Source organism: Amycolatopsis dongchuanensis, assembly GCF_039542405.1.
Lineage (GTDB): Bacteria > Actinomycetota > Actinomycetes > Mycobacteriales > Pseudonocardiaceae > Amycolatopsis_E > Amycolatopsis_E sacchari.
Genome location: NZ_BAABIB010000090.1, coordinates 1 through 57,550 on the forward strand (window position 1 = coordinate 1; position 57,550 = coordinate 57,550).

50 protein-coding genes and 3 pseudogenes (1 of these 53 cut by a window edge) are annotated in these 57,550 nt (G+C 72.0%); 14 read left to right on the top strand and 39 right to left on the bottom strand.

The window, feature by feature from the left end:
- Positions 1-105: 105 nt before the first annotated feature.
- The 13 genes from tyrS to ABFX51_RS24150 form a co-directional block, all read right to left on the bottom strand.
- On the bottom strand, positions 106-1,380 hold the full coding sequence (gene tyrS, locus ABFX51_RS24090; protein ID WP_346055019.1) for a tyrosine--tRNA ligase: 1,275 nt from the start codon (positions 1,378-1,380) through the stop codon (positions 106-108).
- A gap of 22 nt (positions 1,381-1,402) precedes the next feature.
- Positions 1,403-2,017 (bottom strand): DNA-3-methyladenine glycosylase, encoded by a 615-nt coding sequence (locus ABFX51_RS24095; RefSeq protein WP_346055020.1) that lies wholly within the window; start codon positions 2,015-2,017, stop codon positions 1,403-1,405.
- A complete protein-coding gene (locus tag ABFX51_RS24100; RefSeq protein WP_346055021.1) occupies positions 2,014-2,598 on the bottom strand; it encodes a VOC family protein in 585 nt (194 codons plus the stop codon). The genes ABFX51_RS24095 and ABFX51_RS24100 overlap by 4 nt, the downstream gene beginning before the upstream one ends.
- Positions 2,595-3,062, bottom strand: a complete 468-nt coding sequence (locus ABFX51_RS24105; RefSeq protein ID WP_346055022.1) for a GNAT family N-acetyltransferase — start codon at positions 3,060-3,062, stop codon at positions 2,595-2,597. Before ABFX51_RS24105 ends, ABFX51_RS24100 begins: the two co-directional genes overlap by 4 nt.
- Positions 3,050-4,465 carry an argininosuccinate lyase gene (gene argH / locus ABFX51_RS24110; RefSeq protein WP_346055023.1) on the bottom strand — a complete coding sequence of 472 codons (1,416 nt, stop codon included), beginning with the start codon at positions 4,463-4,465 and terminating at the stop codon, positions 3,050-3,052. The genes ABFX51_RS24105 and argH overlap by 13 nt, the downstream gene beginning before the upstream one ends.
- 21 nt (positions 4,466-4,486) lie before the next feature.
- Positions 4,487-4,975: an arginine repressor gene (locus ABFX51_RS24115; protein ID WP_091513253.1), complete on the bottom strand. Its 489-nt coding sequence runs from the start codon at positions 4,973-4,975 to the stop codon at positions 4,487-4,489.
- Complete coding sequence (gene argF / locus ABFX51_RS24120; RefSeq protein ID WP_091513250.1) at positions 4,972-5,898, bottom strand: ornithine carbamoyltransferase; 927 nt, start codon at positions 5,896-5,898, stop codon at positions 4,972-4,974. Before argF ends, ABFX51_RS24115 begins: the two co-directional genes overlap by 4 nt.
- A gap of 1 nt (position 5,899) precedes the next feature.
- Complete coding sequence (locus ABFX51_RS24125; protein WP_091513248.1) at positions 5,900-7,099, bottom strand: acetylornithine transaminase; 1,200 nt, start codon at positions 7,097-7,099, stop codon at positions 5,900-5,902.
- On the bottom strand, positions 7,096-8,016 hold the full coding sequence (gene argB, locus ABFX51_RS24130; protein WP_091513246.1) for an acetylglutamate kinase: 921 nt from the start codon (positions 8,014-8,016) through the stop codon (positions 7,096-7,098). The genes ABFX51_RS24125 and argB overlap by 4 nt, the downstream gene beginning before the upstream one ends.
- Positions 8,013-9,173: a bifunctional glutamate N-acetyltransferase/amino-acid acetyltransferase ArgJ gene (gene argJ, locus ABFX51_RS24135; RefSeq protein WP_091513243.1), complete on the bottom strand. Its 1,161-nt coding sequence runs from the start codon at positions 9,171-9,173 to the stop codon at positions 8,013-8,015. Before argJ ends, argB begins: the two co-directional genes overlap by 4 nt.
- Positions 9,170-10,198, bottom strand: a complete 1,029-nt coding sequence (argC, locus tag ABFX51_RS24140; protein ID WP_091513242.1) for an N-acetyl-gamma-glutamyl-phosphate reductase — start codon at positions 10,196-10,198, stop codon at positions 9,170-9,172. Before argC ends, argJ begins: the two co-directional genes overlap by 4 nt.
- Positions 10,199-10,288: 90 nt before the next feature.
- Complete coding sequence (locus ABFX51_RS24145) at positions 10,289-10,765, bottom strand: helix-turn-helix domain containing protein (RefSeq protein ID WP_091513239.1); 477 nt, start codon at positions 10,763-10,765, stop codon at positions 10,289-10,291.
- Positions 10,766-10,927: 162 nt separating this feature from the next.
- Entirely contained in the window at positions 10,928-12,481 is a 1,554-nt protein-coding gene (locus ABFX51_RS24150; RefSeq protein ID WP_091513238.1) for an alpha/beta hydrolase, read from the bottom strand.
- 118 nt (positions 12,482-12,599) lie between these two features.
- Between ABFX51_RS24150 and ABFX51_RS24155 the strand changes: the two genes are divergently transcribed.
- Positions 12,600-13,298 carry a DNA alkylation repair protein gene (locus ABFX51_RS24155; RefSeq protein ID WP_091513235.1) on the top strand — a complete coding sequence of 233 codons (699 nt, stop codon included), beginning with the start codon at positions 12,600-12,602 and terminating at the stop codon, positions 13,296-13,298.
- Between the two features lie 35 nt (positions 13,299-13,333).
- Here the strand turns inward: ABFX51_RS24155 and pheT are convergent, their stop codons facing one another.
- The 7 genes and pseudogenes from pheT to infC form a co-directional block, all read right to left on the bottom strand.
- Positions 13,334-15,856 carry a phenylalanine--tRNA ligase subunit beta gene (gene pheT / locus ABFX51_RS24160; RefSeq protein ID WP_091513234.1) on the bottom strand — a complete coding sequence of 841 codons (2,523 nt, stop codon included), beginning with the start codon at positions 15,854-15,856 and terminating at the stop codon, positions 13,334-13,336.
- Positions 15,856-16,923, bottom strand: coding sequence for a phenylalanine--tRNA ligase subunit alpha (pheS, locus tag ABFX51_RS24165; protein ID WP_091513232.1), 1,068 nt, complete (start codon positions 16,921-16,923; stop codon positions 15,856-15,858). The genes pheT and pheS overlap by 1 nt, the downstream gene beginning before the upstream one ends.
- Before the next feature lie 96 nt (positions 16,924-17,019).
- Positions 17,020-17,610: a TrmH family RNA methyltransferase gene (locus ABFX51_RS24170; protein ID WP_091513302.1), complete on the bottom strand. Its 591-nt coding sequence runs from the start codon at positions 17,608-17,610 to the stop codon at positions 17,020-17,022.
- Positions 17,611-18,114: 504 nt separating this feature from the next.
- A pseudogene (locus tag ABFX51_RS24175) lies at positions 18,115-18,357 on the bottom strand (RNA methyltransferase substrate-binding domain-containing protein); the annotation flags it as partial.
- A 23-nt stretch (positions 18,358-18,380) separates the two neighbouring features.
- A complete protein-coding gene (gene rplT, locus ABFX51_RS24180; RefSeq protein ID WP_091513231.1) occupies positions 18,381-18,767 on the bottom strand; it encodes a 50S ribosomal protein L20 in 387 nt (128 codons plus the stop codon).
- A 69-nt stretch (positions 18,768-18,836) separates the two neighbouring features.
- Positions 18,837-19,031 (bottom strand): 50S ribosomal protein L35, encoded by a 195-nt coding sequence (gene rpmI, locus ABFX51_RS24185; protein ID WP_091513228.1) that lies wholly within the window; start codon positions 19,029-19,031, stop codon positions 18,837-18,839.
- A 71-nt stretch (positions 19,032-19,102) separates the two neighbouring features.
- Positions 19,103-19,717 (bottom strand): translation initiation factor IF-3, encoded by a 615-nt coding sequence (infC, locus tag ABFX51_RS24190; protein WP_091513227.1) that lies wholly within the window; start codon positions 19,715-19,717, stop codon positions 19,103-19,105.
- Positions 19,718-19,920: 203 nt separating this feature from the next.
- On the opposite strand from infC, the gene ABFX51_RS24195 reads away from it, so the two are divergent.
- Positions 19,921-20,280, top strand: coding sequence for a DUF1844 domain-containing protein (locus tag ABFX51_RS24195; protein ID WP_091513224.1), 360 nt, complete (start codon positions 19,921-19,923; stop codon positions 20,278-20,280).
- Between the two features lie 48 nt (positions 20,281-20,328).
- Here ABFX51_RS24195 and ABFX51_RS24200 read toward each other — a convergent pair whose 3' ends face one another.
- Both ABFX51_RS24200 and ABFX51_RS24205 read right to left on the bottom strand, forming a co-directional pair.
- Positions 20,329-20,709, bottom strand: a complete 381-nt coding sequence (locus ABFX51_RS24200; RefSeq protein WP_091513221.1) for a RidA family protein — start codon at positions 20,707-20,709, stop codon at positions 20,329-20,331.
- Positions 20,710-20,723: 14 nt separating this feature from the next.
- Entirely contained in the window at positions 20,724-21,470 is a 747-nt protein-coding gene (locus tag ABFX51_RS24205) for an IclR family transcriptional regulator (protein ID WP_091513219.1), read from the bottom strand.
- A 92-nt stretch (positions 21,471-21,562) separates the two neighbouring features.
- Between ABFX51_RS24205 and ABFX51_RS24210 the strand changes: the two genes are divergently transcribed.
- From ABFX51_RS24210 to ABFX51_RS24220, 3 genes and pseudogenes are all read left to right on the top strand, one after another.
- A complete protein-coding gene (locus ABFX51_RS24210) occupies positions 21,563-22,831 on the top strand; it encodes an amino acid deaminase (RefSeq protein WP_346055024.1) in 1,269 nt (422 codons plus the stop codon).
- A gap of 8 nt (positions 22,832-22,839) precedes the next feature.
- Positions 22,840-24,423: pseudogene (locus ABFX51_RS24215) on the top strand (N-acyl-D-amino-acid deacylase family protein).
- A complete protein-coding gene (locus ABFX51_RS24220; RefSeq protein WP_346055025.1) occupies positions 24,420-25,799 on the top strand; it encodes a GntP family permease in 1,380 nt (459 codons plus the stop codon). The pseudogene ABFX51_RS24215 and the gene ABFX51_RS24220 overlap by 4 nt, the downstream one beginning before the upstream one ends.
- 85 nt (positions 25,800-25,884) lie before the next feature.
- Here the strand turns inward: ABFX51_RS24220 and ABFX51_RS24225 are convergent, their stop codons facing one another.
- The 3 genes from ABFX51_RS24225 to ABFX51_RS24235 are packed head-to-tail and all read right to left on the bottom strand — an operon-like array spanning position 25,885 to position 28,618.
- A complete protein-coding gene (locus tag ABFX51_RS24225; RefSeq protein WP_091513210.1) occupies positions 25,885-26,352 on the bottom strand; it encodes a YbjQ family protein in 468 nt (155 codons plus the stop codon).
- Positions 26,349-27,035 carry a response regulator gene (locus ABFX51_RS24230; protein ID WP_091513207.1) on the bottom strand — a complete coding sequence of 229 codons (687 nt, stop codon included), beginning with the start codon at positions 27,033-27,035 and terminating at the stop codon, positions 26,349-26,351. The genes ABFX51_RS24225 and ABFX51_RS24230 overlap by 4 nt, the downstream gene beginning before the upstream one ends.
- A complete protein-coding gene (locus ABFX51_RS24235) occupies positions 27,032-28,618 on the bottom strand; it encodes a sensor histidine kinase (RefSeq protein WP_245783278.1) in 1,587 nt (528 codons plus the stop codon). The genes ABFX51_RS24230 and ABFX51_RS24235 overlap by 4 nt, the downstream gene beginning before the upstream one ends.
- A 55-nt stretch (positions 28,619-28,673) precedes the next feature.
- Here ABFX51_RS24235 and ABFX51_RS24240 point away from each other — a divergent pair, with 55 nt between their 5' ends.
- On the top strand, positions 28,674-29,534 hold the full coding sequence (locus ABFX51_RS24240; RefSeq protein ID WP_346055026.1) for a hypothetical protein: 861 nt from the start codon (positions 28,674-28,676) through the stop codon (positions 29,532-29,534).
- A 166-nt stretch (positions 29,535-29,700) separates the two neighbouring features.
- A complete protein-coding gene (locus tag ABFX51_RS24245; protein WP_346055067.1) occupies positions 29,701-31,008 on the top strand; it encodes a cation:dicarboxylate symporter family transporter in 1,308 nt (435 codons plus the stop codon).
- 56 nt (positions 31,009-31,064) lie between these two features.
- On the opposite strand, the gene ABFX51_RS24250 is transcribed toward ABFX51_RS24245, so the two are convergent.
- Positions 31,065-31,505: an SRPBCC family protein gene (locus ABFX51_RS24250; RefSeq protein WP_346055027.1), complete on the bottom strand. Its 441-nt coding sequence runs from the start codon at positions 31,503-31,505 to the stop codon at positions 31,065-31,067.
- A 307-nt stretch (positions 31,506-31,812) separates the two neighbouring features.
- Here ABFX51_RS24250 and ABFX51_RS24255 point away from each other — a divergent pair, with 307 nt between their 5' ends.
- Both ABFX51_RS24255 and ABFX51_RS24260 read left to right on the top strand, forming a co-directional pair.
- Positions 31,813-32,388 carry a class F sortase gene (locus ABFX51_RS24255; protein WP_346055028.1) on the top strand — a complete coding sequence of 192 codons (576 nt, stop codon included), beginning with the start codon at positions 31,813-31,815 and terminating at the stop codon, positions 32,386-32,388.
- Between the two features lie 11 nt (positions 32,389-32,399).
- Entirely contained in the window at positions 32,400-32,702 is a 303-nt protein-coding gene (locus ABFX51_RS24260; protein WP_346055029.1) for a hypothetical protein, read from the top strand.
- Between the two features lie 199 nt (positions 32,703-32,901).
- On the opposite strand, the gene uvrA is transcribed toward ABFX51_RS24260, so the two are convergent.
- Together uvrA and ABFX51_RS24270 are read right to left on the bottom strand one after the other, a co-directional pair.
- The gene (uvrA, locus tag ABFX51_RS24265; RefSeq protein ID WP_091513196.1) at positions 32,902-35,763 is read right to left on the bottom strand and encodes an excinuclease ABC subunit UvrA; all 2,862 of its coding nucleotides are present in this window, start codon (positions 35,761-35,763) and stop codon (positions 32,902-32,904) included.
- A gap of 53 nt (positions 35,764-35,816) precedes the next feature.
- Positions 35,817-37,046 (bottom strand): acyltransferase family protein, encoded by a 1,230-nt coding sequence (locus ABFX51_RS24270; protein ID WP_346055030.1) that lies wholly within the window; start codon positions 37,044-37,046, stop codon positions 35,817-35,819.
- A 116-nt stretch (positions 37,047-37,162) separates the two neighbouring features.
- On the opposite strand from ABFX51_RS24270, the gene ABFX51_RS24275 reads away from it, so the two are divergent.
- Positions 37,163-37,840 carry an MBL fold metallo-hydrolase gene (locus ABFX51_RS24275; protein WP_091513193.1) on the top strand — a complete coding sequence of 226 codons (678 nt, stop codon included), beginning with the start codon at positions 37,163-37,165 and terminating at the stop codon, positions 37,838-37,840.
- Between the two features lie 150 nt (positions 37,841-37,990).
- Positions 37,991-41,023, top strand: a complete 3,033-nt coding sequence (locus ABFX51_RS24280; RefSeq protein ID WP_091513191.1) for a tetratricopeptide repeat protein — start codon at positions 37,991-37,993, stop codon at positions 41,021-41,023.
- Here the strand turns inward: ABFX51_RS24280 and ABFX51_RS24285 are convergent.
- On the bottom strand, positions 41,014-41,496 hold the full coding sequence (locus ABFX51_RS24285; protein WP_143249953.1) for a hypothetical protein: 483 nt from the start codon (positions 41,494-41,496) through the stop codon (positions 41,014-41,016). The genes ABFX51_RS24280 and ABFX51_RS24285 overlap by 10 nt on opposite strands.
- Positions 41,497-41,513: 17 nt before the next feature.
- The gene (locus ABFX51_RS24290; protein ID WP_091513187.1) at positions 41,514-41,936 is read right to left on the bottom strand and encodes a hypothetical protein; all 423 of its coding nucleotides are present in this window, start codon (positions 41,934-41,936) and stop codon (positions 41,514-41,516) included.
- 121 nt (positions 41,937-42,057) lie between these two features.
- Here ABFX51_RS24290 and ABFX51_RS24295 point away from each other — a divergent pair, with 121 nt between their 5' ends.
- Both ABFX51_RS24295 and rnhA read left to right on the top strand, forming a co-directional pair.
- The gene (locus ABFX51_RS24295) at positions 42,058-45,444 is read left to right on the top strand and encodes an NACHT domain-containing protein (RefSeq protein ID WP_346055031.1); all 3,387 of its coding nucleotides are present in this window, start codon (positions 42,058-42,060) and stop codon (positions 45,442-45,444) included.
- A gap of 1 nt (position 45,445) precedes the next feature.
- A pseudogene (rnhA, locus tag ABFX51_RS24300) lies at positions 45,446-45,886 on the top strand (ribonuclease HI); the annotation flags it as partial.
- Positions 45,887-46,645: 759 nt separating this feature from the next.
- Here the strand turns inward: rnhA and ABFX51_RS24305 are convergent.
- The 8 genes from ABFX51_RS24305 to ABFX51_RS24340 form a co-directional block, all read right to left on the bottom strand.
- Positions 46,646-48,784 (bottom strand): terpene synthase family protein, encoded by a 2,139-nt coding sequence (locus ABFX51_RS24305; protein WP_346055032.1) that lies wholly within the window; start codon positions 48,782-48,784, stop codon positions 46,646-46,648.
- A gap of 198 nt (positions 48,785-48,982) precedes the next feature.
- Positions 48,983-49,732 (bottom strand): alpha/beta fold hydrolase, encoded by a 750-nt coding sequence (locus ABFX51_RS24310; protein WP_346055033.1) that lies wholly within the window; start codon positions 49,730-49,732, stop codon positions 48,983-48,985.
- Between the two features lie 30 nt (positions 49,733-49,762).
- Complete coding sequence (locus ABFX51_RS24315) at positions 49,763-50,269, bottom strand: mycothiol transferase (protein WP_346055034.1); 507 nt, start codon at positions 50,267-50,269, stop codon at positions 49,763-49,765.
- A gap of 9 nt (positions 50,270-50,278) precedes the next feature.
- Positions 50,279-51,010: an ABC transporter permease gene (locus tag ABFX51_RS24320; protein WP_091513175.1), complete on the bottom strand. Its 732-nt coding sequence runs from the start codon at positions 51,008-51,010 to the stop codon at positions 50,279-50,281.
- 954 nt (positions 51,011-51,964) lie between these two features.
- Positions 51,965-52,375: an MmpS family transport accessory protein gene (locus ABFX51_RS24325; protein ID WP_245783276.1), complete on the bottom strand. Its 411-nt coding sequence runs from the start codon at positions 52,373-52,375 to the stop codon at positions 51,965-51,967.
- A gap of 187 nt (positions 52,376-52,562) precedes the next feature.
- Positions 52,563-53,297, bottom strand: coding sequence for an MgtC/SapB family protein (locus ABFX51_RS24330; RefSeq protein WP_346055068.1), 735 nt, complete (start codon positions 53,295-53,297; stop codon positions 52,563-52,565).
- A 55-nt stretch (positions 53,298-53,352) separates the two neighbouring features.
- The gene (locus ABFX51_RS24335; RefSeq protein WP_346055035.1) at positions 53,353-54,855 is read right to left on the bottom strand and encodes an FGGY-family carbohydrate kinase; all 1,503 of its coding nucleotides are present in this window, start codon (positions 54,853-54,855) and stop codon (positions 53,353-53,355) included.
- Entirely contained in the window at positions 54,848-56,263 is a 1,416-nt protein-coding gene (locus ABFX51_RS24340; RefSeq protein WP_346055036.1) for an L-fucose/L-arabinose isomerase family protein, read from the bottom strand. Before ABFX51_RS24340 ends, ABFX51_RS24335 begins: the two co-directional genes overlap by 8 nt.
- Positions 56,264-56,350: 87 nt before the next feature.
- Here ABFX51_RS24340 and ABFX51_RS24345 point away from each other — a divergent pair, with 87 nt between their 5' ends.
- Positions 56,351-57,340: a LacI family DNA-binding transcriptional regulator gene (locus ABFX51_RS24345; RefSeq protein WP_346055037.1), complete on the top strand. Its 990-nt coding sequence runs from the start codon at positions 56,351-56,353 to the stop codon at positions 57,338-57,340.
- Here ABFX51_RS24345 and ABFX51_RS24350 read toward each other — a convergent pair.
- Positions 57,324-57,550 carry the 3' portion of a substrate-binding domain-containing protein gene (locus tag ABFX51_RS24350; RefSeq protein WP_346055038.1) on the bottom strand. It continues 763 nt past the right edge of the window, so 227 of the gene's 990 nt are visible here — the last part of the coding sequence; its start codon lies off the right edge, out of view; its stop codon occupies positions 57,324-57,326. The genes ABFX51_RS24345 and ABFX51_RS24350 overlap by 17 nt on opposite strands.

A 57,550-nucleotide genomic window follows, 5' to 3' on the forward strand; every position in this document is an offset into this window, starting at 1 on the left:
TGGTTCGTGGCCCCGCGCCGCCCGGTCTCCCTGGCGACGAAGAGAAGATTACACACCCGGAAAACGCCCCCGAACAGGGGGGTCCCCTAAACGAGAAACCCCAGGTCAGAGCAGCAAACGGACGCCACCCGTGGTCCGCTTGCCCCGGCGCACCACGAGCCACCGGCCGTGCAGCGCGTCGGACGCGGACGGCCGCCACTCCTCGTCGTTGATCTTCACGTTGTTCACGTACGCACCGCCCTCCTTCACCGTGCGGCGCGCGGCCCCCTTGCTGTCCACGAGCCCGGGAGCCAGCAGGAGGTCGATGATCGTGGGCTCCTCGGCCAGCCGGACCTCGCCGGAGGGCACCTCCGCCATGACGGCGTCGAGCGTCGAGGCGTCCAGCTCGCCGAGCTCCCCCCGGCCGAACAGCGCCTGGCTCGCGAGCGTCACCTGCCGGGTCTGCTCGGCGCCGTGCACCAGCGTCGTCAGCTCCTCGGCGAGTTTGCGCTGCGCGGCACGCAGTTGCGGCTTCTCCTCGGTGAGCTGGGCGAGTTCGTCGATCTCCTCGCGGCTGAGGAAGGTGAACATCTTCAGGTACGGGATGACCTCGGCGTCCCCGACGTTCACGAAGTACTGGAACCACGCGTAGGGCGAGGTCAGCGACGGGTCGAGCCAGACGTTGCCGCCGCCGGTGGACTTGCCGAACTTCCGCCCCTCGGAGTCGGTGACCAGCGGCGTCGTGAGCGCGTGCACGGCCGAGCCGTCGACCTTCCGGATGTAGTCGACCCCGCCGATGATGTTGCCCCACTGGTCGGAGCCGCCGATCTGCAGCTTCGTGCCGTACTTCCGGTGCAGCTGCAGGTAGTCGTAGGACTGCAGGAGCAGGTAGCTGAACTCGGTGTAGGAGATCCCGTCGGACGCCAGCCGGCGCTTGACCGTCTCCCGCGAGAGCATCACGTTGACCGAGAAGTGCTTGCCGACGTCACGCAGGAAGTCGAGTGCGGAGACGTCCTTGAACCAGTTGAGGTTGTTCTCCACGATCGCGCCGGACGGCGAGTCGTCGAACGTCACGAACTTCTCCAGCTGCGCCCGGATCTTCTCCAGCCGCGCCGCCGTGACCTCCCGGCTGACCATCGTCCGCTCCCCCACGTCCCGCGGGTCGCCGATCTGACCGGTGGCGCCGCCGCCGAGCACGACGGGCCGGTGCCCCGCCCGCTGGAACCGCGCCAGCGTCAGCAGCTGGACGAGGTGACCGGCGTGCAGGCTTTCGGCGGTCGGGTCGAAACCGCCGTAGAGCGTGAGCGGACCCGCGTCCAGATCCTTCCGCAGCGCGTCGAGATCGGTGGACTGCGCGATGAGCCCGCGCCAGGACAGTTCGTCGAGAATGTGTTCGCTCACGTCTCGATACTCCCGTACCAGGTCAACCGGCTTTCTGCCGGGTCGCCCGGCCTCCGCGGCGGTACGCGGAGACGGCGGGCGAGTCGATCCAGAACCGCCAGGGGACGTCCATCGCCGCGGCCACACCCACGCGAGGCCCCGTGTGGATCCGTCCCACCGGCTCGCCCACCAGCAGGCGCACCGGCGAGGTGGGGTCGGTCAGGTCGGCACCGTTGTGCTCGGGGCCGATCCGCAGCGCCGACGTCAGGCGCGCGGGCCCCTGCGCGAGTTCGTGCTCGCGGCGGGCGGCCTTCCGGCGTGCCTTCGCCAGCTCGACACCCGAGGTGATCTCGGCGGCGCGCAGCAGCACCGCGCCCGCCTCCCCGTCCTCCCGGCCCACCACGTTCGCGCAGAAGTGCATGCCGTAGACGAAGTACACGTACAGGTGACCGGCGGGCCCCCACATCACCTCGTTGCGCGGGGTGCGCCCGCGGTAGCAGTGCGACGCCGGGTCGTCTTGGCCGCGGTACGCCTCGACCTCGACGAGGCGGGCGGCGACCGCTCCTTCGGGAGTCGTCGTCTCAATCACCGCTCCGAGCAGCACCCGGGCGAGATCCAGGGGGTCGACGGCGAGCTCCTCGCGCGTGAACTGCCTCACCGCAGCACCACGCTGCCCTTCGGCGTGGCCAGTTCCGCTTCGAGACCGGGGCGCTCGCCGCGCCGCACCTCCAGGCTTTCCCCGAGCGCCGCCACCTCGCGCGCCAGGCGATCGGGATCGGGGTGGACGCCGTGGAACGACACCAGGCGAACTGAGTGGTCGAGGCTCTCGGCCGGATGGGGCGAGCCGTGCCAGTCGATGAGGAACGGCACCAGCCCGTCACCGCCCGGCGGGAACGCCAGCTCCCATTCGAGCAGCACACCGTCCAGGCGGCGGCGGGACATCGGCACCGGGCCGAGCAGCTCCCGGTCCGGGAAACCGGACACGCGCGCGGCCCACGTCACCAGGCGCGGGGCCGTCAGGTCATCGATGCCGAACGGGCGGGGCTCCTCCGGTTCGGGCTGCTCGGGATCAGGGCCGATGACCTCGAGGTACGTGCCACCGCCCAGCCCGGCGAGGTGGTTGCGGGTGCCGCGCCCGACGTGTGGCCCGCCGGGCACCAGTGGCACGCCCTGCGCACGCAGAGCCTCCACGGTGCCGGCGAGGTCCGGTGTGGCGTACACCAGGTGGTCGATCGTCACAGCTTCACTGTGTACCTGAGCTTGCCGACGCCGTGCGCGCCGAGGCGTTCGTAGAACCGCTGCCCCGCGTGGTTCTCCCGCGGCGTCTGCCACTGCATCCGCTCGGCGCCCAGTTCACGGGCACGAGCGGCACCGGCGTCGAACAGCTTGCGGCCGACCGCCCGGCGCCGCACGCCCTCGCGCACGTACAGGCAGTCGAGCAGGACGTAGCGCTCGCCGCGCCACGTGGACGGGACCCAGCAGTACGACGCGTAGCCGACGAGCTCGTCCCCGAGCGCGGCGACGAGGCACCACATCGCGGGCGTGGGACCGAAGATCTGGCGCCGCAACCGTTCCGCGAGGTCGTCCGGCAACGGCGGGATCGGCTCGCCGAGCCCGCGGTCGAACTCGGCGTGCTCACGGCACAGGACCGCCAGCTCGCCCAGCTCTCCCGGCTCGACGTCCCGGATCCTCAGGAGATCCATTCGCGGTACCCCGCGACCCGGTCCTCCAGCCGCGCGAGCTGCTCCACGACCCGAGCAGGGGCTGTACCGCCCCGCGCATCGCGGGACGCGACCGAACCCTCGACGGTCAGCACTTCGCGCACCTGCGGGGTGAGCGCGGGCGAGATCTTCGCCAGCTCCTCGTCGGTCAGGTCCTCCAGCCCGACGCCCCGCGACTCGGCGACCCGCACGCACTCCCCCGCCGCCTCGTGGGCGACGCGGAACGGCACGCCCTGCCGCACCAGCCACTCCGCGATGTCCGTGGCGAGGGTGAACCCGGCGGGCGCCAGCTCGGCGAGCCGCTCGGTGTGGAAGGTGAGTGTGCCGAGCATGCCCGCGATCGCCGGGAACAGCAGCTCCAGCTGCTCGACGGAGTCGAAGACGGGCTCCTTGTCCTCCTGCAGGTCGCGGTTGTACGCCAGCGGCAGCCCCTTGAGCGTGGCCAGCAGCCCGGTGAGGTTGCCGATCAACCGCCCCGACTTGCCGCGCGTCAGCTCGGCGACGTCCGGGTTCTTCTTCTGCGGCATGATCGAGCTGCCGGTCGCCCACGCGTCGTCGAGGGTCACGTAGCCGAACTCGGCGGTGTTCCAGATGATCACCTCTTCGGCGATCCGCGACAGGTTCACGCCGAGCATCGCGAGCGCGAAGGCGAACTCCGCGGCGAAATCCCGGGACGCGGTGCCGTCGATGGAGTTCTCGACGCTCGCGTCGAAGCCCAGCTCCTTCGCCACCGCTTCCGGGTCGAGCCCCAGCGACGAGCCGGCGAGCGCACCGGCGCCGTACGGCGACTCGGCCGTGCGGTCGTCCCAGTCCCGCAGGCGGCTCACGTCGCGCAGCAGCGCGTGCGCGTGCGCGAGCAGGTGGTGCGCTAGCAGGACCGGCTGCGCGTGCTGCAGGTGGGTGCGGCCGGGCAGGACCGCGTCCGGGTGCCGCTTCGCCTGGGACACCAGGGCGTCCACCACGTCCAGCGTGCCGGCGACGACGCGGCGGGCCGCGTCCCGCAGCCACATCCGGAACAGGGTGGCCACCTGGTCGTTCCGCGAACGTCCCGCGCGGAGCTTGCCGCCCAGCTCGGCGCCCGCCCGCTCCAGCAGCCCGCGTTCGAGGGCGGTGTGCACGTCCTCGTCCTCGATCGTCGGCGTGAAGGCACCCGAGGCCACGTCCTCGGCGAGCTGGTCGAGCGCCTTCAGCATCGCGTTCAGCTCGTCCTCGGTCAGCAGGCCCGCGTTGTGCAGCACGCGGGCGTGCGCCTTGGACCCGGCGATGTCGTACGGCGCCAGTCGCCAGTCGAAGTGGGTCGAGGCGGACAGCTTCGCCATCGCCTCCGCCGGCCCGCTCGCGAACCGGCCTCCCCACAGCTGCACCGGCTGGTTTCCCTCGGTCATAACCTCAGCTCTTCTGGTAGTTCACGTCTCGGTGGCCGACCGCCGCGCGAGCGCGGAGAACCGGTCGGCCAGTTCCTTGCCGGTCAGCGGTTCCCTGGCGATCACCGCGACCGTGTCGTCCCCGGCGATCGAGCCGACGACCTCCTCCAGCGCCGCCCGGTCGATCGCGCTGGCGAGGAACTGCGCGGCGCCGGGCGGCGTGCGCAGCACTGTCAGGTTGCCCGAGAAATCGGCCGAAACCATCAGCTCGGCCAGCAGGCGTGACAGCCGGGAGGTACCACCCTGCACGCCGCGCACCGGGCTGCCGTCCTCGGGGATGACGTACACCGGCGCGCCCGAATCCGCGCCCCGCAGTTTCACGGCGCCCAGCTCGTCGAGGTCACGCGACAGGGTGGCCTGCGTGACCTCGATGCCCTCGGCCGCCAGCAGCTTCGCCAGCTCGGTCTGGCTGCGGATCGCCATGCTGGAGACCAGCTCGGTGATCCGCGCCTGCCGGGCCGCGCGGCTCATCGTCGTTCGTTCAGCAACCACACCAACAGCGCCTTCTGTGCGTGCAGCCGGTTCTCGGCCTCGTCCCACACCGCGCTGGCCGGGCCGTCGAGCACCTCGTCGGTGATCTCCCAGCCCCGGTGAGCGGGCAGGCAGTGCAGCACGATGGCGTCCTGTGCCGCCCTGGCCAGCAGCTCGGTGTTGACCTGCAGCTTGCGGAAGGGCGTGACGCGGTCGAGGCCGTCGTTCTCCTGGCCCATCGACGTCCACGTGTCCGTCACGAGCACGTCCGCGCCCTCGACGGCCTCGTTCGGGTCGGTGTAGACGGTGACGCTGCCGCCCGTCTCGGCCGCCCGCTCCTTCGACGCCTGGGTGACCTCCGGCAGCGGCTGGAAACCCTCGGGCGACACGACGCGGACGTTCAGCCCGGCCGTGGTCCCGCCGAGCATCAGCGAGTGGGCCATGTTGTTGGCACCGTCGCCGAGGTACGTCAGCGTGAGCCCGGCGAGCTTCCCCTTGCGCTCGCGGATGGTCTGGAGGTCGGCCAGCACCTGGCACGGGTGGAACTCGTCGGTCAGCGCGTTGACGACCGGCACGCTCGCGGCCGAGGCCATCGCGTTGATCCGCTGCTGCGCGAACGTCCGCCACACCACGGCGTCGACGTAGCGCGACAGCACGCGCGCGGTGTCCTCGATGGTCTCCTCGCGGCCGAGCTGCATGGAGCGGCCGTCGACGATGATCGGGTGCCCGCCCAGCTGGGCGATCCCGACCTCGAAGGACATCCGGGTGCGCGTGGAGTTCTTCTCGAACAGCACCGCGACCGACTTCGGCCCGGCGAGTGCGCGGTTGCCGAGCGGGTCCTTCTTCAGCTCGTCGGCGAGGTCGAGGACGGCGAGCTGCTCCTCGGGGGTGAGGTCGTCGTCGCGGAGGAAGTGGCGTGGCATGTCAGTCCTTCGGGGTGGCGGAGTCGAGAGCACCGGGCAGCGCGGCGAGGAAACCCCGCGCCTGTTCGTCGCTCAGGATCAGCGGGGGTGCGAGGCGGATCGCGTCGGGCGCGACCGGGTTGACGAGGTAACCGGCGTCCTGCGCGGCCTTGGCGACCGCGGGCGCGACGGGCGCGCGCAGCGCGATGCCGAGCAGCAGCCCGGCGCCACGCACCCCGCCGACCAACGGGTGGTGCAGTTCCTCGATACCGTTCGCGATGTCCTTGCCCAGCGCGGACACGTGGTCGTTGAGGTTGTCCCTGGCGATCGTGCGCAGCACGGCGAGACCGGCGGCGCAGCACACGGGGTTGCCGCCGAACGTGGTGCCGTGCTGGCCCGGCTGGAGCAGGTCGCCGGCCGCGCCGACACCGATCGTGGCGCCCAGCGGCAGACCGCCGCCCAGGCCCTTGGCCAGGGTGAACACGTCCGGCGTGATCCCCGCCCGCTGGAACGCGAACCAGGTGCCGGTGCGGCCCATGCCGGTCTGCACCTCGTCGAGGATGAGCAGCGCGCCGGCCTGCTTGGTGATCTCGCGCGCGGCCTGCAGGTACCCGTCCGGCGCGGGGATCACGCCGCCCTCGCCCATGATGGGCTCCAGCACGAGCGCCGCGGTCTGGTCGTCGACTGCGGCCCGCAGCGCGTCCACGTCGCCGTAGGGCACGTGGACGACACCGGGCATCAGGGGCTCGAACGGCTCACGCTTGGGCGGCTGGCCGGTGAGCGCGAGCGAACCCATGGTGCGCCCGTGGAACGCGCCCTCGCACGCGACGATCTTGGTGCGGCCGGTCAGCCTGCTGATCTTGATGGCCGCCTCGTTCGCCTCGGCGCCGGAGTTGACGAACAGCACCTTCGCGCCGCCCGCCAGCCCGGCGACGTCCAGCAGCGCCTCGGCGAGCTCGACGGCGACGGGGTTCACGTACAGGTTCGACGTGTGCCCGAGCTGGGTGATCTGCTCGGTGACCGCCTTGACGACCTCGGGGTGCGCGTGGCCGAGTGCGTTGACCGCGATGCCGCCGAGCAGGTCGACGTACTCGTTGCCCTCGGCGTCCCAGACCCGCGCGCCCTCCCCGCGGACCAGCGTCAGCTGCGGCGTGCCGTAGTTGGCCATCAGCGCGGACTGCCAGTGCTGCTGGCCGTCCACATTGGACGATATGGTGGTCATGACGGCTCCTCTTCGGGCAGGACCATGGTGCCGATTCCGCGTGAGGTGAACACTTCGAGCAGGACGGAGTGGGCGATGCGGCCGTCGATGACGTGGGCGCCGCGGACCCCGCCGCGCACCGCCTTCGCGCACGCCTCCATCTTCGGGATCATGCCGCTGGCCAATGTCGGCAACAGCTGTTCGAGTCGGTCGACGCGGATGCGGTCCACGAGCGAGGACCGGTCCGGCCAGTTGGCGTACAGGCCTTCGACGTCGGTGAGCACGACGAGCTTCTCGGCGCCCAGCGCGGCCGCGAGCGCGCCCGCGGCCGTGTCGGCATTGACGTTGTGCACCACGCCGTCGACGTCGGGCGCGACGGTGGAGACGACGGGGATGCGGCCTGCGTTGACGATGTCCAGCACCGCATCGGGGTTCACTGACGCGACCTCGCCGACCAGGCCGACGTCGACCGCCTCACCGTTGACCGTGGCCTGCTTGCGCTCGGCGATGAACAGCTGCGCGTCCTCACCGGAGATACCCACCGCGTACGGGCCGTGGGCGTTGATCAGGCCCACCAGCTCGCGGCTGACCTGCCCGACGAGCACCATGCGCACGACGTCCATCGTCTCCGGCGTGGTGACGCGGAGGCCGCCCTTGAACTCGCCCTCGATGCCGAGCCTGCCCAGCATCGCGGTGATCTGCGGGCCGCCGCCGTGCACGACGACCGGGCGCAGGCCGGCGAGCCGCAGGAACACCATGTCCTGCGCGAACGCGTGCTTGAGCTCGTCGTCGATCATGGCGTTGCCGCCGTACTTGACCACGACCGTGGCACCGTGGAAGCGCTGCAGCCACGGCAGGGCCTCGATGAGGACACCGGCCTTCTCGGCGGCGGTGGCGAGCCGGTCGTCGGCCGTCACCAGGGATTCGGAAGGCGTCATGACGAGTACGCGCTGTTCTCTTCGACGTACCCGTGCGACAGGTCCGTGCTGTAGATCGTGGCGGTGCTGACCCCGACGCCGAGGTCGATCACGATCTCGATGGCGCGACCGGACAGGTCGGCGGCGGAGCGGTCGGCCGCCGTGGTGCCGTTGGCGAACAAAGTGACCCCGTTGATCGTGATCGACAGCGACTCCGGGTCGATCTCGGCCTGGGCACGGCCCAGCGCCATCGCGATCCGGCCCCAGTTGGGGTCGGAGCCGAACAACGCCGTCTTCACGAGGTTGTCCTCGGCCACCGTGCGGCCCACGTTGATAGCGTCCTGCTCGCTCGCCGCACCCCGCACGACGATGTCGACGTCCTTCGTGGCGCCTTCGGAGTCGGCCCGCAGCTGGTACACCAGGTCGAGGCAGACCGCGGTGAGCAGTTCGGTGAAGTCGTCGAGGGCCGGGGACACCCCGCTCGCCCCGGACGCCAGCAGCAGCACCGTGTCGTTGGTCGAGGTGCCGCCGTCGACGTCCAGCCGGTCGAAGGTGACTCTCGTGGCGGCGCGCAGGGCGGCGTCGAGCGCGTCGGGCTCCAGCGAAGCGTCGGTGGTGACGACGGAGAGCATGGTCGCGAGGTTGGGCGCCAGCATGCCGGCGCCCTTCGCCATGCCGCCGATCCCCCAGCCGTCGGCGTGCGTCTTGAACGTCTGCTTCGGCTTGCTGTCGGTGGTCATGATCGCGGTGGCGGCCGCGAGCCCGGCCTCCGGCGTGGCGGCGAGCGCCCCGGCGGCGGTGTCCACTCCGGACAGGACCGCCGGCATGGGCAGCCGCTCGCCGATGAGCCCCGTGGAGCACACCGCGACCTCGATCGCGCCGGTGTCGAGCACCTTCGCGACCTGCTCGGCCGTGGCGTGCGTGTCCTGGAACCCGCCAGGGCCCGTGGCGGCGTTGGCGCCGCCGGAGTTCAGCACGACGGCACGCAGCCGCCGGTGCCGCAGCACCTCCTGCGACCACAGCACGGGCGCGGCCTTGATCACGTTGCGCGTGAACACGCCGGCGGCGGCCTGGTCGGGGCCGTCGTTGACGACGAGGGCGAGGTCCAGCGCGCCGGTGGGCTTGATCCCGGCGGCGACTCCGGCGGCCCGGAACCCCTTCGGTCCGGTGACGGTCACGGGGCGACTCCTACGGTCGGAAGTCCGGTGGTCTCGGGGAGACCGAGTGCGACGTTCATGGACTGGACGGCACCACCCGCGGTGCCCTTGGTCAGGTTGTCGATGGCCGACACGACGACCAGCCTGCCCGCGGACTCGTCCACGGTCAGCTGCAGCTGCACGTTGTTCGACCCCAGCGTGGCCGAGGTGACCGGCCACGAGCCCTCCGGCAGCACCTGCACGAACGGCTCGTCGGCGTAGGCCTTCTCGTACACCGCGCGTACAGCCGCTGTGTCCACTTCGGACGCCAGCGGCGCGCTCGCGGTGGTCAGGATGCCGCGGGGCATCGGCGCGAGCACCGGCGTGAACGACACCGTGACCCGCTCCCCCGCGACCGCGCTCAGGTTCTGCGCGAACTCGGGGGTGTGCCGGTGGGTGCCACCGACGCCGTACGCACTCGCCGACCCCATGACCTCCGACCCGAGCAGGTGCGGCTTGAGGCTGCGGCCCGCACCGGACGTGCCGGTGACCGCGACGACGGACACCTCGGGCCGCACGAGCCCGGCCGCCAGCGCCGGCGCGAGCGCGAGCGAACCCCCGGTCGGGAAGCAGCCGGGCACCGCGATCCGCTTGGTGCCCGCCAGCGCCTCCCGCGCCCCCGGCAGTTCGGGCAGCCCGTACGGCCAGGTGCCGGCGTGCTCGCCGCCGTACCAGCGCTGCCAGTCGGCCGCGTCGCGCAGCCGGTGGTCGGCACCGAGGTCGACGACGAGCACGTCCGGCCCCAGCTGTGCGGCGATCTCCCCTGAATGACCATGCGGCAGCGCGAGGAAGACGACGCCGTGCCCCGCGAGGGTTTCCGCCGACGTTTCGCGCAGGACTCGATCCGCCAGCGGAACCAGGTGGGGCTGGTGCTGCCCGAGCGGGGTTCCCGCACTGCTGGCAGCGGTCAGCACGCCGATTTCCACTTCCGGGTGCGTGAGCAGCAGGCGGAGGAGCTCCCCGCCCGCGTACCCGCTCGCCCCGGCCACCGCGACCTTCACCGTCATACGAATGATTATGCATGGTCACGCAAGTTCAATCAAAGCCAGGGTGCCGTACCCGGGAGGGCGGCGCTCCGGCCGCCCTCCCGGTACCGATCACGGATCTCCCGCCAGGCGCCTGCTCGGTGGCTCCGGCAGGTACTCCCCCGGACGCTCGGGATCACAGCCGACCCTCGGCAGCCGCGCCCGCACCGCACCCGGCGAGCGCCCGAAGTCGGCGGCGATGTCCGCGACGGAACTGCCGGTGATCCACCGGCTCTCCAGCTCCGCGTCCTGCTCCGGTGTCCAGGGCAGCCCCTGGCTCGCCGGCCGGGCACGGGCCCGGCGACCGCCAGCGCCCGTGATGCCCACCGTATGTCGCAGCGCTTCCGCCAGCACGGTCCCCAACGTCTCCGCGGCCGCCGCGGCGACCTCGAGGTGCCCGTCGGCGACCTGGTCACCCTGCGGCCCCGCCCCGCCGACGCTGACGACCAGCCGCGCGGGCCCGTCATCGCCCGGCACGGTCGTGATCTCGATCGAATAGGTGTCTTCTCCGGCCCGGACCTTGCTCCGGTGCTCTTCGATGATGTTCATGCCGGGGAGGCTAGCGACCCCCTACGACAATTTTCGTCACCGAGCGCTTCCGGGCGGTCGCGGTCCGAAATTGTCGTACCCCTGTCGTAGCGTGCTCGGCACCACACACGAGCGGTCTGGGGGGACCTGATGAAACACCGTCGACGAGCTGAAACAACGCCGTCAGCGCCACGCGGACGCGGCCGGCACCGCCGCGCGCGGTTCCGCCCGTCCCGCGCCCGCGGGGACGGGATCGGGCAGCGGGTCGCACGTCGTGTCCGGGCCTTCGCCGCGCTTGCGGGCGGGCAGCTTGCCCGTCGCCAGGTAGTCCGCGACCTGGTCGTCCACGCACGCGTTGCCGTTGAGGGAGTCGGCGTGCGTCGCCCCGCCGGGCTCGCCGATCAGCGCAGAGCGCGGGAAGAGCCTGCGCACCTCGAGGCTGCCCTCGAACGGCGTGGCGGCGTCGAGTTCCTCGCTGATCAGCAGCGCACCGGCCACCTTCGTGCCGTCGACGCGGACCGGGATGCCGGGCTTCGCGGGCCAGAACAGGCAGGGCGCGTTGTACCAGGCGTTGGCCCACGTCTCGAACGGCGCGCGCTGGTGCGTCCGCCAGTTGTCGGCCCGCCACTTCGCCCACGCGGCCGGCCAGCGCACGTCGCTGCACTGCACGGCGGCGTAGACGGCGTAACCGTTGTCGTCGCCGGCGCTGTCGTCGTAGAGCGCCTTGAGCGCCTGCCAGTCACCCCGGTGCACCCAGCCGCTGAACGCCTCCGCGATGTCGGTCCACCCGAAGCGGTAGTACCCGGCCTGCAGGAAGATGTCGGTCCACTCCGCGGGGCCGATCACACCTCCCGCGGGCTGCCGCGTGAGCTGCTCCTGCTGCTCGTACCAGAGCCGCTCGACGGCGTCGCCGGACGTGCCGAGGTGGTAGACGGCGTCGTACTTCGCCACCCAGTCGAAGTAGATCTTGATGTTGCGGTCGAAGGCCACGTCCTGGTCGAGGTTGGCCTGGTACCAGACCTTCCGGGGATCCACGTTGCCGTCGAGCACCATGCGGCGGACCCGCTGTGGGAACAACGTCGCGTACACCTGCCCGAGGTAGGTGCCGTAGGAGAAGCCGTAGTAGTTGATCTGCTCCTGGCCGAGCGCCTTGCGCAGCGACTCCATGTCCCGCGCGGAGTCCGTGGTCTTCATGTGCTCGAGCAGCTCGCCGTTCCGGGCACACGCGTTCGCGTACGCCTCGGCGGAGGCGAGGTGCGACTGCTCAAGTTCGGGGGTGGTCGGCACGTAGGCGGAGCGGTTGTAGCCGAACCGGCCGGGGTCGCAGGCCAGCGCGGGCTTGCTGGCGCCGACGCCGCGCGGGTCGAAGCCGATCCAGTCGTAGGAGGCGCCCGCCCCGTGGGGCACGTGCCGCCCGAGTACGGACAGGGTGAGGCCGGAGCCACCGGGGCCACCGGGGTTGACCAGCATGACGCCCTGGAAATCGGGCGTGGTGTGGCGGACCCGGGAGACCGCGAGCGAGATCTTGGTGCCGTCCGGATCGCGGTAGTCCAGCGGTACCTCCAGGAAGCCGCACTCGGCTCCGGCCCTGCGCAGGCCCGCCGAAGCACAGGCGCCCCACGTGATCGGGGCCGGGTCGAACTCGGGCACGCCCGGGGTCGCGTGGGCCGGGCCGCCTGCGACCACGGCACCGGAGAGCAGAACGGTCGCCGCGAGCGCGGAGACGAGTTTGTTCACTGTGGTCCTTTTCGTCGACAATTCCGCCACGCCATGGCGGGAACGAGCAACGCCTCGCGACAACCTCTCCGATCCGGCCGGGTTTCGCCACCCGAGCCCGGCCTGAAGCCGTCACCCGATGGAGGTGTACACAGTGGACGCTTTGGTAGCGGCGGCCCGGAAGGCGCTCGCGGCGGCGGGAGATCCCGCCAAGGCGGAGGAGATGCGGGCCTACATGAAGTCCGCGCTGCCGTTTCGCGGAGTGCCGAAACCGGTCCGGCAGCGGCTGACCCGGCAGCTGTTCGCCGAGCATCCCTTGCCGGACAAGGCGACGCTCGTAGCCGTCACCAGGGAGTTGTGGCGGGAGGCGGAGTTCCGGGAGGAACGCTACGTCGCGATCGACCTGACCGGGCACCGTGCCTACGCGCCGTGGCAGGACAGCGGTCTGCTGCCGCTGTACGAGGAGATGATCGTGACCGGCGCCTGGTGGGACTACGTCGACGAGATCGCGATCCGCAGGGTGGGCCCGTTGTTGCGGGCCGAGCCCGGCGTGCTCGGCCCGGTGCTGCGGCGGTGGGCGGTGGACCCGGACCTCTGGCGGCGGCGGACGGCGATCATCTGCCAGGTCGGCGCCAAGGAGGCGACGGACCTCAGCCTGCTCACCCACGCGATCGAAGCGAGCATCGGCGAGCGCGAGTTCTTCCTCCGCAAGGGGATCGGCTGGGCGCTGCGGCAGCACTCGCGGCTGGACCCCGGTTGGGTCGCCGAGTTCGTCGCCACGCATCCCGGGCTTTCGCCCTTGTCCGTGCGGGAAGCGCTCAAATACGTGCCGCGGTGAGCCTCCGGCTCCGGAGGCTCACCGCGGGAACGAGCTCAGCCCCGCAGCACCGCGCCGAACCGTGTGGCCGCTTCGGCGACCGCCGCGTCGCGGGCCTTCGTGGCCTCTTCGACGGTCAGCGTCCGGTCCGGCGCGCGGAAGCGCAGCTTGTAGGCCAGCGACCGCTTGCCCTCGCCCACCTGGTCACCGGTGTAGGCGTCGAACAGCGTCACGTCCTCCAGCAGCTCGCCGCCGCCGGCGGTGATCGCCTCGGCGAGGTCCGCGGCCGGCACCTTGGCGTCGACCACGAGCGCGACGTCCAGCAGGACCGGCGGGTACGGCGACACCGCGGGAGCCGGCCTGCTGTCGGGCAGCGGGATCGCGTCGAGGTCCAGTTCCATCGCGACCGTCCGCTTGGGCAGGCCGAGCGCCTCGACGACCTTCGGGTGCAGCTCACCGGCGTGCCCCACCGGCCAGTCGCCGACGAGCAGCTCGGCGCAGCGGCCCGGGTGCCACGGCGCGAGGTCGGCGGCACGCACGCGCAGCTCGATCCCGGCGGCGGCGCCGACCGTGCGGGCGGCCTGCACCGCGTCGGCCCAGCTCGCCTGTTCGCCGTCGCCCCACCAGCCCGGGCGGATCCGCTGCCCGGCCAGGACCACGGCGACGTGCAGCGGCTGCGCGGGCACGGCGGCCTCCAGCTGGGCCAGCTCCTCGTCGCTGGGCCGGTGCGCGACGCCGAGGTCGGGCATGGGCACCGGCGCGGCGCTGGGCAGGACGACCTGTCCGACGTGGAACAGCGCGAGATCACGGAAACCGCGGGAAACGTTGCGCTGCAAGGTTTCCAGCAGCCCCGGCAGCAGCGAGGTGGCCAGCTGGTCCTTGTCGGCTTCCAGCGGGTTGCGCACCTTCACCGTGCGGCGGCGCACGTCGTCCTCGGCGAGGCCGAACGCGTCCCACGTCGCGGGCGACATGAACGGGAACGGCAGCACCTCGACGTAGCCAGCCTCGGCCAGCGCGCGCGACACGGTCCGGCGGCGGCGCTGGGTCTCGGTGAGGCCCCGGCCCGGCGGCGCGGGCGGCAGCGTGGACGGGATGCTGTCGTAGCCCTCGAGCCGCAGCACCTCCTCCACCAGGTCCGCGGGCTGCAGCAGGTCGCCACGCCAGCTCGGCGGCACGGCCGTGACGATGGCCGCACCCTCGTCCGAGGTGCCGACCTGGACCTTGCAGCCGATCTGGCCGAGCCGCCGCACGGTGACGCCGCGCTCGTAGCGCACGCCCGCGATGCGGTCGGGCAGGTCGATCGGCATGGTCACGGGAGCCATCGGCTCGACGTGCCCGACGTCCGTGCGGCCCGGCTGGATGCTGCCCTCGCCGTAGCGGCGCAGCAGGCGCGCGGCCAGCTCGACCGCCGCGGCGCACAGCTGCGGGTCGGTGAACCGCTCGAACCGCTTGGCGGCCTCGGAGAACAGCTTGTGCCGGCGTGCCGTGCGGCTGATCGACGCCGGGTCCCAGTGCGCGGCCTCGAGCAGCACGTCGGTGCTCTCCGGGCTGATCTCGGTGCTCGCGCCGCCCATCGTGCCGGCGAGCGAGATCACGCCGCTGTCGTCGGCGATCACGATGTCGTCGGGGTCGAGCGCGCGCTCCACGTCGTCCAGCGTGGTGAGCTTCTCGCCGGGCTGGGCGCGGCGCACCACCAGCTCGCCCTTCACCGACGCCGTGTCGAAGGCGTGCAGCGGGTGCCCGAGTTCGAGCATCACGTAGTTGGTGACGTCCACGGCCAGCGAGATGGACCGGATCCCGGCCAGCAGCAGGCGGCGGCGCATCCACCAGGGCGTCGGCGCGGTGGCGTCGAGGCCGGTGATCCGGCGCAGCACGAACCGCTTGCAGCCGTCCTCGTCCTCGATGCGGACCGGCCAGGCCTCGCCCTCCGGCTCGGGCAGGTCGAGCGCGGCCGGGTCGCCGAACGGCACGTCGAGCGCGCACGCCAGCTCGCGGGCCAGCCCGCGGACCGACAACGCGTAGCCGCGGTCCGGGGTGGGCACCACGTCGAGCACGGTGTCCTCGAGGCCGAGCACCTCCCGCGCGTCGTCGCCGGGCGAGGCCGTCGACGGCGGCAGCACGAGGATGCCGGTGTGGTCCTCGCCGAGGCCGAGCTCGCGGGCCGAGCAGATCATGCCGTCGCTGATGCGGCCGTAGGTCTTGCGCTGGGCGATCGCGAACCCGCCCGGCAGCTCGCTGCCCGGCAGCGCGACGACCACGAGGTCGCCTTCGGCGAAGTTGGTGGCGCCGCAGACGATGCCGCGGGTCTTCAGGCCCTGCAGCCCGTCCTCGTCCTCGGTCTCGTCGCCCGGCAGGTCCTCCTCGCCGGTCTCGACGCGGCAGTAGCGGATCGGCTTCTTGAAGCCGGTCAGCTCCTCGATCTCGGCGACGCGGCCCACCACGACCGGGCCGGTGATCCGGTTGAGGGGCTGGACGTCCTCGACCTCGATGCCGATCCGGACGAAGGCGTCGGCCAGCTCCTGCGGTCCGACCTCGCCGGCGTCGAGATGCTCGAGGAGCCAGCTCACGGGGACTCGCACTATGCCTCCGTTCCGAAGGGAAGGGTGAAGCGGACGTCACCCTCGACCATGTCGCGCATGTCGGGGATGCCGTTGCGGAACTGCAGCGTGCGCTCCAGGCCCATGCCGAACGCGAAGCCCGAGTACACCTCGGGGTCCACCCCGCAGGCACGCAGCACGTTGGGGTTGACCATGCCGCAGCCGCCCCATTCGACCCAGCCGGGGCCGCCCTTCTTCTCCTCGAACCAGACGTCCACCTCGGCCGAGGGCTCGGTGAACGGGAAGAAGTGCGGACGCAGGCGGGTACGCGACTTCTCGCCGAACATCGCGCGGGCGAACGCGTCGAGCGTGCCCTTGAGGTGGGCCATGGTGATGCCCTTGTCGACGGCGAGCCCCTCGACCTGGGAGAAGACGGGGGTGTGCGTGGCGTCCAGCTCGTCGGTGCGGTAGGTGCGGCCAGGGCACACGACGTACACCGGCAGGTCGCGGTGCAGCAGCGTGCGGGCCTGCACCGGGGAGGTGTGGGTGCGGAGCACGAGGCCGGAACCGGGCTCGCCGACGTAGAACGTGTCCTGCATCTGGCGGGCCGGGTGGTCCTTGCCGAAGTTCAGCGCGTCGAAGTTGAACCACTCGGCTTCGAGCTCGGGGCCCTCGGCGACCTCCCAGCCCATCCCGACGAACACGTCGGCGACGCGTTCGCTGACGGTCGTGATGGGGTGGCGGGCGCCGCGCGGCACCCGGTCCCAGGGCAGGGTGACGTCGACGGCTTCGTCGCGCAGCACGCGCTCGTCCCGCTCGGCCTGCAGCGTCGCGCGGCGCGCGTCGAAGGCGCTCTGGATGGCCTGGCGCGCTTCGTTGACCCGCTTGCCCGCCTCGGCCTTCTCGTCCTTGGGCAGGGCGCCGATCGCGCGGCGGGCCAGCAGCAGCGGCGAGTGGTCACCGAGGTGAGCGGGCTTGACGGCGGCCAGCGCGTCCAGGTCGGCCGCCTGGCCGAACTCGGCCTCGGCGTTCTTGATCGCGGCCCGCAGCGTCTCCGGCTTCAGCGCGTCGGCCGGCTGCGGGTCCTGCTTGTCGTTGGCTCCGGGCATAACTCCTCAGCGTCCGCTGGACTCGTCCGCGGCACGGCGAGCACACGTAAGCGATTACCGGGGAATTCTAGGCGACTGCCTCCTGGTGACGGCCGGTCACCCTCCGCTCGACCTGCGCTGGGCCATCGCGCTGCCGTACAGGCAGACGGCGGCGGCCGTCGCCAGGTTGAGGCTTTCCGCCCTGCCGTAGATCGGGATGCGGACCGCCTCGTCGACGGCGTCGAGGACCTCGGCGGGCAGTCCGTGTGCCTCGTTGCCGAAAACCCAGGCCACAGGGGCGTCCAGCGGCAGGTCGTCGAGCTCGGTCTCGGCGTAGCCGTGGGCGCCGAGCAGGCGCAGCCCGGCGGCACGGCACGCGGCGAGCACGGCGGTGACGTCGCGTTCCCGCGCGAGGGGGAGGTGGAAGAGGCTGCCGGCGGAGGCGCGGACGCATTTGCCGTTGTGCGGGTCGACGCTGTCGCCGGCGAGGATCACCGCATCGGCGCCGGCCGCGTCGGCGACCCGGATGACCGTCCCCGCGTTGCCCGGGTCGGCAACGTCCACGAGGACGGCGACCAGGCGGGCGGCGGCGGGCAGTCGGGGCGCGGGCTCGGTGACGGGTTGCGTGGGCGCAGGCTCCGCCGCGGGCTCGGTGAGGATGAGGCGCGCCCCGGCGGGATCGGGGGTCGCCAGCGCGACGGCATCCACCGGGGTGGCTTCCGGCTCGGCGGCGGGTGTTGCGGACTGGCCAGCGACGCCCGGCCCAGCCGGGGCGGTGCCGGGCGCAGCAGAGTCGGTGACCGGCGAGGCGGCAGCCGTCGAGCCAGCGGTGGGCTCAGCCGGGACGGCAGCGCCCGAACCAGCGCCCGGCTCGGCCGGGGCGGCGGGAGGCGGCACGGACGGGCCAGCGGGGCCCGGCCCGGCGACCAGGCCAACACCCGCGTCAGCCGACGCGGCGGCAGTCGCGCGGGCGCCCGGCTCAGTCGAGACGGTCCCAGCCTCGGCAGCGCCCGGCTCGGCTGGGGCGGCGGGAGGCGGCACGGCAGAGGCAGCGCCCGGCTCAGCCGGGGCGGCGACCGGCGACAGGCCAGAGGCAGCGTCCGAGGCCTCCGCGAGTGCGGCCGAGAGTAGGCCGTCCAGGGGGCGGGTCAGCAGGTCGCAGACCGCGACGATGCCCTGCGGGGTGACCGTCTCCGACAGGCCGTCGGCGGCGCGGTCCGTCACCGGGGACACCCGCACCCCCGCCTCGCGGGCGGCGGTCACCAGCTCCGGGTACGCCTGCTCGGCGCGCGCCGTCACGAACAGCTCGTGCATGAAACCGCCCCCGTGGGCCAGCGCCGCGGCGACCGCGTTCGCGCCCTCGGCCAGGAAGCGGCCCGTCTTCTCGCGCTCGGCCCTGCGCAGCAGGCGCCGGGCAGCAACGACCCGGGGGGTCCGCTCGGTGAACGGATCCACCCCGGGCCGGGAGGTGTTCGTGCTCAGGCCGACTTCTTCTCCGCGTCGGGACCGGTCGTCACGTTCTGCTTGGCGACCTCGGCCAGCGCCGCGAACGCCGCGGCGTCGTTGACGGCCAGGTCGGCCAGCACCTTCCGGTCGACCTCGACACCGGCGGCCTTGAGGCCCTGGATGAACCGGTTGTAGGTCACGCCGTTCTGCCGGGCGGCCGCGTTGATGCGGGTGATCCACAGCTGGCGGAAGTCACCCTTGCGGGCGCGGCGGTCCCGGTAGGCGTAGTTGAGCGAGTGGAGCGTCTGCTCCTTGGCCTTGCGGTACAGCCGCGAACGCTGACCGCGGTAGCCGCTGGCCAGTTCGAGAGTTGCGCGACGCTTCTTCTGGGCGTTCACCGCCCGCTTGACGCGTGCCACGGGTCCATCCTGTCGATCTCGGGGGGCGCGGCGGGCGCCCCGGGGGTTGTCAGCGGGTCTGCGGGGAGCTCAGCGGCCGAGGAGCCGCTTGACCCGGCCCACGTCGTTCTTGGCGAGCTCGGTGGTGCCCTCCAGGCGGCGGGTCACCTTGCTGGCCTTCTTCTCCATCAGGTGACGACGGCCGGCCCGCTGGCGGCGCAGCTTGCCGCTGCCGGTCACGCGGACCCGCTTGGAGGTCCCGCTGTGCGTCTTCATCTTGGGCATGATTGCTCTCCTTCAGAGTGCAGCACACCGGTCGCCCGGTGTGCTGCGGACTGCGTCTGCGCGAAGCGCCGTCAGGACTCGACCGGTTCCTTGGCGGCCTTCTGCTTCGCCTTCGCGTTCTTGTGCGGCGCCAGCACCATGATCATGTTCCGGCCGTCCTGCTTCGGCGACGACTCGACGTAGCCGAGCTCCTGCACGTCGTCGGCGAGCTTCTGCAGCAGGCGGAAGCCCAGCTCGGGCCGCGACTGCTCGCGGCCGCGGAACATGATCGTCACCTTGACCTTGTTGCCGGCCGAGAGGAAGCGGGACACGTGCCCCTTCTTCGTCTCGTAGTCGTGCTGGTCGATCTTGGGACGCAGCTTCTGCTCTTTGATGACGGTCAGCTGCTGGTTCCGGCGGGACTCGCGGGCCTTCTGCGCGCTCTCGTACTTGAACTTGCCGTAGTCCATGAGCCTGCAGACGGGCGGGTGCGCCTGCGGCGCGACCTCGACGAGGTCGAGATCCGCCTCCTGGGCCAGCCTGAGCGCATCCTCGATCCGGACGATCCCGACCTGCTCACCGTTGGGTCCGACAAGACGGACTTCGGGAACACGGATGCGTTCGTTGATACGTGTCTCGGAGCTGATGTGGCCTCCTTGGTCCGAGGTAAGTTGTCCAGCCTGCTCGACCTGGTGCCCACATACCACACGGGCCCCGGCGCCGGCTTCCCTGGGGAAACGCCGACATGCGGGGCCCTGTTCCGATCGCACCCGCCGAAAGCGGGCGCTTCGCCACCGCGGAGGTGGCGAGACCGGACCCGGCCGCCTGTCCGGCAACACGGGTGGGAGCGGGGCTCCACTTGCCGCCCCCGATCGCTCGGAGGCTGGTCGCACGTGGAAGGGTAGCAGACGTGTCTTACAACGCTTCCTCCCAGCCCGAGAATTCCCCGGGCGTGCGCGAACTGGAGGACATCCCCAGCGTCGAGGTGATCAGCCGCGCGGCCGTCATGCTCATGTCGGCCGCGGCCGAGCGCCTCGGCCTGGCCGATCCCGACCCGGACGCCAGCCCCCACCGCGACCTCGACGAAGCCCGCCGCCTGATCACCGCGCTGGCCGGGCTCGTCACGTCCTCCGTCGAGTACCTCGGCCTGCACGCGGCGCCGCTGCGCGACGGCCTCCAGTCCCTCCAGAAGGCCTTCCGCGAGGCCTCGGCCGTGCCCGACGCGCCCGGTCAGGGCCCCGGCGAGAAGTACACCGGCCCCGTCCACTGACGCGCACCCGCCGCGGGGCCACGAACCCGGGCCCCGCGGCGGCCGTGCTCAGTCCAGCACCGCGAGCGCGTCGATCTCCACCAGCAGCCCCTCGGGCAGGCCCACGTAGACCGTGGTGCGCGCCGCGTAGGGCTCCTTGACCAGCTGGTTGTAGACCTCGTTGAACTCCGCGAAGTGCGCGGTGTCGGTCAGGTACACCCGCACCATCACCACGTCGTCGAAGCTCGAACCGGCCGCCGCGAGCACCGCCTCCACGTTGGCGAACGCCTGCCGCGCCTGCTCGGCGACGGTGGCCCCCGCGACCTCCCCCGTCTTGGGGTCGAAGCCCACCTGGCCGGCGACCTGCAGGATGTTCCCCTTGCGCACACCCGGCGAGTAGTTCGCCGCGGGTTTCGGCGCGTTCTCGGTGCTGATCGCGACCTTGCCCATCGAATCTCCCTCTCTCACTGTCCCGTCCATCCGCTGTGGACGGACGCCTCGTCCGCCGCGGCCGTCAGCTCCGGCAGGAGCGCGAGCAGCCCGTCGTAGTCCAGTAGCACCCTCGGCACCGACAGCGAGACCGCGGCGAGCACCGCTCCGCCCGGCCCGCGCACGGGGGCCGCGACGCAGTGGATGAAGTCCTCGTGCTCGGCGTTGTCGACCGCGTACCCCTGCTCGGCGACGCGCTCCAGCTCGGCCAGGTACGCCTCCGCGCTGGTGATCGTGTTCTCCGTCAGGGCCGGGTAGTCGAGCGACCGCGCGACCTCCGCGCGGCGCACCGGGTCGAGCGCGGCGACGAGCACCTTGCCGACGGCCGTGCAGTGCAGCGGGGCGCGCTTGCCGATCCGCGAGTACATGCGCACGCTGTGCGTGCCCTCGTACTTGTCGACGTATACGACCTCGCCGTCCTCGTACGTCGCGAGGTGCACGGTGTGGCCGGTGCGCGCGTTCAGCTCCGCGAGCGCGGGCGCGGCGCTGCGGCGGACGTCGCGATCCTCCAGCGCGCGGCTGGCGAGGTCGAACAACGCGCTGCCGAGCCGGTAGTGCCGCGTGCCCTCGCGCCGGACGAAGTGGTGTGCCTCCAGGGTGCGCAGCAGCCGTAGCACCGTGGACTTGTGCACGCCCAGCTCCTCGGCGAGCGCGTCGAGCGTGTCCGCGCCCTGGGCGAGCGCGCCGAGCACGCTCAGCCCGCGATCAAGACTCTGGCTCACGGCCGCTCCCATTGACCCGCACGAGTGACGATGCTACATCTACTGCATTCATCATGTGCAACCACCATTGCACATCACGCAACGGAGTACCGATGACCTCCTCCGACTGCTCGCTCGACCCCGCCGCGCTCACCGCGCTGCGGGACGAACCGCTCGACTGGCGGTTCAAGGCGATCCCTCCGGCACTGTGGGGGCTGTCGCTCGGACAGGCCGCGAAGCAGCGGCTCCACCTGTTCGACGACGGCTTCGTCGCGCCCGTGGTCGTGCTCGAAGCCGACGCGCTCGAGCACAACCTCCGCACGATGGCCGACTGGTGTGCCGGCCACGGCGTCCGGCTCGCGCCGCACGGCAAGACCACGATGGCGCCCCAGCTGTTCGCGCGCCAGCTCGAACTCGGCGCCTGGGGCATGACCGCCGCGAACGCGAGCCAGCTGCGGGTCTACCGCGCGTTCGGCGTTTCCCGCGTGCTGCTGGCGAACCAGCTGGTGGACGCGGCCGCGCTGCGCTGGCTGGCCGCCGAGCTGGAGCGGGATCCGGGGTTCGAGTTCAGCTGCTGGGTGGACTCGGTCCGCTCCGTGGAGCTGATGACCGAGGCGCTGGCCGGGGCGAAGCGGCCCGTGGACGTCCTGGTCGAGCTGGGTGGCGACGGCGGCCGTACCGGGGCGCGTGACGAAGCGACCGCGCTCGCGATCGCCGAGGCGGTGCGGGAAAGCCCGTCGCTGCGGCTGATCGGCGTCAGCGGTTACGAGGGTGCGCTGGCGCACGACAGCTCGACGCACTCGCGACAGATCGTTGCCGCCTACCTGCGGCGGCTGAAGGCGCTGACGATCACGTTGGCGGAGCGTGGTTTCTTCGACGGGACGATCGTGGTCACCGCGGGCGGCAGCGCCTACTTCGACCTCGTGGCGGACGAACTGACCGGCTGGCCCGACGGGCTGGACGTGGTGCCGGTGCTGCGCAGTGGCGCGTACGTCACGCACGACGACGGGTTCTACCGCTCGATTTCCCCGCTGCACGACCGCTTCCGCTCCGCGCTGCGCGCGTGGGCCCAGGTCACCTCAAAACCCACGGACGACCTCGCGCTGCTGACGCTCGGCAAGCGGGACGCGTCGTTCGACGAGGGGCTGCCCGAACCGCAGTTCCTGCGCCAGGACGGGAAAACCGAACCGCTGGACGGGCACGCGATCACCGCGATGAACGACCAGCACTCGTTCCTGTCACTGCCCGCCGGTTCCCCGGTGCGCGTGGGTGACTGGATCGGGCTGGGGCTGTCGCACCCGTGCACGGTGTTCGACAAGTGGCAGCTGATCCCGGTCGTGGACGGCGAAACCGTCGTCGACCTCGTCCGGACCTACTTCTAGGAACTCCCATGGACACAGTGATCCGCGGTGCCCGGATCGCCGACGGCACCGGGGCCCCTCTCGTGCGTGCCGACGTCGGGATCAGCGAGGGCCGCATCGCCGCGATCGGGGACTCGCTCGCCGGGCGCCGGGTGATCGACGCGGACGGGCTCGTGCTCGCCCCCGGGTTCATCGACATGCACTCGCACTCGGACCTGCAGATCCTCGCCCAGCCGGACCACCTCGCGAAGGTGTCCCAGGGTGTCACGACGGAGGTGCTGGGGCAGGACGGGCTGTCCTACGCACCGGTCGACGACGAGACGCTGGCGGCGTTGCGGCAGCAGCTCGCGGGCTGGAACGACGACCCGGCCGGTTTCGCGTGGTCGTGGCGGTCGGTCGGCGAGTACCTGGACCGGCTGGACGAGGGCATCGCGGTCAACGCCGCTTATCTCGTGCCACAAGGAACCGTGCGGATGCTCGTCGTCGGGCACGACGACCGCCCGGCGACGGAGTCCGAAATGGACCGGATGCGGGAGCTGGTGGCGACCGGGCTGCGGGAGGGCGCGGCAGGGCTGTCGTCCGGCCTCACCTACACACCCGGGATGTACGCCAGTACCGACGAACTGGTCGCGTTGTGCTAGGTGGTCGGCGAGCTCGGCGGCTACTACAGCCCCCACCACCGCAGCTACGGAGCGGGCGCGCTGGAGGCGTTCGCGGAGATGGTCGACGTGTCACGCCGTGCGCGGTGCCCGCTGCACCTGGCGCACGCGACGATGAACTTCTCGGTCAACAAGGGCAAGGCGCCCGACCTGCTGCGCCTGCTCGACGAAGCGCTCGACCACGGCGTGGACATCACGCTCGACACCTACCCGTACCTGCCCGGGGCGACCTACCTGTCCGCGCTGCTGCCGAGCTGGGCAGCCGAGGGCGGGCTGGACGCGACGCTGGCGCGACTGTCCGATCCGGACACCCGTGAGCGCATCCGCGTGGACATCGAGGAAACCGGTTCCGACGGCGCGCACGGGGTGCCGATGGACTGGTCGACCATCGAGATCAACGGCGTCCGGAAGGCCGAGAACGCGCACCTCGTCGGCCTGACCGTCGCGGAAGCCGCGCGGCGCCAAGGGGTTCCCCCCGCGCGGCTGTACTTCGACGTGCTCGCGGCGGAGCGGCTGGGCACCTCGTGCCTGATGCACGTGGGGCACGAGGAGAACGTGCGGACGATCATGAAGCACCGCACGCACACCGGCGGCAGCGACGGGCTGCTCGTCGGCGACCGGCCGCACCCGCGCGCGTGGGGCACGTTCCCCCGCTACCTCGCCCGCTACGTGCGGGAACTGGGCGTGCTGAGCCTGCCCGAATGCGTCGCCCACCTGACCGGCAGGGCCGCGCGGCGGCTGCGCCTGACCGACCGGGGGCTGGTCCGCGAGGGCTACGCCGCCGACCTGGTGCTGTTCGACCCGGACACCGTCCGGGACACCGCCACCTTCGACGACCCCCGGCAACCCGCCGAGGGCATCTCCCACGTCTTCGTCAACGGCGTCGCCGCCCTCGACGACGGCTCCCCGACCGGCGCGCTCGCCGGGCACTCGCTCCGACGGAGGTTCGTTTGATCCACTGGTTGCAGCACACGACGGGCGGGCTGCTCACGCTCGCCGCCGTGTCCATCGCCGTCCTGCTGCTGATGATCATCAAGCTGAAGGTCGAGCCGTTCATCGCGTTGATCGTGGTGGGCCTGCTGACCGCGCTCGCCGCGGGACTGCCCGTCGGCACGATCGTCGGCACCGCGCAGAAGACGTCGGATTCGCTGCTGGAAAAGGGTTTCGGGGGCATCCTCGGGCACATCACGGCGATCATCGGGCTCGGCACGCTGCTCGGCTCGATACTCGAACGCTCCGGCGGGGCGCGCGTGCTGACCGGGGCGCTGCTGCGGTCGTTCGGCGAGAAGCGGGCGCCGCTCGCGATGGGGCTGGCCGGCCTGATCTTCGGCATCCCGGTGTTCTTCGACATCGGCATCTTCGTGCTCGCGCCGCTGGTGTACGTCGCGGCGCGGCAGGGTGGCCGGTCGATCCTGCTGTACTGCCTGCCGCTGCTCGCGGGCCTGTCGATGACGCACGCGTTCATCCCGCCGCACCCCGGGCCGGTCGCGGCCGCCGGGCTGCTGCACGTCGACCTCGGCTGGATCATCCTGATGGGCGCGGTGTGCGGGATCCCCGCCTGGTTCGTCAGCGGCGTGCTGTTCCCGAGCTGGATCGGCAAGCGGATGAACCGGTCCGTGCCGGAGGAGATGATCGTCGTCGAGGAGGAGGACGAGCACCCGCCGTCGCTGGGCCTCGTCACGGGCATCATCGCGGTGCCGCTCGTGCTGATCCTCGCGGGCACGTTCGGCAGCATCTGGCTGCCGAAGAACTCGGTGCTGGCCGGGATCGCGGCCTTCGTCGGCACGCCCGCGGTCGCGCTGACGATCACCGTGCTGCTCGCGTCCTGGCTGCTGGGCTACCGGCGCGGGATGAGCGGCAAGGACCTCTCCGAGCTGGCGGCGGCCTCGCTGCGGCCGGTCGCGATGCTGCTGCTCGTGGTCGGGGCCGGGGCGTTCTTCGGGGCGGTGCTGTCGGCGACCGGGATCGGCAAGGCGGTCGCGGACTCGTTGCACGACGCGGGCCTGCCCGTGATCTTCGCGGCGTACGTGATCAGCTGCGGGCTGCGGATCGCGCAGGGTTCGGCGACCGTGGCGATCGTGACGACGAGCGGCATCATCGCGCCGACGGTCACCGAGCTGGGCTACTCGCAGGTGCAGCTGGCGCTGCTGGTGGTCGCGATCTCCGCCGGGTCGATCATCGCCTCGCACGTCAACGACGGCGGCTTCTGGATCGTTTCGCGCTACTTCGGGCTGTCGGTCGGTGACACGCTCAAGACCTGGACCGTGCTGGAAACCCTGTTGTCCGTGACCGGTTTCGCCGTCGCCGCGGTGCTGATGGCCGTCGTGTAGGAGGTCGCCGGGCTGCATGGCTCGCAGTACCGGCCGGTCCACCTCGGCGAGATCGCCGCCGAGCTGGACCGGCCGGAGTGCGCCGTCACTGCTGCGGATAACCCTGCGGCTGCTGGTACTGCTGCTGCGGCGGGGCGTACTGCTGGTACTGCTGCGGCTGTTGCTGGGGCGCGGCCTGCTGCTGGGGCGCCTGCTCGGCACCCTCCGGCACGACGTACACCGCGGTGCCGTAGGCGGCGATCTCGCTGGCGGTCTGGGCGATCTCGTTGCAGTCGAAGCGCAGCGCGAGCACCGCGTTCGCGCCGTAGTTCATCGCCTCCTGCGCGAGCCGGCCGAGCGCCTCGTACCGGGAGTCCGAGAGCAGTTTGGACAGACCCTTCAGCTCACCGCCCGCCATCGCCTTGAACCCCGCGCCCATGGTGGAGAACATGTTCCGGCTGCGCACGGTGAGGCCGAAGACCTCGCCGAACACCCGGACCACTTTGTAGCCGGGCAAATCGTTCATCGTGGACAGCAGGATCGGGAACTGCTGCTGGGGATATCCCTGGGTCATGGCCGCAGCCTAAGCGATGAGGGGTTCGCGCGGTACCAAACCTCCGGTCTGCCCACGTGCCCGTAGCGCGGCTCGCGTCGCGCGAGCCCGTTGTCGGCCAGGTACTCCAGGTAACGGCGCGCCGTCACCCGGGACACGCCGGTCACCTCCGCGGCGGTACCCGCGGGCATCCCGTCGGGCGCGGCCCGCAGCGCGCCGACGATCGCGTCCATGGTCTGCGCGCTCATCCCCTTCGGGAGTGCGTTGTGCCCCGGCGTGCGCAACGCGGCGAGCGCGCGGTCCACGTCGGTCTGGTCGGCCGCCTCGCCGCTGCTCCCGCGGAACTCCGCGTACCGCTCCAGTTTGTCCCGCAGGGAACCGAAGGTGAACGGCTTGAGCAGGTACTGCACGACCCCGACGGACACCGCCGCCTTCACCACGGCGAGGTCGCGCGCGGAGGTCACGGCGATCACGTCGGCGGGATTCCCCGACGCCCGCAACGCACGGCACACCGCGAGCCCGTGCGTGTCGGGCAGGTAGAAGTCGAGCAGGACGAGGTCGACGGCGTGCCGTTCGCAGAACCGCAGCGCCTCGCCACCCGAGTGCACCACGCCGGCGACCGTGAACCCGGCGACGCGCTCGACGTACTGCCGGTGCGCCTCGGCGGCGACCGGGTCGTCCTCGACCACCAGCACCAGGATCACCGCGCCACCTCCCGGCGCAACGGCAGGCGGACGCTGAACACCGCGCCGCCGTCGTGGCCGAGGGTGATCTCCCCGCCGTAGCGGCGCACCACCTGCCCGACGAGCGCCAGTCCCAGCCCGTGCCCCTCCTGCGGTTTCGTCGTCCAGCCGCGCTGGAACACCGCGTCCTTCGCCGATTCCGCCACGCCCCGGCCGCTGTCCGCGACCCGCAGGAGCAGGCGCCCGTCGTCGTCCCGCACCGTGACGGTTACGCGCGGGCGGGCGGCGGCCGCGTTCTCGATGGCGGCGTCGATGGCGTTGTCGACCAGGTTGCCGAGCACCGTGACGAGGTCACGCGGTTCGAGGTCCAGCTCGTCGAGCGCGGTGTCGTCGGTGAGCACCAGCTCCACGCCGCGTTCGCTCGCCTCGGCGGCCTTGCCCAGCAGCAGCGCGGCGAGCACCGGCTCGGCGACGGCGCCCACGACCCGGTCGGTCAGCCGCTGCGCGATCTCCAGCTCCGCCGTCGCGAACTCGACCGCCTCCTCGGTACGGCCCATTTCCACGAGCGACACCACGGTGTGCAGCCGGTTGGCCGCCTCGTGAGCCTGGGAACGGAGGGATTCCGCGAGCCCGCGTGTCGTGTTCAGCTCACCGGTGAGCAGCTGCAGATCGGTGTGGTCCCGCAGCGTCACCACGATGCCGCGGGCGCGCTCGTCGGAGCGGACGGGCGCGGTGCTCACCACCAGCACCCGCGTGTCGGTCAGGTGGATCTCGTCGGTGCGGGGCTCGTCGTCGCGGAAGGCGGTCACCAGGTCGGCGGGCAGCCCCAGTTCCGCGATGGGCTTGCCGACCGGGTCGTCCCGCAGACCGAGCAGCGCCCGGGCGCCGTCGTTGCACAGCACCACACGGCGGTCCTCGCCCAGCAGCACCAAACCCTCGCGGACCGCGCGCAGCGTCGCCTCGTAGTAGGCGAACACGCTGCTCAGCTCGGCCGGGGCGAGGCCACGCGTCTGCCGCCGCAGCCGTCCGCTGACGAGCACGCTGCCCGTCAGCCCCACCACGAGCACGGCGGCCGCGACCGCGAACAACGGCCGCAGCCGCTGCGCCAGCTCCGCGGAGATCGCCTCGACGCGGATGCCCACCGCGACGAGCGCCACCACCCGGTGCTCGCGGTCGAACACCGGCACCACGGCACGCATCGAAGGCCCGAGGGTGCCGCTGTAGGTCTCGACGACGACACCGCCCTGGCGCGCCTCCGCCGTGTTGCCGAGGAACCGCTGCCCGATCACCGCCGGATTGGGGTGCGTGTAGCGGATGCCGTCGGGGTCCATGATCGTGACGAAGTCGACCCCGGTGTCGGCCCGCACCTGTTCCGCGTACGGCTGCAGCCGCGTGCTCGGGTCCGGAGTGGACAGTGCGTCGAGCACGGTCGGCGCGTCGGCGATGGTGCGGGAGACCGCCAGCACCTCGCGCGTGGCCCGCTGGTCCGCGGAGCGCGACGCGTCGAGGAACGCCAGCCCCGCCCCGACGCCCACCAGGGCGACGACGCCCGCGACCTGCACCAGCAGCAGCTGGCGGGCCAGACTCCAGCGCCGGTTCCGCACCCGACGAGCCTAAAAGAGCTGACAGGACCGCGGCGGGGTGGGCATGCTTGCGGCGATGAGCGAACGGGCGGTGCGCCGCGTGCGCGAGCTGACCGATGGCCCGAGCGTGCTGGACGGGCTCACCGGGTCCGACCTGACGACGTTCCTGCTCGACGTGTTCCGGCGTCGCGCGCGGGAGCGCCGTCCGGCCGACGTGCTGCGCCGCTACCGGGAGGACCGGTTCGCGACGCCCGGCACCGTGGACCTGCTGTCGCTGCGCCGGGCCGAGGACGCGTTGCTGACCGCGCTCCCGCCCGGCACCGACACCGTGTCGCTGGCTCCGCTCGTGCCACTCGGCACGCACTGGGTGCTGGGCGGGGTGGACCCGCGCAAGGCGGTCGCGACCGTGCGGGGCACCGAGGTCGCGGCCGATTCGACGGTGGGTCTCGCACTCGAAGCCGCCGCACGGCGGACCGGTGCGGGCACGGTCCGCCTCGCCACCACCCAGCGCGTGACGCGGGCCCAGCTGTTCGACGGGGCGGGGGCGCACTTCCAGCTCTTCGCGTTCGTGACGGCGGGCCGTGGCCCGGATTTCGAACGGGAGCACCTCGCCGAGCACCTGCGGTTCCTGATCGAGGCGCTGCGGGGGCGCGAGTTCCGGATCGCGTTGACGTGCCTGGACCGCCAGGGCGAGGCGATCGCCGAGTCCGTCCGGTCGCTGCCCGGCGTCGTCGACGATCCCACCAGGGAGCGCGGACGCGACTACTACCGGCACCTCTGTTTCAAGGTCTTCCTGACCGGCGGCGAGGACCGGTTCGAGATCGGCGACGGCGGCTTCACCGACTGGACGGCGAAACTGCTCAGCGACCGCAAGGAGCGGCTGCTGACGACCGCGATCGGCGTGGACCGGCTGGCGCTGCACGCCAGGACGGGGTGAGGCGGGCGCGGGCCGCGTGAACTCAATGAACACAACCGTGACCGCGGCCACGGCGCCCCGCATAGTTCCCTGTCGAGTCGCGCCGGTGAGGGCGCGCCGTCCCCACTTGGAGGCAAGGGTGCCGACAACGCAATCCGCCGACGCCACGCCACGGCGCCGCGACCGGATGCACTACCTGTATCTCGCCGTCGTCGCGGCGGTCGTGCTCGGCGTCATCGCCGGGTTCCTCGCGCCCGGGTTCGCCAAGGGCCTCGCGCCACTGGGCACCGGGTTCGTCAACCTCATCAAGATGATGATCTCGCCGATCATCTTCTGCACCATCGTGCTCGGGATCGGCTCGGTCGCGAAGGCCGCCAAGGTCGGCAAGGTCGGCCTGATCGCCATCGGGTACTTCCTCGCGATGTCCACCGTGGCCCTGATCATCGGGCTCGTCGTGGGCAACGTGCTGCACCCGGGCTCGGGGCTGCACCTGGACCCCAGCGCCGCGGCGAAGGCGCACCAGCAGGCGACCGGCGGTGAGGGCAGCACGGACTTCCTGCTCGGCATCATCCCGACGTCGCTGCTGTCGGCGTTCACCGAGGGCTCGGTGCTGCAGACGCTGCTCGTCGCGCTGCTGGCCGGGTTCGCGCTGCAGAAGCTCGGGCCGGCGGGCAAGCCGATCCTGCGCGGCATCGAGCACATCCAGAAGCTGGTGTTCCGGATCCTGTCGATGATCATGTGGGCCGCGCCGATCGGCGCGTTCGGGGCGATCGCGGCCGTCGTCGGCAACACCGGCTGGGCGGCGCTGCGGAGCCTGCTGGTCGTGATGCTCGGGTTCTACATCACGTGCGTGCTGTTCGTGTCCATCGTGCTCGGCGCGATCCTGTGGTTCGGGGCGCGGATCAACATCTTCAGCCTGCTGCGGTACCTCGCGCGGGAGTTCCTGCTGATCGTGTCGACCTCGTCGTCGGAGTCGGCGCTGCCGCGGCTGATCGCGAAGATGCAGCACCTCGGCGTGAGCCGGTCCGTCGCCGGGATCACCGTGCCGACGGGGTACTCGTTCAACCTCGACGGCACCGCGATCTACCTGACGATGGCGACGCTGTTCATCGCGACGGCGCAGGGCAGCCCGCTGTCCATCGGGGAGCAGATCTCGCTGCTGGTGTTCATGATCATCGCCTCGAAGGGCGCGGCGGGCGTGAGCGGCGCCGGCATCGCGACGCTCGCGGGCGGGCTGCAGTCCCACCGGCCGGACCTCGTCGACGGCGTCGGGTTCATCCTCGGCATCGACCGGTTCATGTCGGAGGCGCGTGCGGTGACCAACTTCGCGGGCAACGCGGTGGCGACCGTGCTGATCGGCTCGTGGACGAAGGAGTTCGACCGGGAGAAGGCCGCGGCGGTGCTGGCGGGCCGGGAACCGTTCAACGAGACCACATTGCTGGACGAGGACGAGCAGACCCCGGAGGAACCCGCCAGGGAGAAGGCGCTCGCCTGAGTGCTGGTTCGTCGGCGCCCGCCCGGGTTTTCCCGGGCGGGCGTCTTTCGTGGGGGTCAGGCCAGGCGGTCGAGGAGACCGCGCCGACCTCGGCGCATCATGAGCGCGTGGTTGAGCTCGAAGAGCGGGCGCGCGACCGGGGAGAGGCGGCGCAGCAACGGTTTCGTGGCCACGACCTCCTGCGTGATGTCCAGCGTCGTGCCACGGGGGTGGCCGAGCACGCGCGCGGCGAGTGAGCCCTGGAGGTCACCGTCGAGGTGGACGCGCAGGCGGCCCGCGGACGCGTCCTGCTCCGCGCGGCGCATGCGGATCACCAGCCGGTACGGCAGCGTCGCCCGGCAGACCAGCTCCGCCGTGTCTTCGTCGATCTTGCGCACCGAACGGACGTCGGGCCACCAGCCCGGGTAGCCCTCGAGATCGGTCACGGCGTCGAACACGGCCCGCCGCGGGGCGGGCAGGAACCACGTGTCCCGGAACCGGTAGCCGTTGAGCCGCACGGGCTCCAGTATGAGCGGTCTTTCGCGGCAGCCCGCGAACCTCGGTGAGGCCGGCGTGGAAAGGTCGGACGTGCCCCATCGGGCACACGTCGTTGCGCCGGTAACGGTTCCAGCTGAGCGCGAATCAGTGGCTGTCCACGGCAAACCTCGTTTTCCCCGCTACTGGCGGCGGGCCTCGCACGACGCGATCCCGGATAACGGTGAGATAACGATCGCAACACGAAGGCGCCCGTCCGGCGCCTTGTGGGGCGTCAAGCGCAGAAAGCGATGGGGGTCCTCGTTGAGAACAAGAAGACGGCCGGCATCGATGCGGAACGCGGTGCTGTCCCTGCTGGCCGTGCTCGGCCTGCTGCTCGCCGGGTGCACGGGTACCGGATCAGCCGGCGCGGGCAGCACACCACCCGCGGAAAACGCCGGGGGCCCGGTGACCGTGGCGGTCGCGGACCCGAGCGCGGTGGACATCCCGAAGATCGGGGCGCACTCGAGTCTCGTCCCGCTGGGGGTGAACGCCGACGGCACCGTCCAGGTGCCGCCGGTGGAGACTCCCCAGCAGGCGGGCTGGTATCACGAAGGCCCTCCGCCCGGTGACGTCGGGCCCGCGGTGATCCTCGGTCACGTCGACGGGAAGGGGCAGAAGGGCGTCTTCTACCGGCTGCACGAACTGAAGCCGGGAGACGAGGTCACCGTGTCCAGAGTGGACGGTTCGGTCGCCAGGTTCTCCGTCACCCGCGTCGATCAGGTCGACAAGGACCAGTTCCCCACCGAGGCCGTCTACGGCGACACCTCCGATCCCGAGCTGCGCTTGATCACGTGCGGCGGCAGCTTCGACCACGCCGCGCACAGCTATCGCGACAACATCATCGTCTACGCCAAACTGTCCTGAAAGGAAAACCCATGCCCACCATGAAGCTCCTCACCGCGGCCGACCTGCTCGCCGCGGCCGGCAGTCTCGTCGTCCTGCCCACCGCGAGCGCCTCGGCCCCCAGCCCCTGCGAGGCGCTGTCGGGCAAGGCGGCCACCCAGGCCGAGGCGGGCAAGCTCGCCGCTGCCCGCGACGCCGAGTGCCTGAAGGCGCTGGAAGCCAAGAAGGCCCGGGCGGACGCGCATGCCACGCCGGACAAGGACGCCCGGGCCAAGCAGGTCCGCGTCCTTCCGCACGGTGCGCCGGAAACCGGCGACGGCTCGCTGGCGGGCTGAGCATCTCCCCGCGTTCCGGCGGGCGGCTCTCGTGGAGTCGTCCGCCGGAACGGCGGTCACGATCGTCCACGACCCGGTGGTCGCCGGTTCCGGCTGGAACGACTTCCTCACGACAGCGACAGCAGTGGTCGGCCCTTGAGCCCGAGGGGCCTGCGAACTCCGGTGAGACCGGCCCGGAAACCGGCCTCACCGAGCTGCCTCAGGCGCCTGCCAGCACCGTGCGGAGGAACTGGCCCGTGTGGCTCTCCTCGACCTCGGCGACCTGCTCCGGCGTGCCCTGCGCGACGACCGTGCCGCCGCCCGAACCGCCCTCCGGGCCCATGTCGATGATCCAGTCCGAAGTCTTGATCACGTCCAGGTTGTGCTCGATCACGATGACCGTGTTGCCCTTGTCCACCAGGCCGTTGATCACGCCGAGCAGCTTGCGGATGTCCTCGAAGTGCAGACCGGTCGTCGGCTCGTCGAGGACGTACACCGTCTTGCCCGTCGACCGCTTCTGCAGCTCGCTCGCGAGCTTCACGCGCTGCGCCTCGCCACCCGACAGCGTCGGCGCGGGCTGGCCCAGCCGCACGTAGCCGAGCCCGACGTCCACCAGCGTCTGCAGGTGCCGGTGGATCGCCTTGATCGGCTCGAAGAACTCCGCGGCCTCCTCGATCGGCATGTCCAGCACGTCCGAGACCGTCTTGCCCTTGTAGTGCACCTCCAGGGTCTCCCGGTTGTACCGGGCGCCCTTGCACACCTCGCACGGCACGTACACGTCCGGCAGGAAGTTCATCTCGATCTTGATCGTGCCGTCCCCGGCGCAGGCCTCGCAGCGGCCGCCCTTGACGTTGAACGAGAACCGGCCCGGCTGGTAGCCGCGCACCTTCGCCTCGGTGGTGGCCGCGAACAGCTTGCGGATGTGGTCCCACACCCCGGTGTACGTCGCCGGGTTGGACCGCGGGGTGCGGCCGATCGGCGACTGGTCCACCCGCACCAGCTTGTCCACCAGGTCCAGCCCGCGCACGCGCGTGTGCCTGCCCGGCACCTGCCGCGCGCCGTTGAGCTTGTTCGCCAGCACCGTCGCCAGGATGTCGTTGACCAGCGTGGACTTGCCCGAACCGGACACGCCCGTCACCGACACGAGGCAGCCCAGCGGGAACGACACGTCGACACCGCGCAGGTTGTGCTCCCGCGCGCCCACGACCGTCAGCTGCCGCTTGCGGTCGACCGGCCTGCGGATCTCCGGCACCGCGATGCCCTTGCGCCCCGACAGGTACTGCCCCGTCAGCGACTCCTTGCTGCGCAACAGCTTCTTGTACGGTCCACTGTGGACGACCTGACCGCCGTGCTCACCGGCACCCGGCCCGATGTCGACGACCCAGTCGCTGGAGCGGATCGTGTCCTCGTCGTGCTCGACGACGATCAGCGTGTTGCCGAGGTCGCGCAGCCGCGTCAGCGTCTCGATCAGGCGGTGGTTGTCCCGCTGGTGCAGGCCGATCGACGGCTCGTCCAGCACGTACAGCACGCCCACCAGGCCCGAGCCGATCTGCGTCGCGAGCCGGATGCGCTGCGCCTCGCCACCGGAGAGGGTACCGGCGGCGCGGTCGAGCGAGAGGTAGTTCAGCCCCACGTCGAGCAGGAAGCGCAGCCGCGCCTGGATCTCCTTGAGCACCGCGCCGGCGATCATCTTCTGCCGCTGGCCGAGCTTGAGCCCGTCGAGGAAGTCCGATGCCTCCTCGATCGACAGCGCGCACACCTCGGCGATCGACCGGTCACCGTACTCGGCGTGCTCCAGCGTCACGGCGAGGATCTCCGGCTTGAGGCGGGTGCCCTGGCACGCCGGGCACGGCACCTCGCGCATGTAGCCCTCGTACCGCTCGCGCATGTACTCCGACTCGGTCTGGTCGAGGCGGCGCTCCAGGAACGGGATGACGCCCTCGAAGTTCGCGTAGTACGAGCGCTGGCGGCCGTAGCGGTTGCGGTAGCGGACGTGCACCTGCTCGTTGACGCCGTGCAGCACCGCCTTCTGCACCTTCGCGGGCAGCTTGCGCCACGGCGTGTCCATCCGGAAGCCGATGGTCTCCGCGAGCGACTCCAGCAGCCGCTGGAAGTACTCGGCGCTCTGCCCGCCCGCCCACGGCGCGATCGCGCCCTCGGCCAGCGACAGCTCGTCGTCCGGCACCACGAGCTCGGGGTCGACCTCCTTGCGGATGCCGATCCCGGTGCACTCGGGGCACGCGCCGTACGGCGAGTTGAACGAGAACGAGCGCGGCTCGAGGTCCTCGATGGTCAGCGGGTGGCCGTTGGGGCAGGCCAGGTTCTCCGAGAAGCCCCGCACGCGGTGCGGGTCACCCTCCGGCAGGTCGACGAACTCCAGCTCGACCAGCCCGTCGGCCAGCCGCAGCGCCGTCTCCACCGAGTCGGTGAGCCGCTGCTTCGACGACGGCTTGACCGACAGCCGGTCGACCACGACGCCGATGTGGTGCTTCTCCTGCTTCTTCAGCTTCGGCGGGTCGGTGAGCTGGTACACCTGCCCGTCGACGCGGGCGCGCGAGTAGCCCTGCTGCTGCAGGTTCGCGAACAGGTCCTGGTACTCGCCCTTGCGGCCGCGCACGACCGGCGCCAGCACCTGGAAGCGCGTCCCCGGCTCCATTTCGAGCACCTGGTCGACGATCTGCTGCGGCGTCTGCTTGCTGATCGGCTCGCCGCACTGCGGGCAGTGCGGCTTGCCGGCGCGCGCGAACAGCAGGCGCAGGTAGTCGTAGACCTCCGTGATGGTGCCCACGGTGGACCGCGGGTTGCGCGAGGTGGACTTCTGGTCGATCGACACCGCGGGCGACAGGCCCTCGATGAAGTCGACGTCCGGCTTGTCCATCTGCCCCAGGAACTGCCGCGCGTACGCCGAGAGCGACTCGACGTACCGGCGCTGCCCCTCGGCGAAGATCGTGTCGAACGCCAGGCTCGACTTCCCCGAGCCGGACAGGCCGGTGAACACGATCAGGCTGTCCCTGGGCAGGTCGAGGTCGACGCCGCGGAGGTTGTGCTCGCGGGCGCCGCGAACAACGAGGCGATCAGCCACGCCAAGGTCCCTTCACTGGATATTCCGGCCGTCAGGCTGCGGCCGCGGCCATGCTAGGACGGACCACCGACAGAAACGGGCGCCGGCGGACCGCCCGCCCGCTCGGGCAGGAGGTCGTCCGGCGCGGATCGGGGCGATGGCGCCGTCCGGCGCGGTCGGGTCAGCCGCTCGTGCACCGGTCGTTCAACCAGTGTAGTGAGCAGCCAGCCGGTCAGGATCGCCGCGGCGACGACGAGCGGGAGCCGCGCCCAGCCCGGCACCCCGAGGTCCAGCAGCACCCTGGCGAGCACGTAGCCCAGCTCCTGGTGCACCAGGTACACGCCGTAGGAGATCCCGGCCAGCCACCTGATCGCCGGGGCCAGCGGGCGCAGGAACGTCCAGTCCGGCCCCTTCGCCGCGGCGCAGATCGTGACGAGGAGCACGGCGAAACCGAGGTCCGACGGCAGCCGCGCGGGATCGGTGGGCAGCGCCACGTGGTCGGGGTAGAGGTGCAGGTCCTGCGCGCACACCACGGCGGCGAGCAGCAGCGCCAGGTGCGCGCCGCGCATGCGGTCGCGGGACCACAGCCACACGGCGATGCCCGCGGCGAAGGCGTGCATCCGGTGCAGCCCGAAGCCGAACACCACGCTGTACGCCCACGGTGCCGGGTTGTGCACGCCGATCACGACGAACCGGACGAACAGCGGCACCAGCGTCAGCCCCCACGCGAGCGCCTGGAGCCGCCGGTCGCCCCGCAGCCACGGCACACGCGCCCACAGCAGCGCGGCCGCCGCGAACACCATCAGCTGCACCGGCAGCGTCCAGTACGAGCCGTCGAGCCAGATGAACGACTGGTGCCAGCCCTGCACCATGAACAGGTTGATCAGCAGGTCCTTGCCGACCGGGACGTACCACGACGTCTTCCACGCGATGCCGTCCGAGGTCGGGCCGAACAGCGTGGCGAACCAGCCGCCGCCGAAGCCCTGCCCGTTGAAGACCGCACCCGCCGTCCGCATCACGAAGTAGGTGACGACGACGGCGACGAGGTACGGCGGCAGCAGGCGCGCGACCTTGCGCCACAGCCAGCGGCCCGTCGAGCCGCGCCGGATCGTCTGGCAGACGAAGAAACCGGAGATGACCATGAGCCCGGCGGCGCCGAACTGGGCGGTGACGCGGAACGGGTAGTCGGCGAGTTCGGGGTGCGCGAGCGGGCCCTGGTGGGTGATGTGGCCCAGCATCACCGCCAGCACGGCGGCGACGCGGACGGCGTCCCAGCTGATTCTGCGCGATTTCTGGCGGGGCACGGGCTTCCTGGGGAGTTCGAGCGGGGTCTGGCAACGGGAAGCGAGGTTACGTTACGAATCTGAGACCGGGCTGAACGGGTGGAACTCGCCGCAGCGCGACGGCTACCGTGTGCCAGGTGAACGTCGTGGAGGACTACACCGGGCACGTCGAGCCGGGCGGGGACGCCGCACGGCGCACGCTCGGGGCGCTGACCATCACCAAACTGTCCGTCGGGCCGATGGACAACAACGCGTACCTGCTGGTGTGCCGGGCGCAGAACGAGGCGCTGCTCATCGACGCGGCCGCCGACCCCGAGCGCATCTCGGACCTCATCGGGCACGGCCCCGACCGGCCGGCGCTGCGCACCGTCGTGACGACGCACCAGCACGGCGACCACTGGCAGGCGCTGGGCGCGGTGGCGGGCGCGAACGGCGCGAACACGGCCGCGCACCCGCTCGACGCCGGTCCGCTGCCGGTGCCGCCGGACTTCCTGGTGGAGCACGGCGACACCCTCACCGTCGGCGACTGCACGCTCGAGGTGATCCACCTGCGCGGGCACACGCCGGGGTCGATCGCCCTGCTGTACCGCGACCCGGACGGCCCGCCGCACCTGTTCACCGGTGACTCACTGTTCCCGGGCGGCGTCGGCCGCACCACCTCTCCGGAGGATTTCCGCTCGCTCATCGACGACGTGGAGTCACGGATCTTCGACGTGCTGCCCGACGAGACGTGGTTCTACCCCGGCCACGGGGACGACTCCACGCTGGGCGCGGAACGCCCGAAGCTCGCCGAATGGCGCGAACGGGGCTGGTGAGCCGGAAACCACCCGAACGGGGCCGCCCAGGTGCTGGGCGGCCCCGTTTTGTTGTGGGGCCGGTAGCCCGGTGGCAGCACCCGCGGCGCTGACGCCGGTGACGACCTGAGCGCGTGTAATGCCAGCGACGGGCGGCGCGACTCAACGCGCGTGAGCGAGATCGAGTCAGGCCGGCTGGCGCAACTCGTCGAGCTGCTCACCCAGGCATCCGTCCGTGTCCACCGCGAAGGGTCGTTGCGGGGTTCCGGGTTCTTCGTCGCCCCGGGCACCGTGCTGACCTGCGCGCACGTGACGGACGGAGTTTCCGGCGCTGTCGAGGTCGAATGGGGTGGACGGCGGTTCGCCGCCGACGTCGTGCACGCAGAGCCCGCTGTGGTCAACGCCAACCCCTGCCCACCGCCGGACCTGGCCGTACTGCGCCTGTCCGATGCGGAGGCGGTGGACCACCCGTGCGTGGTTCTCGACGATGAGCCGCTGCGGACCACGGACCGGGTGCTGGCCTGCGGGGTGGCTCCGGCGTTCGGCCACGCCCTCGAATCGGAGACGTTCGACGTGACCGGGCAGAAGTGGTTCAGCGGTGGGGACATCGTCAAGCTCGGACGGGGTCAGGCCGTGCCGGGGATGAGCGGCAGCCCGGTACTGAGCCTGCGTACCGGTCGCGTCGGCGGGATGTTGCGCACCACCCGCGACGCGACCAGCGCACTCGGTGCCTGGGTGGTGCCCGCGGCGCGGCTCCGGCAGACGCTCGCGGAACTCGCGCTCGAAACCGTCGAGCGGATGGATTGGACGCGGGTCGCCGAAGGCTGGGACGAGGTGGTCCGTGACGCGTTCGTCCCCCGGCCCGTCCTGCCGGAAGACGCCCCGCCGAGCCTGCTCCTCAAGAGCGAATACGAATTCGTGCCCTTCCTGGGCCGCAACGACCTGATCGAACGGATCGAGACGTGGCAGCGGCAACGCGGCCACCTGGGGGTGGCGCTGCTGACCGGGCGGGGCGGGGAGGGCAAGACCCGTCTCGCGAGGCAGCTCTGCGCGCGGGCGGCCACGCGGCCGGGAACGATCGCGGGCCTGCTGCACAAGGACGTGCCCGCGGAGGTCGTGGACCGGCTCGCGGCACTGAGCGGAACCGTACTGCTCGTCGTCGACTACGCCGACACGCGTGAGGACGAACTGGTGCGGTTGCTGGACACGCTCGCGCGGAACGGGGAGCGGACGAACGTCGTCCGGGTACTGCTGCTGGCCAGGTCGACCGGGGACTGGCTGGAGCGCCTGCAAGCCCGAAGTCCGGATCGCGTGGCCCTGATGCTGGAGTCGGCGCCGGTCTGGGCACTGCCCCCACTCGCGGAGGCAGCACCGCTGCACGCGGAAGCCCTGCGCCGGTTCGCGGAGCGGTTCGGCACGGCTGTCCGCGAGGAGTTCGCTCCGCCGGCGGACGGACACGCACTCACGGTCTGCCTGACCGCGCTCACCCAGGTCCTCGACGAGGCAGTACCCACAGCCGCCACGGAAGACTCCGGGCCGAGTGCCCGCCTGCTGCACCACGAGGCCCGCTATTGGCTCGATGCCGCCCACGCCGAACAGCTGCCGGACACCCATCCGGAGCTGCTCCGCACCCTCGTGTGCGCGGCAACGCTGCTGGGGGCGGACGATCCCGCCGAGGCCGAACACGTCGTCGCCGCCGTGCCGGAGTCCCCCGCAGGATACGAATGGCGGTACCTGCAGTGGTTGCGCGGGTTGTACCCCGCCGAAGCCGGTGTCGCACCGCTGGAACCCGACCGGCTCGGTGAGGACCTCCTGGCCCGCTGCCTACGACGTCGGCCAGACCTGCTGCAGATCCTGCTGACCGGAGCCACCGAGGCGCAGAGCGATCGAGCGTGGACGGTCGCGGCTCGCGCGGCCGCCCGGCACCCCGCGGTGGCGGAGGCGCTGTCGGCCGCTGTGCGGGCGGATGCACGCCGGTGGCTCGGGCCCGCTGTGTCCGGCGCGATCTCCGCCGGCGAACCGGCCGTCGCGGCCCCCCTCATCGAGGCCGGAACGCCGCTGATCCCCGATCCCCTCGTGCTGACCGAGGTGGAGCAGCGGATTCCGGCTACCTCGTTGGCTCTGGCCGGTGCCGCGCTGACGCTCGCGGAGACCGCGGTCGTGCTGTCGGCTGAACTACCCCCGACGGACAGGGCACTGCTGTTGAGCAGGTGTGCGACACGCCTGAGCGACGCGCGGCGTTATCCCGAAGCGCGCCGCCACACCGAGCAGGCGCTGGCGATCCGCCGGGAGCTCGCGGCGGCGGACCCGGCCGCGGAACCGCTGCTGGCCCAGTCGGTGCACCAGATGGCGATCCGGCTGGCCCGTGCGGGAGAACACGAGGACGCCGGCGCGTACGCACGCGAAGCGGTCGAGATCCGCCGACGGCTCGCCGAGGCCGGGACGGAGGACTCGCGCCGGGAGCTGGCCGCGTCGCTCAACAATCTGAGCGTGCGGCTCGCGGAGCTCGGGGAGGACGAAGAAGCGCTCGCCGCGATCGAGGAAGCCGTTGCCCTCAAACGCGGACTGTACCGGGAAGACTCGGACACCTCGCAGGCCTCGCTCGCCGTGTCGCTGAACAACCTCGCGGTACGGCTGTCCAGGCTGGGACGCGAGTCCGAGGCCCGAGACGTCGTCGGCGAGGCGGTGGAGTTGCGCAGGCTCCTCGCGGAGAGGTCTCCGGACTCGTACCTGCCCGCTCTCGCGCTGTCGTTGAACAACCTCGCCGCCCGGCTCGCGAACTCCGACCCGGAGGCGGCGTGGAAGACGATCCAAGAGGCCGTACACATCCGGGAACGGCTGGCGTACCTGATGCCGGACCGCTACCGATCGTCGCTCGCGGTTTCGCTGAACTCACTGGCGGCCCGCCTGGGTGCACTCGGTTATCACGAGGAAGCGCTCCCCCACGTCGACCGGGCGATCGCGCTCAAGCGAGAACTTCCGCCCACAGTGCCCGCGAACCGGGAGAGCCTGGCGACGTCGCTGCTCCAGCGAGCCAGCCGCCTGCAGGATCTCGGGCGGCTGGCCGAGGCACTGGACTCCGCGCGCGAGGCGGTCGCGATCCGGCGGGAGTTGCCGGACACGCCGCGGTACCGGAAGGCACTCGCCCGGGCCGAAGAACGCTGTGCGTTCCTCGTGAACGCGTTGAACGGGGGTCAGCCGTAGAGGTCGTCCACGAACGCGCGCAGATCCCGCAGGGCGGCGGGTCCGCCGGGGCGGACGGTCACGTCGCTGAGCCCGTCCGGTGCGACCGGTTCGGTGAAGCTGCGCACCGCGGCCACGACGGCTTCGCCCTTGATCCTCTCTTCGACAGCGCGCCGGTCGGCGGCGGCCGCCTCCTCGGTCTTCGCCCGCGCCTCGGATCGTGCCGCGTCGGCGTCGTCCTGCGCCGCGGCCGCGTTCTGCCGGGCCGCCGTGACAGCACCGCGGCCCACCTCGCGTCCGAAGATCCAGCCGACCGCTGTGAACGTGAGGGCTTCGACGGCACCGAACAGGTACACACGCCGCTGCCACACGATCTCGTCGCCGCCGGAGTTCAGGAACATGACCACCACGAGCACCGTGAACGCGAGCACGATGCCCACGGCGGTCCAGAACCGCCACGTCCACTGTGGCCGTTGATCATCCGCTTCAGCCACGGGCACCACCTCCGCGATCAGATTCCGGCCTGCCGGAAGGCCTGGGCGAACCCGGCGTCCGTGACCGCGCCGTTGCCTCCGCCGCCCGTCGAATAACCCTGCTGCGCCAGAGCCTGCACCGGGTCGAGGACCTCGACGCGAAAGTGGTGGACCCAGCCGTCTTCCCCCGCCAGCGGGACGAGCAGCGCGAGGCTTCCGCTGGGGTGAGGAACCACTCCCCAGAAGACGCGGTACATGCCGATCCGGCTGGTGCTCAGCCCGTCTGTCCTGATGTCCCGGTCTTCTGCCAGCCTCGGGGCGGCGGTGAGGATCGCTCGCTCCGTGGTGCCCGCAGGCGCCGTGCCAGAGACGGTGACGACGAAGCCGGCGGCACCGACCAGCTTGTGCAGCGTCTCCACCGGGGTGCCGACCGCCCGCGGGTCCAGAATGAGCTCGAACACGCCCCGGAGTCGGAATACTCCGTGGTGTCGTTACACCGAGAACCCCCACACCCTGAAACCCGACCGCACCGAGTGGCCGCTTTTCGCCCGGAACGGCGTCCCCGTGCCGTACAACTGGACCATGGTCGAGCGGCACAACGAGATCAGCGGCGGCCGGTTCGACGGTCCCGTCGTGCAGGCGGGCAGCATCGACCGGCTGACGCTGCACTTCCACGGCGGGCCCGTCGAGCCGGACCGGCCGCTGACGTCCTGGCGGGACCGGCCCCCGCTGTCCCCGGCCCTGCGTGACCTGCTGGAGGCCCAGCAGCGCGCGACGGAGGCGCTGCCGTACAAGCTGCTCGGCGTGCGTCAGCCCGAGCTGACGCAGGTGTACGTGCAGCAGACGATCCGCCCCCAGCTCGCCGAGCGGCCGCCCGAGCCCGGGCGCAAGCCGGAGCCGGAGCGCAAGCAGGCACCGGAGTCCGCCGAGCGCGTGCTGAGCATCACCGAAGCGCTCGACCGCGGCGGGCACCTCGTGCTCACCGGCGAACCGGGCAGCGGCAAGTCGACCGTCGGCTACCTGTACGTGCAGCAGCTTTCCGCGTACTGGCTCGGCGACGGTGACGGCCAGCCCCCGCTGAGCGAGCCCCTCCTGCCGTTGCGCGTGCCCGCGCGGGCGCTCGCGGCGAACCGGGCCTGGGCGGAACTGCTCGCCGCCGGCACCGAGGAAGCGCTGGGCCGCCTGCTGTCGGAACGGCCGCGGCCCGAGGTGTTCGCGCGCCGCGCGCTCGGCGCCCGCTGGCTGGTGTTCGTCGACGGGCTGGACGAGATCATCGAGCCGGAGACCCGCGCGCAGGTGATCGACGCCATCGCCTACCAGGTGCGCCGCGGCGCCGACCACCGCCTGGTCGTCACCACCCGCCCGCTGCCGGGCCGCGAGCTGGCGCCGTTCGAACGGGCCGGGCTCGACACCTACCACCTCCAGCCGTTCGGTCCCGGCGAGCTGGCCGAGTTCGCCGGCGCGTGGTTCCGCGCGCAGAACCCGGTCACCGCGACCGGCCGGGCCGCCGAGTTCGTCCGCCAGGTCGGCGACGGCCGGTTGCGGGAGCTGGTCCGCAACCCGCTGCTCGCCACGATCGCGGCGATCGCGCACACGCTCGAACCCCAGCGCCCGCTGCCCAACAGCCGCGTCGACCTCTACGACCGGTTCATGGCGTACCTGCTCGACGAAACGCCCAGCAGGCGCGACACCGTGGCCGAGCTGCGCCGCTCCCTGCGGGACCAACCGGAACGGCTCGCGTTCGCCGAATGGCTGCGCAAGCACCGCACGGACATCGTCGAGCAGCTCGCCGCGCACCGGCTGGAGAGCGAGTCGCCGCTGTTCGAAGCGGCGTGCGAGTGGGTGGCCGGCCAGGGCCTGGAGCTGCCGGAGGGCTGGCAGGAGGACCTGCGGGCGCTGCTCGCGAGCACGGGCGTGTTCGAGCAGACCGACGACGTCCTCGACTTCCGGCACTACTCGTTCGCCGAGTTCCTCGCCGCGCGCAGGCGCGCCCGCGAGATCTCCGCCGACTTCCCCGGGCTCGACGAGTGGATCGAGCGCGGCATGGGCCTCGCGACGCAGGCGTTCGCCCTGTTCACGTTCGTGCTGTGGGGCCGGGCGGGCAACGAACTGGGCCGCGTGTTCGAGGTGCTGCTCGCCGGGGCGAAGGACGAGGTGCTCTTCGCGGGACGGCTGCTCGCCGAGGGCATCGAGATCGGGGACCGGCTCGCCGCCGCTGTCGTGGACCGGATCCTCGACGCGTTGCTGGCGAACGGCGCCCGCAGGCATCCCTGGTCCGACGTGGAGGAGATCGGCCAGGTGCTCGTCTCGTTCGTGCCCGAGACGCTCGGCGCGCCCGCGATCGCCCGGCTGCGGGAACTGCGGGACGCTCCGGAGCTGTCGGAGGCCACCAGGCTCGAGTGCGCGGCGGTGCTGGGCCGCGTCGCCGACACCGCCGAAGCCGCCCGGTGGCTGGAGTCCTTCGCCGAGCGGGCGAGCCTGCCCGCGCTGCACCGGTGTGTGCTGGTGCTCAAGGAGCTGGTCCCCGACGGGGCGACGATCGGCGAACGCCTGCTCGTGCGCCTGGTGGCCGGCGCGGCGGCGGACTTCGCGAGGCAGCTCGCCCTGCTGTACCTGCTGGACGAACTCGGCCGCGGCGAGGCAGCGGCGCCACTGCTGCGGGAGGTGGTGGTGCGGTTGCGGGCCGATCCCGCGGTGACCGACGGCGCGGGCTTCCCGCTCGGCTCGCGGCTGGTGGACGTCTGGGAGGACGGCACCGCGAGCTGGGGCAACCTCGCCGATCTCGCGGTCCGGCTGCACTGCGCCGAGGAAGGGCTGTGGGCCGCGGAGAAGGTCTTCGCGCGGGAGTCGTCGTCCGCGGACGAGCTCAACGACGCGGTGCTGGCCGTACTGGCGGCGAAGGGCGGCGACGGCGTACCGGAAATCCTCGCGGCGACCGAAACGCGGCCCGTCGAACACGTGCTCGGCGTGGCGGTGACCCTGCAGGAGGAGTCGCACCCGCGAGCGGCCGCCGCGTTGGCGCGCAACGTGCTGGAGCGGCCCAACGCGGGGCCGTACGAGTTCGTGCGGGCCGCCCGCGTGCTCGCGAACTGCGGCGAGAGCGGTGAGCTCCTGCGACTGGTCGAGAACAAGCCGGGCCTGGGGATCGAGTACAAGCTCCGGCTCCTGGCGCTGGGTTCCGACCTCGGTGACCAGGGCGCCCTTCGCGAAGAGGCACTGTCCAGTTTGGACCATCCGGGGCTGGACAAGTGGGACCTCGCCAACGTCGTGCAGGCCCTGCTCGAGGACGGGGACGCGGCCACGGCGGAACGCGTGGTGCGGGCGGCGAGCGTTCGCGGCCCGGAGTACTGGGCGAGGCTGGCGGGGGTGCTGTGCGCGCAAGGGCACGGCGAGGCCGCCGACGAACTCGCCGGCAAGCTGCTCGCCGCCCAGGCGCAGACGGACCTCCTGGTCGAGGTGGCGCTGGCCGCCGCCGAGCACCGCCCCGCGCTCGCGGCGAAGCTGCTGGACGCCGCCTACCCCCGCCTGCTCGACTGCGACGGTTACCAGCGCCACCAGCTCGTGCGCGCGCTCACCAAGATCGGGCGGCGTGAGCAGGCGGTCGCGGCGGCCCGCCTGGCGACGCTCGCGACCGACGAGATCTGGGTGTCGTACTGCGTCGAGAACTGGATCGACGCCGACGGCGCCGAGGCCGGGCGGGAGATCGTGGCGGTGCTGGTCAGCGTGGACACCCCGGCCGACAAGCGGATGGAGGCCGCGGACAAGCTCGCCGAGCTCGGCCTGCTGGAGCCGGCCGCGCGGCTGTGGCTGGACGTGGTCCGCCACCACGGCAGAGCGCTCGACCAGGCCGTGCTCGCGGCCCGCTGCCTCGTCGAGAGCGGGCACCGGGACGAGGTGGCCGCCCTGCTCGGCGAGCGGGGTGACCCGGTGCTGCGGGCCTGCGTCGACGGCCCGTTGCTAGATTCCTGACGTGGGGGAAGCCTTCGTCGAGATCTACACCGACGGCGCCTGCAGCCCGAACCCCGGGCCGGGCGGCTGGGGTGTGGTGCTGCGCTACGGCGGTCACGAGCGGGAGCTGTACGGCCCCGATCCGGGGCCGACGACCAACAACCGGATGGAGCTGATGGCGGCCATCCAGGCGCTGGAGACCCTGAAGCGGCCGTCGGCGGTGCGGCTCTACACGGACAGCACGTACGTGCGCAGCGGTGTGCTGTCGTGGATGCCGCGCTGGAAGGGCAACGGCTGGCTGACGTCGGCGAAGCAGCCCGTGAAGAACGCCGACCTGTGGCGGCGCCTGGACGCGGCGCTGCACCGGCACGAGGTCGAGTGGCACTGGGTCAAGGGCCACGCGGGGCACCCGGACAACGAGCGTGCCGACCGGCTGGCCGTGCGGGGCGCGAAGGAGGCGGCGAAGCTGCCGCCGGCGCCGGTGGCTCCGGAGCCGGAGCCCGTCGAGGAGGAGGGGGTGCTGCCGCTCGCCGTTCGGCGGCAGGTCCCCGGGCCGCAGGCGTCCGGGTCGCGGGCGTCCACGGCGCAGGCCTCCGGCGGCGAGCGGCGGCAGGGTGGGCCTGCTCCCGCTGTGTGGGTGCACGCCGGGGCTCCGGGGGACACCGGCCAGGCGCGCCCGGCTTCGGCGGCGCCAGCTGGCGGGCGGGCGCGCCCGGCTACCGCGGGCGCCGCCAGCCAACCGGGCCGCGCTCCCTCGGCGGCAGCCACTGACCCGCACCCCGCTGTCCCGGCGGCCACCATCCAGGCGCACCCCGCTTCCGCAGCGCCCACCGCCAGCGGGCGACAGCAGGGCAAGCCCCTGCCACCCGCCACGCAGCCGGGCGCCGCTGCCCTCGCGCCCACCAACCCGCACCCCACACCTCCGGCCCCCAAGCCACCCCCCGACGAGGACGAGTGCGTCCACCAGATGCCCGTGTCCTGGTGCGCGCTCTGCAAACCCCTGCCGCCGGGGGTGTTACCGCGCGGGTACCGCGTCGAGGGGTACGCGTACCACAACGATCCGCACTGCCTCTGGCTCCACAAAGGACAGCGCCGCGCCGCCCGCCAGGGCATGAACATCCACGAGCCGGTGCCGATCGCGTGGGCGGAGGTCAGTCCCGGCGAGCTGGTGCCCTGCGAGTACTGCTGCACCCCCGCCTGGGTGCGACGGCACGCGCGCTGATCAGCCCACGCCCAGCGCCTCCGCCGCGGGAAAGCGGTTTCTGCGCAACTCCGCTTCCGTGTACCGCACGCATTTCCGGTGCCACTCAAGGATTCCCGACATCCAGTACTTCAGGTGCTCCGCATGCCCCAGCAACGCCTCGCGCGTTTCGGCGGGGAGCGCGAGGTCCTCGAACAGGCCCGGCAGGTCGTTCGCCACGATGTGCTCGAACTGCTCCAGCCGCGCCCCCATCAGGCGGGCCACCAGCTGCGCCGCCTCGTCCCGTGACGTGCCGAGGAAGTTCTCCACCACCAGCACCAGGTTGTGCACTTCGCCCTCGTACTCGACCTCCTTCTGGTACGAGAACAGGTCGTTGGTGAAACACGCGTAGTCCTGCGCCGCCGTGTCCAGCTCGTGCAGCACGCGGTTGCGGTACAGCTCCGGCGGCACGACGTCCGCGTGCGCGAGGCGCGCCAGGCTCATCGTCATGTCCGAACCGAACGTGCGGCGCCGCATCTCCACGTAGTCCACGGGATCGGGGATCCGGTGCTGCGCCTGGTTCCACAGCTCCCACAGCCAGCTCTCCGTCATGTCCTCGACAGACCGCCGGAACGTCGCACGATGCGTCTCAGACATCGGTCCCGCCGTGCGCCGCCACAGGTCCGCGAGGCCGCGCTCGATCGGGTTCGCCGGCGGAGGCGTCTCCCCCGCGTCGAGCGGCATGAACAACGGCAGTCGATCGGTGAGGTGCTTCGCGGCCGCGAGGTTGCGCGTCGCGCCGAACACGGCCGGGTAGTAGTCGTCGCCGTAGGTGCCCCACGACAGCCAGTCCGTCGACAGGTACAACTGCTCCGGCGTCGCGTCGGAGTGGATCATCGACGCGCAGTGGGCCAGGTCCAGCCCCCGGAACCGGCGCTCCGTCCACACCCCCTCCGAAAGCATCCCCATCTCCCGCGCCCACCCCACCGAGTACTCACGCGCCGCGTCGAGGTGCGGGCTCATCCGGACCGGGTAAGGCATGTACAGCTCGGGCACCTCCAGCGGCCCGACCGGCTGGAACGGCACGTGCCCGTGCTGCCGCGCCTTGCCCCGGATGCCCGGCAGGAACGACAGCCGCCCCGACGACGTGCCCAGCCCGGTCGGACCGCCGAGCGCCGAATCCGCCGCCGCGCCCTCGTTCATGTACCGGCTCGACCGCGCGTGCCACTCGTGCCCGCCGGCCTGCCAGTCCTGCAGCCCCTTCACGTAGGCCGCGACCCCGGCCTGCTCGTGCGGCGGCACGGCGCGGTCGGCGAGCAGCGCGGGCACCTCGGTGAGCGCGGTGTTCTCGAACTGCTGCAGGCGCGAGGTGAGCAGGTCGTTGACGAGGTCGGCCGCCTCCTGCGTCGGGATGTCGAGGAACCGCTCGAACACCAGCACGGCGTTGGAGTTCTCGCCCTCCTCCCGCACCTCGCGCTGGTAGGAGAACAGGTCGTTGCGCAGGTGCACCGCGTCGGCGAAGGTGTCGGTCAGCACCTGGATCTGCCGGGTGCCCGCCAGCTCGTCGGGCACCTCCGCGCCCACGGCGTACTCGACGAGGTTCGCCGACCACGGGGCACCGCCGACCTTCCGCCGCATCTGGATGTACTCGATGGGGTTGGCGATGCGGCCGCGGTCGATGTTGTCCAGTTCCCACATCGATTCGACCATCAGGTTGTGGGTGCTGGTGACGAACCGCCGGCGCCAGCCCTCGGACATCGCGGGCACGGTGCGGCGCCACAGGTCGCCCAGCCCCGCCTCCGCCGGGTTGGTGACCTCGGGCGGGTCGTCGGTCATGAACAGTTCGAGGCGGTCCAGGTACGCCTTGGCGCGGCCCAGGTCGCGGGAGTACTTGAACTCCTCGAGGAAGTGGTCGTCGAAGAAGAACACCCACACGTACCAGTCGGTGACGAGGTCGAGGGTCGGCCCGTCGCAGTCCGGGTGGGTGTACGCGCACATCAGCGCGTAGTCCATTTTGGCCAGCCGGTCGGCGTCCCAGACGAGCCCGCCGCCGGGGGTCGGCGCGTCGAGCATCCCCATCTGCCGCGCCCATTCCTCGCTGTGGGCGCGGGTGCGCTCGAGGTGCGGGTTGAGGCGGGCCGGGTACGGCAGGTAGAAGTCGGGCAACGCGAAAGCCTGCATGCGTCCGACCGTTCCAGCCCGGCCCCTCGCGCGGCGACGGCCATTCCGGCGGGACGGCCCCCCTGTCCGGTTGACGGGTGGCACCACCCTGGGTGCCGGTCCTCGCCGGAACGGCCCGCGTTTCCCGTTGCGCGGCACCGGGAAATCGGCGGCCGAGCAGGGGAACTCACCCGCTCGGCCGCGCCTCCCCCGTTCGGCTCAGTCCAGGAAGGACTCCACCATCGGCGTGACGAGGTCGGTCTGCCGGAGGACCTGCGTGTGCGTCGTGTGGGGCAGGATCGCCAAGTGCGCGTCCGGGATGAGGCCCGCCATCTCGGTGGCGTGCTCGAGGCGCACGAAGTCGTGGTCACCGAAGACGAGCAACGTGGGTGCCCGCAGTCCCCGCAGTTGTTCGGGCGACCAACCGGTGAAGGCCCCCACCAGCGCGGACGTCTTCGCGGCGACCGCGTCGAACCGCGACGGGTCGGGCGCGACCTGCTGGTAGGCCGTCACCATGTCCCGGAAGTCGTCCGCTGTCGGCATGCGGGTGGAGTTCGCCTGCAACGCCGGGTCACGGATCTCGTCGTGGTAGCCGTCGGGCCGGTAGTGCGCCGACGCGAGCACCAGCCGGTCCACGCGTTCCGGCCGGGACACCGCCAGCTGCAGGGCGACGAGTCCGCCGAGGCTGAACCCGAACAGGTCCGCCCGCGCCAGGCCGAGGTGGTCGAGCAGCCCGGCGACGTCGTCGGCGAAGGCGGGCAGGGACGGCGGCCGGTCGGTGTCCGGCGTGTGCCCGTGGCCTTGTAGCTCGACGCCGATGACCTGCCGGCTCTTCGTGAGGCGGGGCAGGAGCGGGCCGAAGGAGGACTCGAAGGTGAGCAGGCCCCCGTGCAGCAGCACGACGGGCCTGCCCTCCCCGTGCACCTCGTAGTACAGCTGTTGCCCGTTGACGGTCGCGTAGTCACCCATGCCAGTGCAGACCGCGGCGGCGCGGGAAACTCATCGCCGCAGCAGGATTCCCCTGACGTAAGCGGCCTGGCCGGCGTGCTGGAGGTCGTCGGACAGGACGCTGACCAGCCGCACCCCTAGGCTCACCGGCGGGTCCCAGTTCTCGTCGACGATGCGGTCCAGCTGGGACTCCTCCAGCCCGGCGAGCCACGCCACGGTCTGGTCGTGCACGGCGTCGTGGTAGCCGGTCAGCAGGTCCGCGGACGCCCGCACCGCGGCGACGTCCTCCGCGCTCTGGCCGTAGCCGGTGGCGCCGGGGCTGAACGGCAGGCCGAAGCGCTCGTGCCAGCCCTGGGCGGTCCACACCTGGTCGGCGTCCTCCAGGTCGGCGAGGTGGTCGTCCTGCACGCGGGTCAGGTGCCAGACGAGCCAGGCGATCGTGTTGGCGCCCTCCGCGGGCGGGGTGGCCAGCTGGTCGTCGGTCAGTCCCTTGACGGCGCCGTGCACCACCTGCTGGACGCGGTCGAAACCATCGATCACGAGATCGGCGAGTGTCATGCCCCCAACCTAGGACCGCGCGATCGATCCCGCCGCCACGAGCTGCACCGCCACCAGCACCGCGACCGCCTCGGCCGCGAGCAGGCCGACGAGCACGAGCACCTGCGTGACCCCGGCCTGCAGCGGGCTGGCGCCCCCCAGCAGCACGCCGACGTACGCGCCCGGCAACGTCACCAGGCCGACTGTGCGGGTCTGGTCCAGCGCGGGGATCAGGGCCTGCCCCGCGGACGGGCGGCAGATCTCCAGCGCGGCGGCCCGTGGCAGGAAGCCGAGGGCCAGCGCCGCCTCGTACTCGCCGTGCCGCGTCTTCAGCTCGTCGAGGGCGCGGCGGGCGGCCTGCGAGGTCGCCGACATCGCGCCGCCGATCACGATGCCCGCGATCGGCACGACCGCGATCGTCCGCCACGGCACGACGCCGGTGACCAGCACGAGCGCCAGCACGGGCAGCACCCCGGCGCCGATCGCCGCGGCGACGGCGGGCACGGCACGCGGCACGCCGATGCGGCGGGCGGAGGTGACCGCGGCGACGGCGAACATCAACAGCACGAACAAGGCGGTGAGCCACCCGGCCCGCAGGATGGCGGTGATCACCAGGGACACCGCGGCCAGCTGCACGACGGCCCGCACCGCGGCGGTGACCACGGCCCGCGCGGGCCCCAGCTCGCCCAGCCACAGCACGACCGCGCCCAGCGCGGTGAGCGCCACCAGCACAACGGCGAACAGCGGGCCGAGGACGATCATCCCACCCGTCACGGGGGTGATCGTGCCATGGACTCCGGTCTGGGGGGTTGGAGCGGCGGGGGTGGTGGCGGGAAGGCGCCGGGGGGTGGGGGCCGCAGGTGGCGAGGCTGCCCGCGGCGGCGGGTAGCTGCCGAGCGCCGAGACCAGCGGCGGCGGTGGGGCCGCCAGCGAGCGGCCGGGCGGAAGGCGCCGACTACGGCGGCCGACGGCGCAGGTGATGGCCGCAGGCGGTGGGCAGCCGCCGAGCGCCGAGACCAGCGGCGGCGGTGGGGCCGCCAGCGAGCGGCCGGGCGGAAGGCGCCGACCGCGGAGGCGGACGGTGCAGGCGGGGGCCGCAGGTGGGCGAGGCTGCCGCGGCGGCGGGGCCCACGGTGGCGGGAAGCCGCCGAGCGCCAGGATGAGCGGCGGGGTTGGTGGCGCAGGTGGGCGCCGCAAGTGACGAGGCCGCCAGCGAGCGGTGGGCAGCCGCCGAGCGCCGAGACCAGCGGCGGCGGTGGGGCCGCCAGCGAGCAACCGGAAGGCGCCGATTACGACGGCGGACGGCGCAGGCGGGGCCGCAGCGGAACGGCGCAGGAGGCCGCAGGTGGCAAGGCCGCCAGCGGGCGGCGGAAGCCGAGCGCCGGTGGCCGCGGAAGGCGACACTCCCGCAGGAGGCGGAAAGCCGCCAGACCATCACGACGGAACGGCCGAGGCGCCGTCGGCGGGAAGGCGGCGAGGCGCCGACCGCCGAGACGAGCGGCGGGCCGGCGATCGCGGGGCGGCGGGAACCCGCCGAGCGCCGGGATGAGTGGCGAGGCTGGTGGCCTCGGGAGGCCGGGGCCCCTGCGGGCGGTGGAAGCCGCCGACTGCCGCAGTGAGCGGGGTGCGGCGGGTGAGCCGTCGAGCGGTGTCCGGCGTTCCGCCCCCCGAAGCCACGCCGATCAGATCAGGGCCGCCGCCCGCGCCGCCGCCCTCTCAGTCCAGGGATTTCGAGCAGCGGAGCATGGCCTCCGGGGTGCTCACGGTCGACGAGCTGACCGCCACCCCGTCGACCAGGATGTGGCACGTCAGGGTGCCCTCGCCGGCGTGCTGGGCGGTCAGGCTGACGTACCGCGCGGCGCTGCCCTCGACGGTGACGCTCCACGGCGCCCCCGCCTGCGCGACCTGCTCGATGGCCGCGCCCTTGCCCACGTAGGTGACGTTGCGGGCCGTGCCCGTCCCGGACAGCTCGTAGGTGATCACGTGCGTCACGACGGGGGGCGGCGGCGCGGCCGGGACGTTGACGCCGTTCAGCGTCGCCGGTGCCGGGCCGTCCGCGCGCTGCACGGCGACCAGCACCGAAACCACCCCGATCGCCAGCACCGCACCGAGCCCGGCCAGCAGCACGACCGTTCCGGACCGGAGCCTCCGCCTTGGCGCGGGGCCTACCGCGGGGACTACACCCATGGCAGGTCTTCTTCCGACTCATCGCGCTTCCGCCGAGCGCGTCAACTACTACTCGGGAGAAGAGCACGAATCGTTACCGTGCTGACGCCGTGCCAACTTCTTTCACTCGGACGGGGTAGGGAGCTGATTACTCACTTCGATCATCGATATCGCCGGTCTCCACGCCGACGACGCCCGGCTGGTCGGCCAGCACGGCCAGCAGCTCGTTCACGTTCCGCGGCCCGACCAGGCGCATCCGCAGGTCGATGAGGTGGCGGGCCTGCACCATCGTGCGGCCGTGCTCGTCCTCCTCCTCGCGTTCCAGGCTCCGCTGCTCGGTCACGGCGTGTTCCACCGCGTAACCCGATCGTGTGGCCAGCTCCAGGACCTTCCGCAGCACCCCTTCGCCGTCACGGTAGGTGACGCGCACCACGGACGTCGCGGGCCTGCGGCGCGTCGCGAGCCGGATCAGCGGCGGGTAGCCGTACACGACGAGGAAGTGCGCCGCGGTCACCACGATCGCGAGCACCGGCAGCCCCGCCGCACACGCACAGCCCACCGCGACGCTCATCCACACCACGGCCGCGGTGGTGAGACCGCGCACGACGTCCCGGCGGACGAAGATCAGCCCGCCGCCGATGAACCCGATCCCGGACACGATCTGCGCCGCGACCCGTGACGGGTCCAGCACGATCCGGCCCTCCGCCAGCACGTCGGTGAAACCGTACTTGCTGACCAGCAGGAACAGCGCCGCGCCGACGCCGACGAGCGTGTGCGTCCGCAGCCCCGCGCTCTTCTGCTTGAGCTCGCGCTCGAGCCCGATCAGCGAGCACAGCAGCAGCGCGAGCAGCAGTTCCCAGATCTGCGTCCAGCCCTGGCCCATCGGCTCGCCGAACGACACCGCGACCACCTCCTCCGCGTCGGGGATCAAGAGCCCTTCATGATGCCCCGGCGCGGTCGGCGGCCTGCTGCTGGGCGGCGAGGAAGTGCGCGGTGTCCCTCGTGGCCGGGTAGAGCGCCCGGTAGTGGGCGTAGAACTCCTCGTACACGGCGGCACGCGCGGAATCCGGCCGCACCGTCGTGGCGACCGGGTTCCAGGAGCCGGGCTCGGCGCCGGTCGCGACGGCGGCCAGCAGGGCGTCGCCGTACGCCGCGCCGATCGTCTCGACGGGCACCTGCTGCTCGCTGCCCGTCACGTCGCTCACGATCTGCGTCCACAGCCCGCCCTGGGTGCCCCCGCCGACCGCGACGAGACGCCGCGCCTCGCCGCCGGAGGCCTGCATCGCTTCGAGGTTGTGCCGCACCCCGTACGCGATGCCCTCCAGCGCCGCGCGGTACAGCTCGCCCAGCCCGTGCCCGGTCGTCAGCCCGGCGATCACGCCCCGGGCGTCCGGGTCGAACAGCGGGGTGCGCTCGCCCGCGAAGTACGGCAGCAGCAACAACCCACGGCTGCCCGCGGGCACGGCTGCCGCCTGCCGCACCAGTTCCGCGAAGTCGCCGCCGACGAGCTTCCGCAGCCAGTCGGTGATCGCGCCGGACGTCGCCATGCCCGCCGCGAGCGAGTACGTGCCGGGGAACGCCCCGCACGTCGTCCACAGCCCGGTGTGCGGCCTCGGGTCGGCGAGCACCTGGACGAGGAACATCGTCGTGCCGTACATGACCATCGTGTCGCCGGGATCGGACACGCCGACGCTGGCCGCCTCCGCCCAGGCGTCGACCGTGCCGCCGGTGACCGGAAGTCCTTGCGGCAGACCGGTGTCCGCGGCCGCGGCGGCGGTGATCGTGCCCGCCACCTCGGTGGGCCACACCAGCCGCGGCAGCTCGATGCCGGGTGCGACGCGCTCGGCCCAGTCCGTGGCCCACTCCCCCGCGCGCAGGTCGTACATCGGGTCGCACTGGCTCGCCGAGTGGTGGTCCAGCACGTACTCACCGGTCAGCCGGTGCACGAGGTACGAGCTGGCCATCAGGAACAGCCGCGCGCGCTCGAACACCTCGGGTTCGTGCCGCGCCAGCCATCGCCACTTCGGCCCGACCGCCTGCGACGACAACGCCGTGCCCGCCCGCTCCAGGATCGCCTCGGCGCCGAACTCCTCGGTCAGCTCCTCGATTTCCCGGTGCGCGCGGGTGTCCACGCCGTACAGGATCGCGGGCCGCAGCGGCCGTCCGCCGGCGTCGGCGGGCAGCAGCACCGGACCGATGCCGCTGACGGCCAGGCCCGCCAGCGGCCTGCCGTCCGCAGCCGTCACCAGCTCCCGGCACAGGGCCAGGAAGTCCTGCCACCACACGGTTTCCGCGTCGTGCTCCACCCAGCCCGGGTGCGGGTACGACGTCTCGTGCGAGCGCGAAGCGCGGGCGAGGATCTCGCCGCGCGACGTGACCAGAACCCCCTTCGAACTCGACGTGCCGATGTCGATCCCGAGCAGCAGGCCGCGCTCAGCCACGGGACCACTCGTCGACCCGGACGCCCAGCATTGCCGCGGCGGCGCGCAGTTCGGCGCGGACGTCGCCGGGCACGGCGTGGATGTGGTTGGCCCCGAACTCCGACAGGAACCGCTCCCCTGCCACGTCGAGCCGCGCGAACGCGTGCGGCCACTCCGGTGTGGACTGCCGCATCAGCTCGGTGTTCGTGGCGTCGTCGTAGCTTTCGAACTCGCCGAGCATGAGCTGCAGCCGGTACTCCCCCGCCTCGCGGGTCAGCCGGCCCAGCGTCATCCGCCCCGACGCGGCGATGTGCTGGACGGACGCCCCGCCCGCGGGGAAGAAGAACACCTCGGGGTAGAAGTGCACCTTCGCCAGGTTCTCCGCCGGGTCGTCGCTGCGGGCGGCGTACCAGGTGGCGTGCTGGCCGGAGTTGCACAGGTCCCAGATGTCGCGGTCGGCGTGGTAGTGCCGGACGTCGGCGAACAACACCGGGGTGCCGGTGATCCGGTGGAACAGCTGCATGGTCAGCGCGCCGTCCATGTCCGCCTCGGTGGCGGTGACGTGGACGTCCTTCGGACCGTTCCAGTCGTACGGGTCGTTGAGGAACGCCTCGGTGACGTCCATCGTGGCGAAGTGCTCGGTCAGCTCGGGCTGGCCCTTGATGCCGGAGAAGTCCAGCTTCCGCTCGGCGATGATGTCGCGGATCGCCAGGTACGAGCGGATCTGCCGCTCCAGCAGTTCCGGGGTGAGCTTCTTGCCGTCGTAGTGCACGCCCGCGGCGTGCGCCTCGATCCACTCGCGCGCCTTGGCCGCTTCACCCGCGTCGGCCCGCTCCGCGCGCAGGACCAGTTCGTACTGGTCGATCTCCTCGACGTCGATCCCGAACTGGCGCATCCACTGGTCGGTGTTGGCGACGGCGGTGTTCATGCCCATCGGACGACCGCCGAAGCGGCCGAACGTCGAGCCCCGCAACGACGCGACGGCGCTCGCCGCGCGCGCTTGCACACCGATCTTCTCGACCAGCTCCGCGTCGTCCGGTGCGCCCCACAACCGCGTGTGCGCGCGGCCGATCTGGTCGAGCGCCCCGCCCGCGGCGAGCATGCCGACGAGCCCCGGCTCCGTCGGATCAGTGCTGGCGACGAGCACGAGCGGGCTTCGCGTGGCGTCCGCGGCGAGCATCGTGAAGTGCGGGAAGCTCCAGACGGCGTAGTAGAACACGGTGACGTCCACGCCGGCCGCGGCGACCTCGCGGGCGACGGACGTGGCGAGGGTGTTGGTGGCGACCAGTTCGCTCCCCGCGACCACGTCGTGCCCCGCTGCGCTCAGCGACCGGACGAGCGCGTCCTGTTTGGACTGGATGAACCCCGCGTTGCGGGCGTGCACATGGTCACGCCCATCGGAAATACTGACGACGCCGATGCGGGCCACAATGCCTCCTAGTGCGGGTAATCGATTACTCGGGACGCTATGCTTCGACGGACGGCACTGTCAAGGGTGCCGGGAAGGGAGGTCGCCGTGGCGACCATCAGCGACGTCGCCAGGAGGGCGGGCGTCTCCACGGCGACGGTGTCCAGGGCGCTCAACGGCAAGTCCACAGTGGACCCGGCGCTGGTGGCGAGGGTCCGCGCGGCGGCCGACGAGCTGGGCTACCACCCCAACGGACTGGCGCGGAACCTGCGCCGCCAGGAGACGGCGGTGCTCGCGCTGATCATCGCCGACGTGGAGAACCCGTTCTTCACCTCGATCGCGCGCGGGGTCGAGGACGTGGCGCAGACCGCCGGGTACTCCGTGGTGCTGTGCAACTCCGACGAGAACGCCGAAAAGGAGCTGCGGTACATCGACGTCGCGTTGCAGGAACGGGTCGCGGGCGTCGTGCTCTCCCCCGCCGACGCGTCCTCCAGCGTCGAACGGCTCCGGCAACGCGGCACCCCCGTCGTCGCCGTCGACCGCCCGCTGACCGAATGCGACCAGGTGCTCGTGGACTCGCGGCGCGCCGCGCGGCAGGCCACCGAGCACCTGCTCGGCGCCGGGTACACGCGCATCGGCTGCGTCACCGGCCCCGCCGGCGTGCGCACGGCCGACGACCGCCTCGCTGGCTACCGCGACGCGCTCGAAGCCGCGGGCCGCGACCGCTACCTCGAACGCCGGGGCGAGTACCGCGCCTCGGGCGGCAGGCAGGCCACCGAAGCCCTGCTCGCCGAGTCGCCCGACGCGCTGCTCGTGGCGAACAGCGCGATGGCGATCGGCGTGCTGGAGGTGCTGGGCGAGGCCGGCCTGCGCCCCGGCCGCGACGTCGGCGTGGTCGCGTTCGACGACGTCCCGTGGGCCACGCTCGTGGACCCGCCGCTGACCGTCGTCGCCCAGCCCGCCTACGACATCGGCACCGCCGCCGCGCGGTTGCTGCTCGCGCGGATCGCCGATCCCTCGCTGCCGCCCTCCTCGACCGTGCTCGAGGCCCGGCTCATCGAGCGCGGCAGCACCCGGCGCGTCACCCCCCGGCGTTGAGCCTCGCGTAGACCTGGGCCGCGTTGTCCCTGGTGACCAGCTGCGTGCCCAGCGTCTGCGTCTTGGGCACCGGCTGGCAGTCCAGCAGGATGCGCTTGGCAGCGTCGATCGCCTCCTTGCCGCCGGTGGGGTAGAGGAAGGTGGCGGACAGCCTGCCCGCCTCGACGGCCTTGATGCCGCCGGATTCGATGGGCAGCCCGTCGATCCCGG

Excerpts from the sequence above, each read along its gene's own strand:
- ABFX51_RS24105 (WP_346055022.1), bottom strand. The coding sequence starts at position 3,062 with ATGGATCTCCTGAGGATCCGGGACGTCGAGCCGGGAGAGCTGGGCGAG.
- argH (WP_346055023.1), bottom strand. The coding sequence starts at position 4,465 with ATGACCGAGGGAAACCAGCCGGTGCAGCTGTGGGGAGGCCGGTTCGCG.
- ABFX51_RS24115 (WP_091513253.1), bottom strand. The coding sequence starts at position 4,975 with ATGAGCCGCGCGGCCCGGCAGGCGCGGATCACCGAGCTGGTCTCCAGC.
- argF (WP_091513250.1), bottom strand. The coding sequence starts at position 5,898 with ATGCCACGCCACTTCCTCCGCGACGACGACCTCACCCCCGAGGAGCAG.
- ABFX51_RS24125 (WP_091513248.1), bottom strand. The coding sequence starts at position 7,099 with ATGACCACCATATCGTCCAATGTGGACGGCCAGCAGCACTGGCAGTCC.
- argB (WP_091513246.1), bottom strand. The coding sequence starts at position 8,016 with ATGACGCCTTCCGAATCCCTGGTGACGGCCGACGACCGGCTCGCCACC.
- argC (WP_091513242.1), bottom strand. The coding sequence starts at position 10,198 with ATGACGGTGAAGGTCGCGGTGGCCGGGGCGAGCGGGTACGCGGGCGGG.
- ABFX51_RS24145 (WP_091513239.1), bottom strand. The coding sequence starts at position 10,765 with ATGAACATCATCGAAGAGCACCGGAGCAAGGTCCGGGCCGGAGAAGAC.
- ABFX51_RS24155 (WP_091513235.1), top strand. The coding sequence starts at position 12,600 with ATGGAGGTGTACACAGTGGACGCTTTGGTAGCGGCGGCCCGGAAGGCG.
- pheS (WP_091513232.1), bottom strand. The coding sequence starts at position 16,923 with ATGCCCGGAGCCAACGACAAGCAGGACCCGCAGCCGGCCGACGCGCTG.
- rpmI (WP_091513228.1), bottom strand. The coding sequence starts at position 19,031 with ATGCCCAAGATGAAGACGCACAGCGGGACCTCCAAGCGGGTCCGCGTG.
- ABFX51_RS24200 (WP_091513221.1), bottom strand. The coding sequence starts at position 20,709 with ATGGGCAAGGTCGCGATCAGCACCGAGAACGCGCCGAAACCCGCGGCG.
- ABFX51_RS24210 (WP_346055024.1), top strand. The coding sequence starts at position 21,563 with ATGACCTCCTCCGACTGCTCGCTCGACCCCGCCGCGCTCACCGCGCTG.
- ABFX51_RS24225 (WP_091513210.1), bottom strand. The coding sequence starts at position 26,352 with ATGACCCAGGGATATCCCCAGCAGCAGTTCCCGATCCTGCTGTCCACG.
- ABFX51_RS24240 (WP_346055026.1), top strand. The coding sequence starts at position 28,674 with ATGAGCGAACGGGCGGTGCGCCGCGTGCGCGAGCTGACCGATGGCCCG.
- ABFX51_RS24245 (WP_346055067.1), top strand. The coding sequence starts at position 29,701 with ATGCACTACCTGTATCTCGCCGTCGTCGCGGCGGTCGTGCTCGGCGTC.
- ABFX51_RS24255 (WP_346055028.1), top strand. The coding sequence starts at position 31,813 with ATGCGGAACGCGGTGCTGTCCCTGCTGGCCGTGCTCGGCCTGCTGCTC.
- ABFX51_RS24260 (WP_346055029.1), top strand. The coding sequence starts at position 32,400 with ATGCCCACCATGAAGCTCCTCACCGCGGCCGACCTGCTCGCCGCGGCC.
- ABFX51_RS24295 (WP_346055031.1), top strand. The coding sequence starts at position 42,058 with ATGGTCGAGCGGCACAACGAGATCAGCGGCGGCCGGTTCGACGGTCCC.
- ABFX51_RS24305 (WP_346055032.1), bottom strand. The coding sequence starts at position 48,784 with ATGCAGGCTTTCGCGTTGCCCGACTTCTACCTGCCGTACCCGGCCCGC.
- ABFX51_RS24310 (WP_346055033.1), bottom strand. The coding sequence starts at position 49,732 with ATGGGTGACTACGCGACCGTCAACGGGCAACAGCTGTACTACGAGGTG.
- ABFX51_RS24315 (WP_346055034.1), bottom strand. The coding sequence starts at position 50,269 with ATGACACTCGCCGATCTCGTGATCGATGGTTTCGACCGCGTCCAGCAG.
- ABFX51_RS24320 (WP_091513175.1), bottom strand. The coding sequence starts at position 51,010 with ATGATCGTCCTCGGCCCGCTGTTCGCCGTTGTGCTGGTGGCGCTCACC.
- ABFX51_RS24330 (WP_346055068.1), bottom strand. The coding sequence starts at position 53,297 with ATGGGCCAGGGCTGGACGCAGATCTGGGAACTGCTGCTCGCGCTGCTG.